Annotated in this window: 55 protein-coding genes and 1 tRNA gene (1 of these 56 cut by a window edge); 21 read left to right on the top strand and 35 right to left on the bottom strand. The window is 64.9% G+C overall.

What is annotated here, in order from left to right:
• The 4 genes from I6F16_RS20490 to I6F16_RS20475 form a co-directional block, all read right to left on the bottom strand.
• Positions 1-50 carry the start of a carboxymuconolactone decarboxylase family protein gene (locus I6F16_RS20490; protein WP_036029802.1) on the bottom strand. The gene continues 358 nt to the left of window position 1, outside the view, so the window shows 50 of its 408 coding nt (coding positions 1-50); the start codon lies at positions 48-50; its stop codon lies beyond the left edge, outside the window.
• Between the two features lie 66 nt (positions 51-116).
• Positions 117-965, bottom strand: a complete 849-nt coding sequence (locus I6F16_RS20485) for a transglutaminase family protein (RefSeq protein ID WP_036029799.1) — start codon at positions 963-965, stop codon at positions 117-119.
• 197 nt (positions 966-1,162) lie between these two features.
• Positions 1,163-2,107, bottom strand: coding sequence for an alpha-E domain-containing protein (locus tag I6F16_RS20480; RefSeq protein ID WP_036015356.1), 945 nt, complete (start codon positions 2,105-2,107; stop codon positions 1,163-1,165).
• A gap of 4 nt (positions 2,108-2,111) precedes the next feature.
• Positions 2,112-3,530, bottom strand: coding sequence for a circularly permuted type 2 ATP-grasp protein (locus tag I6F16_RS20475; RefSeq protein WP_036015353.1), 1,419 nt, complete (start codon positions 3,528-3,530; stop codon positions 2,112-2,114).
• A gap of 278 nt (positions 3,531-3,808) precedes the next feature.
• Between I6F16_RS20475 and I6F16_RS20470 the strand changes: the two genes are divergently transcribed.
• The 3 genes from I6F16_RS20470 to I6F16_RS20460 all read left to right on the top strand — a co-directional run bounded on the left by I6F16_RS20470 (position 3,809) and on the right by I6F16_RS20460 (position 5,836).
• Positions 3,809-4,546, top strand: coding sequence for a molybdopterin-binding protein (locus tag I6F16_RS20470; protein ID WP_225114403.1), 738 nt, complete (start codon positions 3,809-3,811; stop codon positions 4,544-4,546).
• A 35-nt stretch (positions 4,547-4,581) separates the two neighbouring features.
• On the top strand, positions 4,582-5,109 hold the full coding sequence (gene gpt / locus I6F16_RS20465) for a xanthine phosphoribosyltransferase (protein ID WP_036015348.1): 528 nt from the start codon (positions 4,582-4,584) through the stop codon (positions 5,107-5,109).
• 109 nt (positions 5,110-5,218) lie between these two features.
• On the top strand, positions 5,219-5,836 hold the full coding sequence (locus I6F16_RS20460) for a hypothetical protein (RefSeq protein ID WP_225114404.1): 618 nt from the start codon (positions 5,219-5,221) through the stop codon (positions 5,834-5,836).
• Positions 5,837-5,861: 25 nt separating this feature from the next.
• On the opposite strand, the gene I6F16_RS20455 is transcribed toward I6F16_RS20460, so the two are convergent.
• Positions 5,862-6,884, bottom strand: a complete 1,023-nt coding sequence (locus I6F16_RS20455; RefSeq protein ID WP_225114405.1) for a methionine synthase — start codon at positions 6,882-6,884, stop codon at positions 5,862-5,864.
• A 118-nt stretch (positions 6,885-7,002) separates the two neighbouring features.
• On the opposite strand from I6F16_RS20455, the gene I6F16_RS20450 reads away from it, so the two are divergent.
• From I6F16_RS20450 to I6F16_RS20440, 3 genes are all read left to right on the top strand, one after another.
• A complete protein-coding gene (locus I6F16_RS20450; protein ID WP_057029546.1) occupies positions 7,003-7,704 on the top strand; it encodes a glutathione S-transferase N-terminal domain-containing protein in 702 nt (233 codons plus the stop codon).
• 127 nt (positions 7,705-7,831) lie between these two features.
• Positions 7,832-8,440, top strand: coding sequence for a 2-hydroxychromene-2-carboxylate isomerase (locus I6F16_RS20445; protein ID WP_225114406.1), 609 nt, complete (start codon positions 7,832-7,834; stop codon positions 8,438-8,440).
• The gene (locus tag I6F16_RS20440) at positions 8,440-9,414 is read left to right on the top strand and encodes an NADPH:quinone oxidoreductase family protein (protein WP_225114407.1); all 975 of its coding nucleotides are present in this window, start codon (positions 8,440-8,442) and stop codon (positions 9,412-9,414) included. The genes I6F16_RS20445 and I6F16_RS20440 overlap by 1 nt, the downstream gene beginning before the upstream one ends.
• On the opposite strand, the gene I6F16_RS20435 is transcribed toward I6F16_RS20440, so the two are convergent.
• The 9 genes from I6F16_RS20435 to I6F16_RS20395 all read right to left on the bottom strand — a co-directional run bounded on the left by I6F16_RS20435 (position 9,403) and on the right by I6F16_RS20395 (position 20,387).
• Positions 9,403-9,849, bottom strand: a complete 447-nt coding sequence (locus tag I6F16_RS20435) for a hypothetical protein (protein ID WP_225114408.1) — start codon at positions 9,847-9,849, stop codon at positions 9,403-9,405. The two genes, I6F16_RS20440 and I6F16_RS20435, sit on opposite strands and share 12 nt — an antisense overlap.
• Positions 9,850-9,986: 137 nt before the next feature.
• On the bottom strand, positions 9,987-10,877 hold the full coding sequence (locus tag I6F16_RS20430; RefSeq protein WP_225151292.1) for a crotonase/enoyl-CoA hydratase family protein: 891 nt from the start codon (positions 10,875-10,877) through the stop codon (positions 9,987-9,989).
• A gap of 158 nt (positions 10,878-11,035) precedes the next feature.
• Positions 11,036-12,457 carry an amidase gene (locus I6F16_RS20425; RefSeq protein WP_225114727.1) on the bottom strand — a complete coding sequence of 474 codons (1,422 nt, stop codon included), beginning with the start codon at positions 12,455-12,457 and terminating at the stop codon, positions 11,036-11,038.
• The gene (locus tag I6F16_RS20420; protein WP_036015333.1) at positions 12,450-13,622 is read right to left on the bottom strand and encodes a M20 aminoacylase family protein; all 1,173 of its coding nucleotides are present in this window, start codon (positions 13,620-13,622) and stop codon (positions 12,450-12,452) included. The genes I6F16_RS20425 and I6F16_RS20420 overlap by 8 nt, the downstream gene beginning before the upstream one ends.
• A gap of 14 nt (positions 13,623-13,636) precedes the next feature.
• On the bottom strand, positions 13,637-15,142 hold the full coding sequence (locus tag I6F16_RS20415) for a M81 family metallopeptidase (RefSeq protein WP_225114726.1): 1,506 nt from the start codon (positions 15,140-15,142) through the stop codon (positions 13,637-13,639).
• Positions 15,143-15,408: 266 nt separating this feature from the next.
• Positions 15,409-17,058 (bottom strand): dipeptide ABC transporter ATP-binding protein, encoded by a 1,650-nt coding sequence (locus I6F16_RS20410; protein ID WP_036029778.1) that lies wholly within the window; start codon positions 17,056-17,058, stop codon positions 15,409-15,411.
• A 129-nt stretch (positions 17,059-17,187) separates the two neighbouring features.
• Positions 17,188-18,075, bottom strand: coding sequence for an ABC transporter permease (locus tag I6F16_RS20405; RefSeq protein ID WP_036029754.1), 888 nt, complete (start codon positions 18,073-18,075; stop codon positions 17,188-17,190).
• 18 nt (positions 18,076-18,093) lie between these two features.
• A complete protein-coding gene (locus I6F16_RS20400; RefSeq protein ID WP_225114725.1) occupies positions 18,094-19,035 on the bottom strand; it encodes an ABC transporter permease in 942 nt (313 codons plus the stop codon).
• Between the two features lie 221 nt (positions 19,036-19,256).
• Positions 19,257-20,387 carry a M20/M25/M40 family metallo-hydrolase gene (locus tag I6F16_RS20395; protein ID WP_036029750.1) on the bottom strand — a complete coding sequence of 377 codons (1,131 nt, stop codon included), beginning with the start codon at positions 20,385-20,387 and terminating at the stop codon, positions 19,257-19,259.
• A gap of 267 nt (positions 20,388-20,654) precedes the next feature.
• On the opposite strand from I6F16_RS20395, the gene I6F16_RS20390 reads away from it, so the two are divergent.
• Entirely contained in the window at positions 20,655-22,262 is a 1,608-nt protein-coding gene (locus I6F16_RS20390; protein WP_036015319.1) for an ABC transporter substrate-binding protein, read from the top strand.
• Between the two features lie 381 nt (positions 22,263-22,643).
• Here the strand turns inward: I6F16_RS20390 and I6F16_RS20385 are convergent, their stop codons facing one another.
• Positions 22,644-23,894 carry a multidrug effflux MFS transporter gene (locus tag I6F16_RS20385; RefSeq protein WP_036029744.1) on the bottom strand — a complete coding sequence of 417 codons (1,251 nt, stop codon included), beginning with the start codon at positions 23,892-23,894 and terminating at the stop codon, positions 22,644-22,646.
• Between the two features lie 325 nt (positions 23,895-24,219).
• Between I6F16_RS20385 and I6F16_RS20380 the strand changes: the two genes are divergently transcribed.
• Positions 24,220-25,518: a hypothetical protein gene (locus I6F16_RS20380; RefSeq protein WP_225114724.1), complete on the top strand. Its 1,299-nt coding sequence runs from the start codon at positions 24,220-24,222 to the stop codon at positions 25,516-25,518.
• A gap of 10 nt (positions 25,519-25,528) precedes the next feature.
• Here I6F16_RS20380 and I6F16_RS20375 read toward each other — a convergent pair.
• Positions 25,529-25,617 (bottom strand) — tRNA-Leu (locus I6F16_RS20375).
• A gap of 172 nt (positions 25,618-25,789) precedes the next feature.
• Here I6F16_RS20375 and I6F16_RS20370 point away from each other — a divergent pair.
• Positions 25,790-26,212 carry a hypothetical protein gene (locus I6F16_RS20370; protein ID WP_036029720.1) on the top strand — a complete coding sequence of 141 codons (423 nt, stop codon included), beginning with the start codon at positions 25,790-25,792 and terminating at the stop codon, positions 26,210-26,212.
• A gap of 25 nt (positions 26,213-26,237) precedes the next feature.
• On the opposite strand, the gene I6F16_RS20365 is transcribed toward I6F16_RS20370, so the two are convergent.
• Positions 26,238-27,440 (bottom strand): FAD-dependent monooxygenase, encoded by a 1,203-nt coding sequence (locus tag I6F16_RS20365; protein WP_225173965.1) that lies wholly within the window; start codon positions 27,438-27,440, stop codon positions 26,238-26,240.
• 20 nt (positions 27,441-27,460) lie between these two features.
• Positions 27,461-27,706 carry a zinc-finger domain-containing protein gene (locus I6F16_RS20360; protein ID WP_008562814.1) on the bottom strand — a complete coding sequence of 82 codons (246 nt, stop codon included), beginning with the start codon at positions 27,704-27,706 and terminating at the stop codon, positions 27,461-27,463.
• A gap of 308 nt (positions 27,707-28,014) precedes the next feature.
• Here I6F16_RS20360 and I6F16_RS20355 point away from each other — a divergent pair, with 308 nt between their 5' ends.
• Together I6F16_RS20355 and I6F16_RS20350 are read left to right on the top strand one after the other, a co-directional pair.
• Positions 28,015-29,151 carry a hypothetical protein gene (locus I6F16_RS20355; RefSeq protein ID WP_225173964.1) on the top strand — a complete coding sequence of 379 codons (1,137 nt, stop codon included), beginning with the start codon at positions 28,015-28,017 and terminating at the stop codon, positions 29,149-29,151.
• A 117-nt stretch (positions 29,152-29,268) separates the two neighbouring features.
• Positions 29,269-30,024, top strand: coding sequence for an alpha/beta hydrolase (locus I6F16_RS20350; RefSeq protein ID WP_036015305.1), 756 nt, complete (start codon positions 29,269-29,271; stop codon positions 30,022-30,024).
• Positions 30,025-30,040: 16 nt separating this feature from the next.
• Here the strand turns inward: I6F16_RS20350 and I6F16_RS20345 are convergent, their stop codons facing one another.
• Entirely contained in the window at positions 30,041-30,595 is a 555-nt protein-coding gene (locus tag I6F16_RS20345; RefSeq protein ID WP_225173963.1) for a protein-tyrosine phosphatase family protein, read from the bottom strand.
• Positions 30,596-30,662: 67 nt separating this feature from the next.
• Positions 30,663-31,598, bottom strand: coding sequence for a LysR family transcriptional regulator (locus I6F16_RS20340; protein WP_225150486.1), 936 nt, complete (start codon positions 31,596-31,598; stop codon positions 30,663-30,665).
• 107 nt (positions 31,599-31,705) lie between these two features.
• On the opposite strand from I6F16_RS20340, the gene I6F16_RS20335 reads away from it, so the two are divergent.
• Positions 31,706-32,119: a hypothetical protein gene (locus tag I6F16_RS20335; protein ID WP_057029559.1), complete on the top strand. Its 414-nt coding sequence runs from the start codon at positions 31,706-31,708 to the stop codon at positions 32,117-32,119.
• A gap of 56 nt (positions 32,120-32,175) precedes the next feature.
• Here I6F16_RS20335 and I6F16_RS20330 read toward each other — a convergent pair whose 3' ends face one another.
• The 3 genes from I6F16_RS20330 to I6F16_RS20320 all read right to left on the bottom strand — a co-directional run bounded on the left by I6F16_RS20330 (position 32,176) and on the right by I6F16_RS20320 (position 34,172).
• Positions 32,176-32,403 carry a hypothetical protein gene (locus I6F16_RS20330; RefSeq protein ID WP_146207712.1) on the bottom strand — a complete coding sequence of 76 codons (228 nt, stop codon included), beginning with the start codon at positions 32,401-32,403 and terminating at the stop codon, positions 32,176-32,178.
• Between the two features lie 148 nt (positions 32,404-32,551).
• On the bottom strand, positions 32,552-32,707 hold the full coding sequence (locus I6F16_RS20325) for a hypothetical protein (protein WP_156447197.1): 156 nt from the start codon (positions 32,705-32,707) through the stop codon (positions 32,552-32,554).
• Positions 32,708-32,813: 106 nt separating this feature from the next.
• On the bottom strand, positions 32,814-34,172 hold the full coding sequence (locus tag I6F16_RS20320; protein ID WP_225150485.1) for a hypothetical protein: 1,359 nt from the start codon (positions 34,170-34,172) through the stop codon (positions 32,814-32,816).
• A gap of 274 nt (positions 34,173-34,446) precedes the next feature.
• Between I6F16_RS20320 and cysE the strand changes: the two genes are divergently transcribed.
• Positions 34,447-35,271: a serine O-acetyltransferase gene (cysE, locus tag I6F16_RS20315; RefSeq protein ID WP_036015299.1), complete on the top strand. Its 825-nt coding sequence runs from the start codon at positions 34,447-34,449 to the stop codon at positions 35,269-35,271.
• Positions 35,272-35,402: 131 nt separating this feature from the next.
• Positions 35,403-35,621, top strand: coding sequence for a DUF3126 family protein (locus I6F16_RS20310; protein WP_007602550.1), 219 nt, complete (start codon positions 35,403-35,405; stop codon positions 35,619-35,621).
• A 325-nt stretch (positions 35,622-35,946) separates the two neighbouring features.
• Here I6F16_RS20310 and I6F16_RS20305 read toward each other — a convergent pair whose 3' ends face one another.
• Together I6F16_RS20305 and I6F16_RS20300 are read right to left on the bottom strand one after the other, a co-directional pair.
• Positions 35,947-37,773: a caspase family protein gene (locus tag I6F16_RS20305; protein ID WP_225150484.1), complete on the bottom strand. Its 1,827-nt coding sequence runs from the start codon at positions 37,771-37,773 to the stop codon at positions 35,947-35,949.
• A 225-nt stretch (positions 37,774-37,998) separates the two neighbouring features.
• On the bottom strand, positions 37,999-38,706 hold the full coding sequence (locus tag I6F16_RS20300; protein ID WP_225150483.1) for a hypothetical protein: 708 nt from the start codon (positions 38,704-38,706) through the stop codon (positions 37,999-38,001).
• A 222-nt stretch (positions 38,707-38,928) separates the two neighbouring features.
• On the opposite strand from I6F16_RS20300, the gene I6F16_RS20295 reads away from it, so the two are divergent.
• From I6F16_RS20295 to I6F16_RS20280, 4 genes are all read left to right on the top strand, one after another.
• Positions 38,929-39,258 (top strand): hypothetical protein, encoded by a 330-nt coding sequence (locus tag I6F16_RS20295; RefSeq protein ID WP_036015295.1) that lies wholly within the window; start codon positions 38,929-38,931, stop codon positions 39,256-39,258.
• Positions 39,259-39,343: 85 nt separating this feature from the next.
• Positions 39,344-39,874 (top strand): gamma carbonic anhydrase family protein, encoded by a 531-nt coding sequence (locus tag I6F16_RS20290; RefSeq protein ID WP_036044000.1) that lies wholly within the window; start codon positions 39,344-39,346, stop codon positions 39,872-39,874.
• A gap of 233 nt (positions 39,875-40,107) precedes the next feature.
• Positions 40,108-41,646 (top strand): PAS-domain containing protein, encoded by a 1,539-nt coding sequence (locus I6F16_RS20285; RefSeq protein WP_225173962.1) that lies wholly within the window; start codon positions 40,108-40,110, stop codon positions 41,644-41,646.
• Between the two features lie 140 nt (positions 41,647-41,786).
• Entirely contained in the window at positions 41,787-42,155 is a 369-nt protein-coding gene (locus I6F16_RS20280; protein WP_036029699.1) for a hypothetical protein, read from the top strand.
• 180 nt (positions 42,156-42,335) lie between these two features.
• Here the strand turns inward: I6F16_RS20280 and I6F16_RS20275 are convergent, their stop codons facing one another.
• From I6F16_RS20275 to I6F16_RS20250, 6 genes are all read right to left on the bottom strand, one after another.
• On the bottom strand, positions 42,336-42,827 hold the full coding sequence (locus I6F16_RS20275; RefSeq protein WP_225114715.1) for a hypothetical protein: 492 nt from the start codon (positions 42,825-42,827) through the stop codon (positions 42,336-42,338).
• A 180-nt stretch (positions 42,828-43,007) separates the two neighbouring features.
• A complete protein-coding gene (locus I6F16_RS20270) occupies positions 43,008-43,739 on the bottom strand; it encodes an aspartate/glutamate racemase family protein (RefSeq protein ID WP_225114714.1) in 732 nt (243 codons plus the stop codon).
• Between the two features lie 21 nt (positions 43,740-43,760).
• Positions 43,761-44,639 carry an ABC transporter permease gene (locus tag I6F16_RS20265; protein WP_225114713.1) on the bottom strand — a complete coding sequence of 293 codons (879 nt, stop codon included), beginning with the start codon at positions 44,637-44,639 and terminating at the stop codon, positions 43,761-43,763.
• A gap of 3 nt (positions 44,640-44,642) precedes the next feature.
• The gene (locus tag I6F16_RS20260; RefSeq protein WP_157280642.1) at positions 44,643-45,596 is read right to left on the bottom strand and encodes an ABC transporter permease; all 954 of its coding nucleotides are present in this window, start codon (positions 45,594-45,596) and stop codon (positions 44,643-44,645) included.
• 5 nt (positions 45,597-45,601) lie between these two features.
• Entirely contained in the window at positions 45,602-46,891 is a 1,290-nt protein-coding gene (locus I6F16_RS20255; protein ID WP_036029687.1) for a PotD/PotF family extracellular solute-binding protein, read from the bottom strand.
• A gap of 42 nt (positions 46,892-46,933) precedes the next feature.
• On the bottom strand, positions 46,934-47,920 hold the full coding sequence (locus tag I6F16_RS20250; RefSeq protein WP_036015276.1) for an ABC transporter ATP-binding protein: 987 nt from the start codon (positions 47,918-47,920) through the stop codon (positions 46,934-46,936).
• Positions 47,921-48,175: 255 nt separating this feature from the next.
• Here I6F16_RS20250 and I6F16_RS20245 point away from each other — a divergent pair, with 255 nt between their 5' ends.
• Entirely contained in the window at positions 48,176-48,883 is a 708-nt protein-coding gene (locus tag I6F16_RS20245; RefSeq protein WP_225114712.1) for a GntR family transcriptional regulator, read from the top strand.
• Positions 48,884-48,923: 40 nt separating this feature from the next.
• Here I6F16_RS20245 and I6F16_RS20240 read toward each other — a convergent pair whose 3' ends face one another.
• The 3 genes from I6F16_RS20240 to I6F16_RS20230 form a co-directional block, all read right to left on the bottom strand.
• Complete coding sequence (locus I6F16_RS20240; RefSeq protein WP_225114711.1) at positions 48,924-49,901, bottom strand: tripartite tricarboxylate transporter substrate binding protein; 978 nt, start codon at positions 49,899-49,901, stop codon at positions 48,924-48,926.
• 104 nt (positions 49,902-50,005) lie between these two features.
• Positions 50,006-50,821, bottom strand: a complete 816-nt coding sequence (locus I6F16_RS20235; protein ID WP_225114710.1) for a helix-turn-helix domain-containing protein — start codon at positions 50,819-50,821, stop codon at positions 50,006-50,008.
• 104 nt (positions 50,822-50,925) lie between these two features.
• Positions 50,926-51,132, bottom strand: a complete 207-nt coding sequence (locus I6F16_RS20230; RefSeq protein ID WP_225114709.1) for a hypothetical protein — start codon at positions 51,130-51,132, stop codon at positions 50,926-50,928.
• A gap of 147 nt (positions 51,133-51,279) precedes the next feature.
• Here I6F16_RS20230 and I6F16_RS20225 point away from each other — a divergent pair, with 147 nt between their 5' ends.
• Both I6F16_RS20225 and I6F16_RS20220 read left to right on the top strand, forming a co-directional pair.
• Complete coding sequence (locus I6F16_RS20225) at positions 51,280-52,827, top strand: FAD-dependent oxidoreductase (protein ID WP_225114708.1); 1,548 nt, start codon at positions 51,280-51,282, stop codon at positions 52,825-52,827.
• Positions 52,828-52,992: 165 nt separating this feature from the next.
• Complete coding sequence (locus I6F16_RS20220; protein WP_225114707.1) at positions 52,993-54,753, top strand: CYTH and CHAD domain-containing protein; 1,761 nt, start codon at positions 52,993-52,995, stop codon at positions 54,751-54,753.
• Positions 54,754-54,875: 122 nt separating this feature from the next.
• Here I6F16_RS20220 and I6F16_RS20215 read toward each other — a convergent pair whose 3' ends face one another.
• The gene (locus I6F16_RS20215; RefSeq protein WP_036029667.1) at positions 54,876-55,499 is read right to left on the bottom strand and encodes a transglutaminase-like cysteine peptidase; all 624 of its coding nucleotides are present in this window, start codon (positions 55,497-55,499) and stop codon (positions 54,876-54,878) included.
• Between the last annotated feature and the right edge of the window lie 168 nt (positions 55,500-55,667).

The following is a 55,667-nucleotide window of genomic DNA, read 5'->3' as shown; positions in this document are numbered from 1 at the left end:
CGCGCTTCGGCCGAGAGTTCATCATCCGAAAGCAGTTTCACAGTCGCCATGGCTACCTCGCGGGTTGATCTGACGCCCGCAAATGTAGCACGCCGAATGTGTTCGGCGGGCGGCTCCTAGCTCTGCCGCTGGGACTGCGATTGCGACTGCCCGCCGCGGCCGGCCTGTTCGACCTTCACCGCCACCGTCAGCGTTTCCGTGCCGCCGCCGTAGCGCGTGCCGCGCACCGGGGCCGCGCCGAGATAGTCGAGCCCGATCGCGAGGCGGACATGCGCGTCGGTGGCGCAGATGCTGTTGGCGGGATCGAAGCCGACCCAGCCGAGATCGGGCACGTAAGCCTCTGCCCAGGCATGGCCGGCGTCCTGGTGCACCGTGTCGTCCGCACGCAGGAAATGCCCGGAGACGAAGCGCGCCGGCACGCCGCCGGCGCGGGCGCAGGCGATGAAGATGTGCGCGTAGTCCTGGCAGACCCCGCGCTTGAGCGTGAACGCCTCCGCTGCGGACGTGCCGCTGTTGGTCGGGTCCTCGTCGAACGTCATGTGATCGGCCACCTGCGTCATCAGCGTGTGCAGGAAGCCCAGCGTGTCGCTCTCGGCCTCGCTGCGCAACTGCCGCGCGACCGCCGTCATCGCCGGATTGACCGAGGTGAGGTCGGTGACGCGCAGGAACATGCCGGGGGGAAAACGCTCGTCGCTGCCGCGCAGCACGCCGCCGGTGTCGTGGGTCTCGATCAGCCCTTCGGCAATGATCTGGATGTCGCCGACCGGCCCGCAGGACAGCACGTGGGTGACGTTGCCGAACGCGTCCTCATGCATGTCGAGCTTGGTGTCGGTGGAGACGTCGATCTGCCATTCCGCGACGTATTGCCCGTCATGGCTGCCCGGCGTCATGCGCAGGATCTGGATCACGCTGGTGGCCGGCGGCTCGTAGCGATAGGTCGTGGTGTGCTGGATTCGCAGGCGCATGGTGGACCGTGTCGTTTGTTGTAAGGCGTGACTGCCGTCGCAAAGAAGCTCGTCATGCCCGGGCTTGTCCCGGGGCATCCACGTTCTTCCTCGTCGCGCAAAAGCAAGAACGTGGATGGCCGGGACATCTAGCGCGAAGACGCGCTTCGCGCTCTTGCCCGGCCATGACAATATCCCCTGTCGTCAGTCGAGCGACATTAGATCAAATACTGCTTCGTGATGATTTCGCCCAGCCTGGAATTGTCCGCGATGAATTCCTGAATGAATTCATGCACGCCATGCTGGAAAATGTCGTTCATGTTGCTGTGTTCCAGCCGGTTGCGGATGCCGCGGGCGTGGCGCTGGGCCGGGCCCTGGCGGCCATAGGCGACGCCGATCTGGTCGAGGTTGCGCACGAGGTTGCCGTAGCAGCTGGCGAGCGAGCGCGGCAGCGTGTCGTTGAGGATCAGGAGGTCCGCGATCAGCCAGGGCTTCAGCGTCTCGCGATAGACCCAGTGATAGGCTGTCAGCGCCGAGACCGAGCGCAGGATCGAGCTCCACTGGTAGAAGTCGAGCGGCCCGCCGACATGCTCCTCCTCGGGCAGCAGCACGTGATACTTCACGTCGAGGATGCGCGCGGTGTTGTCGGCGCGCTCAAGGTGCACGCCCATGCGCGAGAACCAATAGGCGTCGTTGCGCAGCATGGTCCGATAGGCCGAGCCGTCGAAACGCAGCGAGGTCTCCTGCACGAAGCGCAGGAATTTTGCGAGGTCCTCGCGCGTCGAGGTGCCCTTGCTCCACACCGCCTGAAGCTCGATCCAGGCCGAGTTGATGGTGTCCCACATCTCGCTGGTGAGGGCCGTGCGCACCGAGCGCGAGTTCAGCCGCGCCGCTTCGATACAGTTTCGGATCGAGGACGGGTTGTTCTGGGAGAACGAGAGATACTCGACGACGTTGTGCTCGTTGGCTTCCTCATAGGCCTGATAGAAGCTCGCGGCGACGCCAGCGGTGAGCAGCGCCGAATCCCATTCATTGGTCTTGCCGATATAGGCGGCGGGAAGCGCGGTGACGCGCAAGGTCGCATCGATGGTGCGCGCGAGATATTCGGCCCGTTCGACGTAGCGGGCGAGCCAGTAGAGGTTTTCGGCGGTACGCGACAGCATCTCTCTACTCGTCCAGAATCCAGGTGTCCTTGGTGCCGCCGCCCTGGCTCGAATTCACCACCAGGGAGCCTTCCTTGAGCGCGACGCGGGTGAGCCCGCCCGGCACGATGGTCGTGCTCTTGCTGCCCGTGAGCACGAAGGGGCGAAGATCGACGTGACGTGGAGCGAGGCCGGACGCCGTGCAGGTCGGGCAGGTCGAAAGCGCCAGCGTCGGCTGGGCGATGAAACCTTCCGGCTCGCGCTTGAGCTTGTCGCGGAACGCTTCGATCGTCGCCTTGGTCGCGGCGGGGCCGATCAGCATGCCGTAGCCGCCGGAGCCGTGCACTTCCTTGACGACGAGCTCGCTTAGATTGTCCAGCACATAAGCGAGGTCCTTTGGCTCGCGGCAGCGCCAGGTCGGCACGTTCTTCAGGATCGGCTCCTCGCCGAGATAGAATTTCACGATGTCGGGCATGTAGGAGTAGATCGCCTTGTCGTCGGCGATGCCGGTGCCGACGGCGTTGGCGAGCGTGATGTTACCGGCCGCGTAGGCCGACATCAGTCCGGGCACGCCGAGCACCGAATCGGGACGGAAGGTGAGGGGATCGAGGAAGTCGTCGTCGACGCGCCGATAGATCACGTCGACCCGCTTCAGCCCTTCCGTCGTCCGCATGAACACTTCGTTGTTCTTGACGACGAGGTCGCGGCCTTCGACCAGCTCGATGCCGAGCTTGTCGGCGAGGAAGGAGTGCTCGTAATAGGCCGAATTGTAGACGCCCGGGGTGAGCAGCGCCACCGTCGGCTCGCCGGAGGCGCTTTGCGGCGCGACCGAGCGGAGCGCTGCGAGCAGCTCGTCCGGATAGCGCTCGACCGGCGCCACCCGGTGGCGGGCGAACAGATCCGGAAACAGCCGCATCATGATCTCGCGGTTTTCCAGCATGTAGGACACGCCCGACGGCGTGCGGGCGTTGTCCTCCAGCACGATGAAGTCCTCGGCGTCGACCCGGACGATGTCGATGCCGGCGATGTGCACGTAGACGTCGTGCGGCACCTGCTGGCCGTTCATCTCGGGCCGGAACACCGGGTTCTGGAAGATCAGATCGTCGGGCACGATGTCGGCGCGGAGGATGTCGCGGCCGTGATAGATGTCGCGTAGGAACATGTTGAGCGCGCGCACGCGTTGCTTCAGGCCCTTCTCCAGCCGCGCCCATTCCTTGCCGGACATGATCCGCGGAATCACATCGAAGGGGATCAGGCGCTCGGTGGACTCGGAATCGCCGTAGACCGCGAAGGTGATGCCGATCCGGCGAAACAGCAGCTCGGCTTCCTGGCGGCGATATTCGAGCGCCTCGGGAGGCGTCTCCTTGAGCCAGCGCGCCAGCTCCTGATAGGCGGGGCGGAGGTCCCCGCCGGGAATGTTCATTTCGTCAAACGCGACTGCCATAGATCCCGACTTGTCTCCCCAGGCGTTGCGCCATGCGCCAGTTCGCGTCGGCCTTGATGAGACCGCAACGTCCTGTGGCCATGCGTCAACAGTGCATGACTTTCATGTGGTAGCAAGGGCCGGGCCAGCGCGATAAGCATGGAGAGGGGGCATTTGCCGGCGGCGGCCGGCGGCGTGCCTGAAAAAATGGCTGAAGACTGCTTATTTCAGAAGCAAAACCGCGTGACTTCAACGCGTTACCTCGGCAAAGTCGGCGTCACAGGTGAGGGACTTAAGGCATGAGCGAGATCGTCACGGCGGGCATTCTGGTCATCGGAGACGAAATCCTGTCCGGCCGGACCAAGGACAAGAATATCGGCTTCATCGCCGAATACCTGACCAATATCGGCATCGACCTGAAGGAGGTCCGCATCGTCTCCGACGACGAGCCGGATATCATCGCTGCACTGGATGCATTGCGGCATCGCTACACCTACGTCTTCACCACGGGCGGCATCGGGCCGACTCATGACGACATCACCGCTGATGCCGTGGCCAAGGCGTTCGGCGTCGGTATCGACCATCACCCGGAGGTCGTCGCCCGCTTCCGCGAGCGCTGGAGCGAGCAGGACCTCAACGAGGCCCGGCTGCGCATGGCCCGCATCCCCGACGGCGCCGAGCTGATCCAGAGCGCGACCATCCTCGCCCCCGGCTTCAAGATCGGCAACGTCATCGTCATGGCCGGCGTGCCCTCGATCATGCAGGCGATGATGGACATCGTCTCGCCCAAACTGAAGTCGGGCGTGCGCATGCTGTCGGACTCGGTCCGGGCCAATGCGCGCGAGGGCGATATCGGCGGACCGCTGCGGGCGATCGCTGCCGCCCATCCCGACACCGTCATCGGCAGCTATCCCTTCATGGACGAGGAGCAGAAGCCCAACACCAATCTGGTGGTGCGCTCGCGCGATCCCGAGAAGCTCGCGGCGGCAATGGCCGCGGTGAAGGAAATGCTGGCGGGATTGAACGTCAACCGCTAGCAGGAATTGCCGGACGAGATTGCAGGAGATAGGCGATGGCTGGTGAAGCACCGGAACTGAGTGCGCAGGAGCGGGCAGGCAAGGCCTTCCCCGTCTCGTGGGACCAGTTCCACCGGGATTGCCGGGCGCTGACCTGGCGGCTCAACGAGGTCGGTCCGTTCCATGCGGTGATTGCGATCACCCGCGGCGGCCTGGTGCCCGCCGCGATCGTGGCGCGCGAGTTAGGGGTGCGCGTCATCGATACGGTCTGCGTCGCCAGCTACGACCACAACAAGCAGGGCGAGCTCCAGGTGCTCAAGGGCATTTCCGAGGCGACAATGACGCTCGGCGGCGGCACCGGCAAGGGCCTGTTGATCGTCGATGACCTCGTCGATACCGGCAAGACCGGCAGGATGGTGCGCGAGATGCTGCCCGATGCGCATTTCGCCACCGTCTACGCCAAGCCGATGGGACGCCCGCTGGTCGACACTTTCATCACCGAAGTCTCGCAGGACACCTGGATCTTCTTCCCCTGGGACACAGCACTGTCCTACCACCCGCCGCTGCGCGACGGCGCGGCGTGACGGACACCGTCATTGCGAGTGAAGCGAAGCAATCCAGAAATGCATCCGCGGAGGAAGTCTGGATTGCTTCGTCGCGAAGGGCTCCTCGCAATGACGGGTTGAGACACCGATGCCCCTGCAAAACCGCGTCACACCCACCGGCGAGATCATCGCCACCCCACACCGCGGCCTGTTCACCGGCAATCGCGGCATCATCCACGATCCCGCGACGAAGACGCTGTTGAAGAAGCGCTGGTCGACGCCGGCCTGGATCACATGCCTGTGCGAATTCCGCGGCTGGCGGCGGCCGGTGATGGCGCGGCAGAGCTGGACCGAGCTGTTCTTTCTCGACGAAGCCACCGCCTTTGCTGCCGGACATCGCCCATGCTTCTTCTGCCGGCGTGACGATGCCCACCGGTTTCGCGCGGCGTGGGAGAGGGGAAACGGCGCAAGCAAGGTGAGCGCAAAGTCGATGGACGCAAAGCTGCACCTGGAGCGTCTGGATCGCGGCCGTAAGCGCCTGCACCCACTGCGAGGGCCGCTCGCAGACTTACCCGATGGCGTGATGGTGCAGCAGGGCGAGCAGAGCTATCTTGTGACGAAAGGCCGGCCGCTGCTTTGGTCGCCAGCCGGCTATGCCCGTACCGAGCACGAACTATCGAGTGCGATGCTGCTGACGCCTCCATCCACATTACGGGCGTTCAGCGCCGGATATCGACCGGCGTTGCATCCGACCGCTCCGGACTAGCCGAGCGACCTGCGGATCACCGCCATCATCCCAGCTTCTCGCGCGCCAGCGCCGCGCCGGCGCCGAGCGCCATCAGCTTGGCTTCGGCGATCTCGCGCCGCATCGGCGCCATGCCGCAATTGGTGGTGGCGATGATGTTGCTCTTGGGCACGAATTGCGACACCGCCTCGATCACCTTCACGACGTCCTCGGCCGTCTCCACCGTATCGCTGGCGACGTCGATGACACCGGCCTGCACAATCTTGTTCTTGAGCAGCGCGAGCAGGTCGAGCGGCACCTTGGAATTGCGGCACTCGATTGCGACCTGCTGGATCGGGCTTGCGTCGATGGCCGGAAAGATCTGCTCGTATTGCCGCCATTGGCTGCCGAGCGTCTCCTTCCAGTCCGTATTGGCCTTGATGCCGTAGCCGTAGCAGATGTGCACGGCGGTGGCGCAGGCGAGGCCCTGTGCGGCGCGCTCCAGCGCCTTGATGCCCCAATCGTTGACCTCGTCCATGTAGACGTTGAAGGCGGGCTCGTCGAACTGCACGAGATCGACGCCGTCGGCCTGCAAGGCCCTGGCTTCCTCGTTCAAGAGCTCGGCGAAGGCAAAGGCCATCTTGACCCGGTCGCCATAGTAGCGGTCGGCAATGGTGTCGATGATGGTCATCGGGCCGGGCAGGGTGAATTTCAGCTGCTTCCTGGTGTGCGCGCGCGCGACGCGCGCCTCGAAGGCATGGACGCGGTCCTTCAGCCGCAGCGGCGCGACCACCTGCGGCACCATCGCCTTGTAGCGGTCTTTCCGGATGCCCATCTCGACCTTGTGGGCGAAATCGATGCCCTCGATCTTCTCCAGGAAACCGTGCACGAAGTGCTGCCGGGCCTGCTCGCCTTCGGTGACGATGTCGATGCCGGCGTCCTCCTGGAGCTTCAGCCAGATCAGCGTCGCATCGCGCTTGGCGCGGAGCAACTCGTCGCCTTCGGACTTCCAGGGCGCCCAGAGCATGTTCGGCTCGGCGAGCCATTCCGGCTTCGGCAAGGAGCCGGCGATCGTGGTTGGAAACAGCATGGCGGCCCTCCCGGCAGATTGTTGCGCCCCTTCCTGCCATGTCCTAACGTCGAGGTACAGAACAACAAAAGTCGTCATTGGCTGGCGGCAGCGATAGGGACGGCGCAAGGGAAGGCCCATGATCGACCTCTATTACGCGCCGACGCCGAACGGCTGGAAAATCTCGATCATGCTGGAGGAGCTCGGGCTTCCCTATCGGGTGATCCCCGTGAATATCCGCGCCGGCGAGCAGTTCAATCCTGAGTTCCTGGCGATCTCTCCGAACAACCGCATTCCCGCGATCGTCGACCACGCGCCCGCTGATGGCGGCGCGCCGTTCTCGGCGTTCGAGACCGGCGCGATCCTGATCTATCTCGCGGAGAAGACCGGCCGCTTCCTGCCCGCCGATTGGCGCGGCCGCTCCACCACGATCCAGTGGGTGATGTGGCAGATGGCGGGCCTCGGGCCGATGCTCGGTCAGCACGGCCATTTCGCGCTCTATGCGGCCGAGAAGATCCCTTACGCAATCGAGCGCTATCGCGACGAGGCGGCGCGGCTCTACGGCGTGCTCGATCGCCAATTGGCCAGGACCGGCGCCTATGTCGCCGGCGACTATTCCATCGCCGACATCGCCTGCTTCCCCTGGACCATGACCCACAAGGCGCAGGGTTTTACGCTCGACGACTATCCCAATGTGAAACGCTGGTATGCCGAGGTCCGGGCAAGGCCGCAGGTGCAGGCGGGGCTAGCGATCGGAAAATTCGTGAAAGAGCCGTTCGACGAGGAATCACGCAAGATCATGTTCGGGCAACGGGCTAAGGAAGTGCTGGGAAGGAAGTGACTCGTCATTCCGGGGCGCGCGAAGCGCGAACCCGGAATCCATCAGGCAGCGTACCGAGAGGCGAAATGGATTCCGGGTTCGCGCCCAAAGGGGCGCGCCCCGGAATGACAACAATAAGGAAACCCCCATGATCGAATTCTTCTTCGACTGCTCCAGCCCCTGGACCTATCTCGCCTTCCACAACATCCAACCGCTCGCCAAGGAGTTCGGGGCCGACATCACCTGGCGGCCGATCCTGGTCGGCGGCATCTTCAACACCGTCAATCCGAGCGTCTATGCCCAGCGCGAGAAGCCGGTGCCGCTGAAGGCGCGCTACATGAAGAAGGACCTCGCGGACTGGGCGCGTTCGGCGGGCCTTGCAATCAAGATGCCGCCGACGGTGTTTCCGGTGAACAGCGTCAAGGCGATGCGCGGCTGCCTCTGGCTCGGTCAGGACATGGTGCCGTTCGCGACATCAGTGTTCGAGGCCTATTGGGGCGAGGACAAGGACATCTCGCAGGACGCGGTGCTCGCGGAGATCTGCAGGAAGGTCGGCATCGACGAACAGAAGTTCTTCGCCGGCATTGCCGAGCAGGGCATCAAGGACCAGCTCAAGGCCAATACCGAGGAGGTCGTCGCACGCGGCGGCTTCGGCTCGCCGACGATCTTCGTGAACAAGACCGACATGTATTTCGGCAATGACCGCCTGCCGCTGATCCGCGAAGCGCTTCAGCGCAGCAAGGCGAGCGCGGCCTGATGGTGCGCGCCGTCGTCTGCCGCGAGCTCGGCGCGCCCGAGCGTTTGCTGCTGGAAGAGTTTCCGCCGCGCGCGCTGAAGCCGGGCGAGGTGCGCGTCGCCATCCGCGCCGCCGGGCTGAACTTTCCCGACGTGCTGATGGCCGCCGGCGAATACCAGCTCAAGCCGGAGCTGCCGTTCACGCCGGGCATGGAAGCGGCCGGCGACCTCATCGAGGTGGCATCGGAGGCAAGCGGCGTTGCCGTCGGCGACAAGGTCATCGTGAAGATGCGCTTTGGTGCCTTCACGGATGAAGCGGTGGTCACGCCGTCGCAGCTCACTCCCATGCCGTCCACCTTCGACTATGCGGAGGCTGCCACCTATCTCGCCGGCCACGGCACGGCCTATCATGCGCTGATCGATCGCGGCCGGGTCGCGCCGGGCGAGGTGCTGCTGGTCCACGGTGCCGGCGGCGGCGTCGGCCTTGCCGCCGTCGAGATCGGCAAGATGCTGGGCGCGACCGTGATCGCGACCGCCTCCAGCGACGAGAAGCTCGGAATCGCGAAATCGCGCGGCGCCGATCATCTCATCCGCTACGACCGCGAGCCGTTCCGCGATGCCGTCAAGCGCATCACCGACGGCCGCGGCGCCGACGTCGTGTTCGACCCCGTCGGTGGCGAGGTCTTTGAAGACTCGATGCGCTGCATCGCCTGGGGCGCGCGGCTCCTGGTGATCGGCTTCACCGGCGGCATCGGCTCGGCCAAGACCAATCTGTTGCTGATCAAGGGCGCCAGCGTGCTCGGCGTACGCGCCGGCGAAGCGGTGCGGAAGAATCCTGCGCTCGGCGAGGTCCGCCTGAAGGCGCTTTTGCAATGGGCGGAGGAGGGCAAGCTGCGCCCCAACGTCTCGCACCGCCTGCCGCTTAAGGACTATGCGAAGGCGATGCGGCTGCTGATCGACCGCAAGGCGATCGGACGCGTCGCGCTACTGATGTGACGTCCGCGCGACGGTGTCGCGGCCGCCCGGCGCGTAGCCGAGGCAGGTCCGCACGATCTGGCCGCAGACGGCGTCACGCGCATTTCCGATGTCGGTATTCCCGGCATATTGCACCTCGGTGACCTTGCCGCGAGCAAAGCGCAACTGCACGCGACAATAGCCCGACGGCGCCTGGCCTCCGATATTCAGGCCGGGCGGAAGCGTGAGCGTGGGCGGCGCGATGCCGCCGGGAGGGCTCGCCGCGTGCTCGTACATCCAGATCTCGCCCGAACCGTCCTTGGCGGTTCCGGCCGGCAGGCCGGCGCACATGCGGATCGCCGACTGGTCGAGACCGATCAAGCTGGCTCGTCCGCGCTGCGCCCACTCGGCGTCCTGCTCGGCACAGCCGGCAAGGACGAGTGGCGCGAGAGCCGCCATTCGCAGGCAAAGTTGCATCGGCATCGCTTCCCTGTGCGATGCGAACGATAGCGCAAGGTGGTTTTGCGATGCAGCAGGCCTGTCGACCGACTGTCCATGCGCACGTGGCATGGATCAAACAGCCGAGTTGCGCGTTATGGCGCGCTACGCGCTCGTCACTTGTACTCGCGCTCCGTCCACCACGGGAAGTAATCCGGCATGTCGGTCGACACCTTGTTCTTGAACTGCGCGGGACGCTTCTCCAGGAACGACACCACGCCTTCCTTGACGTCGTCCGAGCGGCCGCGGGCGTAGATGCCGCGGCTGTCGACCTTGTGGGCTTCCATGGGATCGTCGGCGCCCATCATGCGCCACATCATCTGGCGGATCAGCGCGACCGACACCGGCGCGGTCTTTGCCGCAAACTCCTTGGCGAGCGCTTGGGCGGTCGGCAGCAGATCATCGGGGGCCACGACCTTGCTGACGAGGCGGCCCGCAAGCGCTTCCTGCGCCGGGAAGACACGGCCCGAATAGCACCATTCCAGCGCCTGCGAGATGCCGACGATGCGCGGCAGGAACCAGCTCGAGGCCGCCTCGGGCACGATGCCGCGCTGGGAGAACACGAAGCCGAAGCGCGCAGCCTCTGAGGCGATGCGGATGTCCATCGCGAGCTGCATGGTGACGCCGATGCCGACGGCCGGGCCGTTCACCGCCGCGATCACGGGCTTGAGGCACTTGAAGATGCGCAACGTGACCTGGCCCCCGCCGTCGCGCACCTGCGGATCGCTATAGTCGACCTTGCCGTCGGCAAAACGCTTGACCGGCCCGCGCCGCGCGTCGCGGTCGAACGTGTCGGCACCGGAGGAGAGATCGGCGCCTGCGCAAAAACCGCGCCCGGCGCCGGTGACGATGATGGCGCGGACATTGTCATCCTTGTCGGCAGCGTCGAACGCGTCGATCAGTTCGGCTTGCATCTGCGCGTTGAAGGCGTTGAGCTTGTCGGGCCGGTTCAGCGTGATGGTGAGGATCTGATCGGCGACCTCGTACTTGATGGTCTCATACGCCATGGCTGGTTTCCTCTTCCTTGGTTCTTTGTCCGTCTGTCTAGCATGTCATTCCGGGGCGCGCGAAGCGCGAACCCGGAATCCATTTCTCCACACTCCTTGCGGATGAATGGATTCCGGGCTTGCGCCAAGAGGGCGCAACCCGGAATGACGACGGTGCGTTATTGGGTCGGCGGCTTCGGCCAGGGCCGCTGCGGGCCGCGCAGACCTTCGAAGGCCTTGGCCATGCCGAGCACGCCGATATCGTCGAAGCGGCGGCCGACGATCTGCACGCCGATGGGGAAACCCTTGGCGTCGAAGCCGCCGTTGAGGGAGATCGCCGGGTTCTCCGACATATTCCACGGCACGGTATAGGCGATGTGCTCGAACGGCTTCATGGGATCGTTGGTCGGCGAGGCCCATTCCGCCGGATAGTTCACGTTCGGCGCGGTCGGCGAGATCACATAGTCCAGCTCGCAAAAGAGCTTCGCCGCAGCCGCGCGGATTGCCATGGTCTGGTTGAAGCCGCGGATGACGTCGACGCCCGAGAGCTTGGCCCCGGACTCGCCCCACTTGAAGATATAGGGCAGCACCTTGGCCTGCTCGGCCGGCGTCAGCTTGGACAGATCGTCCCACATCCGCGCGCGCCAGAAATTGTCGAGGCCGTCGAGCATCTCGCGCGTGAGGATGCCCTCGACCTCGGTGACGACGCTGCCTGCGGACTCGAACGCCTTCGCGGCCTTCACTGCGACCTCGCGCACCGGCTTCTCCAGCGCCAGGCCGCAGCCGGGATCGAGCATCAACCCGATGCGTAGTTTTCGCGGAGATTTCTCCAGCCCCTTCCAGTTCAGCAGCTCGGCCGGCAGGCTCATGCCGTCGCGGCGGTCGGGCTTTGCGATCGCGCTCATCATCAGCGCGCAATCGTCGACCGTGCGGGTCATCGGGCCGGCGACACGGCCGACATAGGTCGGGTCGATCGGCACGCGGCCAAAACTCGGCTTCAGGCCGACGAGGCCGCACCAGCCGGCGGGCAGGCGAACCGAGCCGCCGATATCGGTGCCGAGATGCAAGGGCCCGTAGCCGGCCGCGGCGGCGGCGCCTGCGCCGGCGCTGGAGCCGCCCGGGTTCTTGCTGAGATCCCACGGGTTGCGCGCGAGCGCATGGAACGAGGAGAGCCCGGAGGACAGCATGCCGTAATCGGGCATGGTGGTCTTGGCGAAGATGATGCTGCCGGCCTCACGCAGCCGCGCAGCGGGCGGCGCGTCCTTCTCGGCCGGCACGAGCTTGACGCTGGCTGCCCCCAGCGGCACCGGCACGCCCTTGGTCGCGATGTTGTCCTTCACCGTCACGGGCACGCCGTCGAGCGGCCCGGAGGGCTCGCCGCCGGTCCAGCGCGCGGTCGAGGCCTTTGCGGCCTCGCGCGCGCCATCGGGGTCGAACGCATAGAGCGCCTTCAGATGCGGTTCCCACGCCGCGACATGCGCGAGCACGTCCTCCAGCACCTCGCTCGGCGAGAACTGCTTGGCACGATAACCCGCGATCAGGTCGACCGCGGACAGATCGTGCAGCGAGGTGACCGCTTCCTCGACGCTCTTTTTATGCATTGCCACCCACCGGCATGCGCGTCTCGACGATGCGGGCGAACATGCTGGCACCGATCGGCAGGATCTTGTCGTCGAGCACGAAGCCGGGATTGTGCACGGGCACCGAGCCGTCATGGCCGACCCAGAAGTAAGCGCCGGGGATCGTCTCCAGCATGTCGGCGAAATCCTCGCTGCCCATCTTCGGCTGGATGCGGGTGATCACGTTGGCGGGATCGACGATGGTGCGCGCGACCTCCTCGACCACCTTGGACTGCTCGACCTGGTTGACCAGAACGCCGAACGTGTCGCGGATGTCGGCTTCGATCGTGCACTGATAGGCGGCGGCGATGCCGGCGCAGATGGTGCGGATGCGCTCGGCGATCAGGGCGCGGACTTCGTTCGAGAAGGTGCGGATGGTGCCGCACAGATGCGCATCGCCCGGAATGACGTTGTAAGCCGAGCCGGCATGGATCTGGGTGATCGAGATCACCGCGGCTTGCAGCGGGTCGACGTTGCGGCTGACGATGGTCTGGATCGCCTGCGCCAGTGTGGTCGCAATGACAACCGCGTCCTTGGAGCGCTCGGGCATCGCGCCATGCGCGCCGTAGCCGGTGATGCGCAGGTCGAAGAAGTCGGCACTGGCCATGGCCGGGCCCGGCAGGATCGCGATCTCGCCATGGTTGAGGTCGGGCGCGTTGTGCAGGCCGTAGAGCTCGTCGCAGGGAAATTTCTCGAACAGCCCGTCCTTGATCATGGCGCGGGCGCCGCCGAGGCCTTCCTCGGCCGGCTGGAAGATCAGATGCACGGTGCCGTCGAAATTCCGGGTCTCGGCGAGATAGCGCGCGGTGCCGAGCAGCATGGTGGTGTGGCCGTCATGGCCGCAGCCGTGGAAGCGGCCGGGGATCTTCGAGCTCCACTTCAGATTGGTGTTCTCTTCCATCGGCAGCGCGTCCATGTCGGCGCGCAGCCCGATGCGCTTGCTGCCGGTGCCCTTGCCCTTGATGACGCCGATCACGCCGGTGCCGCCGAGGCCGCGATGCACTTCGATGCCCCAGCTCTTCAGCTTGTCGGCGACGATGCCGGAGGTGCGCACTTCCTCGAAGCCGATCTCGGGATGGGCGTGGAGGTCGCGCCTGATTGCGGTGAGCTCGTCGGCGTAGCCGTCGATGCGATCGATCGTGGGCATGTGGTCCTGTCCGGTTAGCGTGAGGGAGGCGTGAATACGGGGCCGTTCGGCTTGATGCGGATGCCCGGGCGCAGGCGCGTCCAGGGTAGCGAAGCGGTGTCGGCCGGCATCGCACCGGGCGCGGCACAGATCATCAGCTTCTCGGCGATCGGCTCGAAATCGGCGCGGAAATGCACCGAGCTCTTGTTGACCAGGATTTTCTGTTCGGTCGGCTCGATGCCGACATAGCGGTACATCGCCTGGTCGGCGAGCTGGGCCTTGTGCGAAGAAACGACGATGCGGACATCGCCGATGCGCAAGGCTGCGGACGGGCCCATCTCCATCTCGCGGCCGCCGTAATAGGGACCGGGCGCGATGAAGCGGCCGTCCGAGAGCTGCTCGACCACGAAGGTCTCGCGATAGGGCTCGTCGCCGGGGATGCCGGACTTGCCGCCGAGCGACAGCGTCACGGTGGCGCCGACGCCGGCTGCGTGCGCGGCCTTGGCCGATTCCGGATCGTAGATCGCGCCGGTTGCGGCACTCGCCTTGTTGCGCACCAGCGCGCGCAGCATGCCCGTGGTGTCGGAATCGCCGCCGGCGCCCGGATTGTCCTGGGTGTCGGCGATGATGATCGGCTTGCGCGCGCCCTTGGCAAGTTCCATGGCGTGGCGCACGCCGTCGTCAGGCGTCCAGATCTTGCCGTCGAAATCGTTCTCGTGGCTTTCGATCAGCTTCAGAAGCGCGTCGGCCGCACGATCGGCGTCGTCTTGCGTCCTGCCATAGGCGAACACGCTGGGGCCGCAGTCGCGGAAATCGGCGGCGGGAAAGCCGGGCGCGAAAGAGAGGGTGGGAACGGCATCGCTCTCCAGCGCGGCGAGTCTTTCGTAGATGCCTTTGGTGGGCTGGTCGTTGGTGCATTGCCAGCTGATCGGGATCAGGAATGGCAATTGCCGGAAGGCCTTTGCGAAGCGCTGCTTCGTCTGCAGCAGCAGCGCGAGATGGCGCGCGCAGGCGCGGCCGGTCTCGGCCATGTCGACATGCGGATAGGTGCGGTAGGCGATCAGCGCGTCGGCATGCTCCATCATCTCGGGCGTGACGTTGGCGTGGAGATCGAGGCTGGTGACCAGCGGAACATCCTTACCGATGACGCGGCGCACGCGCGCCAAGATCTCGCCTTCGCCGTCGTCGAGATGCTCGGTCACCATCGCGCCGTGCAGGTCGAGATAGACGGCGTCGATCGGGCCGGCGGCGGCGATGCCGTCGACCATGACCTTCACGATGCGCTCGAATGCGTCTTCGGTGACATGCGCCGACGGGCTCGCGCCGCAGGCGATGGTCGGAATGAGTTCCCAGCGGTTCGCCTCGGCGCTGTCGACGAAACCGGCGAGCCCGACATTGATGCGGCGCATCACCTTCAACACGTCGGCACCTTCAGTCATCGCCGGCCAGCCGCCGCCATGCTGGAAGTCGGCGAATGTCGCCTTCGTCGGAGCGAAGGTGTTGGTCTCGTGCAGGAAGCCGCCGACGGCAATACGTGTCATTCAGTTCAGTCCCAATTGAAAGTGCGCGACGTTAGCCTTGCCCTTGCGAGGAGGGCAAGGTGAGGAAGCACTCGCGACGTGCATAGGGTCAAGACGATTTGGGAATGCTGCGCCCCATACTCCGCCGTCATTCCGGGGCGCGCCCTCTTGGGCGCGAGCCCGGAATCCATCGTGCGACAGAGTCCGCGGCTAAATGGATTCTCAGGTGCGCAATTGCGCACCATAGCTCATCGCTTCGCGATGCCCCGGAATGACAGAGGAGAGAGCTACAGTGTCGCCCCCACGCCCTCGGCCACCGGCCTGAAGTTCGCAAAATCCCAACCCCGCCCGGGCGCCGCATCCAGCAGCGCCTTGGTGTAGGCCTCCTTAGGATGCGTCAGCACTTCGGCGGCCGGTCCCTGTTCGACGACGCGGCCGTGCTGCATCACCACGACCTCGTCGCAGATCTGGGCTGCGACGCGGAGGTCGTGGGTGATGAACAGGATGGCGATGCCGAGCCGCTTCTGGATCTCGTCCAGGAGCTCCAGCACCTGCGCCTGCACCGAGACGTCGAGCGCGGAGACCGCTTCATCCGCGACCAGCACGTCCGGATCGAGCGCGAGCGCCCGGGCGATCGCGATGCGCTGGCGCTGGCCGCCGGAGAATTGGTGCGGATAGCGCGACACCGCATCCGGCGGCAGGCCGACCAGCTCGAGCAACTCGCGCGCCCGCTTCATCGCGTCGGCGTGCGCCACGCCGTAATTGACCGGGCCTTCGGCGATGCTCTCGCCGACAGTGACGCGCGGATTGAGCGAACGATAGGGATCCTGGAATACGATCTGGATCTTCTGCCGATGCGGCTGCAGCAGGCGGCGCGAGATGTCGGCGATCTCGCGGCCGGCGAGGCGCACGCCGCCGGAGGTCGGATCGATCAGGCGCACGATGCAGCGCGCAACCGTCGACTTGCCCGAGCCGCTTTCGCCGACGATGCCGAGCGTGCGGCCCTTGCGCAGGGTCAACGTGACCTTGTCGGCAGCGACGACCTCGCGGCCTTTGCCGAAGAAGGCGCGCTCCTTGTAGACCTTGCTGAGCTCGTTGGCCTCCAGCACCACGGGCTCGCGGGTTTCCTCGCGCGGCGGGCGCGGCACCAGGCTCGGCACCGAGGAGAGCAGGTTGCGGGTGTATTCCATGGTCGGATTGCGCAGCACGGTCTCGAGCGGACCGGTCTCGACCAGCCGGCCCTGCCGCATCACCGCGACGCGGTCGGCGATCTCGGCGACCACGCCCATGTCGTGCGTGATGAACAGCACGGCGGTGCCGTGATCGCGCTGGAGCTCGCGGATCAGGGACAGGATCTGCTTCTGCGTGGTGACGTCGAGCGCGGTGGTCGGCTCGTCGGCAATGAGGAGCTTCGGCTCCAGCACCAGCGCCATCGCGATCATGATGCGCTGGCGCTGGCCGCCGGAGAGACGGTGCGGGTAGGAGGCGAAGATGCGCTCGACCTGGGGCAGGTGGACCTGCTCCATCATGTCGAGAATGCGCTTCCTGCGCGCTTTGGCATCGAGTTTGGTGTGGGCGCGGAGCACCTCGTCGATCTGGCGGCCGACCGGAACCACCGGATTGAGCGCGGTCATCGGCTCCTGGAAGATCATCGCCATCTTGGTCGCGCGGAGCTGGCGCAGGCGGCGGTCGGTGGCGGTGAGCAGCTCCTCGCCGACCAGCTTCACGCTGCCGCCGGTTGGCACCAGCGTGCCCTTCGGCAACAGGCCCATCGTGGTGAGCGAGGTCACCGACTTGCCCGAGCCGCTCTCGCCGACGAGGCACAGCGTCTCGCGCTCGCGCACCTGGATCGAGATGCCGTCGATAATGTTGGCGCCTTTCGGCTGCTTGCCGATGGAGACGACGAGGTTGTTGATGTCGAGGATGGTGTCGGTCACGTCAATTCTCTCCGTCATTCCGGGGCGCGACAAAGTCGCGAGCCCGGAATCCATCGGGCCGCAGCACGCGTGGTGAAATGGATTCCGGGCTCGCGCTACGCGCGCCCCGGAATGACAACGCTACTTGTTTCACTTCCCCTCCCGCTGCTTCATGCGCGGATCGAGGGCGTCGCGGGCGGCGTCGCCGATCAGGTTGATGCTGAGGATGGCGATGGAGAGCAGCAGGCCAGGCCAGAAGATCAGCGACGGCTTGATCTGGAAGTACTGGCGGCCCTCGGCCATGATGTTGCCCCAGGTCGGCGTCTCCGGCGAGATGCCGGCGCCGAGGAAGGAGAGGATCGCCTCGGTCAGGATGGCGCTGGCGCAGATATAGGTGCCCTGGACGATCAGCGGCGCGATCGTGTTCGGCATCAGGTGGCGCCACATGATCTTCGGCAGGCTCGAGCCGACCGAGATCGCGGCCTCGACGTAAGGCTCCTCGCGCGCCGACAGCACGACCGAGCGGACCAGGCGTGCAACGCGCGGAATCTCGGGGATCGTGATCGCGATCAGCACGGTCCAGAGGCTGGCGCCGGACAGCGACACCACGGCGATCGCGAGCAGGATGCTCGGCATTGCCATCAGGCCGTCCATGACGCGCATCATCACGGAATCGACCAGCTTGAAGAAGCCGGAGACGAGGCCGATCGCCAGCCCGATGGCGATCGACAGGATCGCCGCACCGATGCCGATCAGAAGCGAGATGCGGCCGCCATAGATCACGCGCGACAACACGTCGCGGCCGTAGGCGTCGGTGCCGAGCAGGAACTGTGCGGAAGATGGCTTGAGCCGCTGCGACGGGGCGAGCTGGATCGGATCATGCGGCGCGATCAGCGGCGCGAGGATTGAGACCACCACGATCAGCGCGAGCAGGCACGTCGCGGTGGCGATGATCGGGGTCGAGGTGAGGAATCCGAATCGCGGCCGCAGCGGCGACGTGATCGGAATGGAGGACTGGGGAAGGGTATCGACCGACATTTTGTTCTTGTCCTTGCCTCAGTACCGGATCCGGGGATCGAGCAGGGTGTAGGCGACGTCGATGAGAAGATTGACGACGACGTAGATCAGCGAGGTCAGCAGGATCATCGCCTGGATCACCGGATAGTCCCGCGCCAGCACCGCATCGACGGTGAGACGCCCGATGCCGGGGATGTTGAACACGCTCTCGGTGACGACGACGCCGGAGATCAAGAGCGCAAAGCCGGTGCCGATCACGGTGATCACGGGCACGGCGGCGTTGCGCAGAGCATGGCGCATCATCACCGCAACCTCGTTGATGCCCTTCGCGCGCGCCGTTCGCACGTAGTCTTCGCCGAGCACGTCGAGCATCGCCGCACGCGTCATGCGCGCGATCAGTGCGACGTAGATGAAGGACAGCGCGCAGGTCGGCAGGATCATGCGCTCGAAGAACGGACCGAAGCCGTTGAAGATGCTACGGAAGCCCTGCACCGGCACCCAGCGCAGCTCGATCGCGAAGACCTGGATGAGGACATAGCCGACCACGAAAACCGGCACCGAGAAGCCGAGCACGGACAGACCCATCACGAAACGGTCGATCCAGGTGCCGTGCTTCCACGCCGCGATCACCCCCAAGGGAACTGCGACGACGACGGCGAGGATGATGGTGCACAGCGCGATCGAGATCGACGGCTCGACGCGCTGGCCGATCATCTTCATCACCGGCAAATTGGAGATCAGCGACGTCCCGAGGTCGCCGTGCAGCAGCTTGTTCACCCAGGTGACGAACTGCACGATCAGCGGCTCGTTGAGGCCGAGCGATTCGCGGATGCGCTCCAGCCGTTCCGGGGTCGCGTTGTCGCCGGCGAGGATCGCGGCGGGATCGCCGGGGGTGAGGCGGAGCAGGAGGAAAACGAACAGCGCGACCACGCCCATCACGGGCACGGCGGCGAGAATTCGGCGAAGGAGATATCCGAGCAAGTTGGATCCGTCAGTTTAGAGTCAAATTGGGCAGGGCTCTTCGGCCAGCCTGCCATCAGCCTAACATTTCAGCAATTCCCGTGCCACGAGGGCCACAGTTTTTGCGGTGCAGCCAATCTTCGTAGGGTGGGCAAAGCGGAGCGTGCCCACCTGCTTTCGGTCGGGAAAACGGTGGGCACGGCGCTTTGCGCCTTTTGCCCACCTACGGGATCGCTTCGCGATCACTCCAGCGTCGCCAGCAGCCCCGCCATCAGCCGTCCTCGCTCAGCGAGACTCTCGACTTCGATATACTCTTCGAGCGTGTGGACATTGCCGCCGCGCACACCGAGGCCGTCGAGCGTGGGGATTCCCATCGCGCCGGTGAAGTTGCCGTCCGAGCCGCCGCCGGAGCTTGCATGCGGTAATTCCATGCCGAGAGATTTGGCAATGCCGCGGGCCTTCTCGTACAGCGCCATGGTGCCGGCATTGGGCTCCCAGACCGGCCGCGTCACGCCGCGCGTGACCTTGAAGCTGACGTCGTTGCTGGTGCCGGACAACGCCAGCATCCGCTCGACGCCGCGGTCGAGATCGGCCTGGCGCTTGGCCATGGAGAGCGCCTCGCCCGTCGCCGTGGTAGCAACGCAATTGACCCATTGGCCGCCATGCACGACGCCGACCGAGAAGGTGCAGTCCTCCGTCGTCATGGCGTCGATCGCGAGGATCTGTCGCGCCATCTCGCGGATCGCCGAGCGTCCCGAGGACAGTGTCGCGCCGGCGTGGCTCGGCCGGCCCGTCGCTTCGAGGTTGAAGCGTGCGATGGCGTAACGTCCGGTGGTGACGCCGTTGTCGGCGCGGCCGGGCTCCGGCACCAGCACGTATTTGTTGCGCGCGGCTTCCGCCTCGATGATGTCGCGCGTGGAGGGCGTGCCGACTTCCTCATCCGGCGTGAACAGCACGGTGATCGGCAATGGGGTCGTGAACGAGGCGCGTGCCAGCTGGCGGATGGCTTCCAGCGAGAGGTAGTTGCCGCCCTTCATGTCGTAGATGCCGGGGCCATAGCACTTGTTGCCCTCGCGCCGCCATTTCAGCTTCTCGATGGTGCCGACCGGGTGGACGGTATCCATGTGCCCGGCGATCAGGATGCCGGGCTCGCCCTGCTTCGGATGGGGGAAACGCGCGCGGATGACCCCGCCGAAGCCCTGGCGGCCGGCGATGCGCTCGATCGTCGCACCCATGATCGCCATATCTCGCGCTGCGATATCGAGCATGCGGTCCACGGCACCGGCATCCCAGGTGGGGCTTTCGCATTCGACCCAGCCGCGCAGGCCTTCGAGCATTGCCTCGGAATCAAAGGGAAGATTGGCAGGATTCATCTCAATGTCTCTCAAGCTTGGAAAGATGGAACGCGCATTGCATTGGCGCGGACGGGACAAGCGGAGGGTGTTGTAGAGCCAAACCGATCTTTGTGGAGCCCGTGCGCGCGCCGCAAGGGCTTGCACCGAAACCGGATTGACGCGCTTCACCCTGTCTGCAAGTCTCGAAAGACGAAGGCATTGCATGAGGTTAGTTCGCCCAACGAACGAACCTCATGCTCAACCAATAACCTGCCTTTGAACAGTTTCACGTCAGGAGAACTTTCTATGTTCCACTTCATGCGCCGGGGGCCTCGCGCGTTCGCCTCCACACTTGCGCTGTCGGTCGTCGCGCTTTCGACCGCGCTGGCCTCGCCGGTGCTCGCGGCCGGCAAGACTCTCACGGCGGTGCTGCATTCGGATTTGCGCATCATCGATCCGATCTTCACCACGGCCTACATCACGCGTGACCACGGCTACATGGTTTACGACACGCTGGTGGCCACCGACTCGAATTTCAAGGTCCAGCCGCAGATGGCGGACTGGAAGGTCTCCGACGACAAGCTCACCTACACGTTCACGCTGCGCGACGGCCTGAAGTGGCATGACGGTGCGCCGGTGACGGCGGAGGACTGCGTCGCTTCGCTGAAGCGCTGGGCTGCGGTCGACGGCATGGGACAGAAGCTCATGGACTTCACCGCCAGCATCGAGGCGACCGACCCCAAGACCATCACGCTGAAGCTGAAGGAGCCCTACGGCCTGGTGCTCGACTCCATCGGCAAGCCGTCCTCGCGCGTCGCCTTCATGATGCCGAAGCGCCTTGCGGAGACGCCGCCGGACAAGCAGATCCCCGAGCAGATCGGCTCTGGTCCGTTCAAGTTCGTGCAGGGCGAATTCCAGCCCGGCGTGAAGGCGGTCTACGTCAAGAACACTGACTACGTGCCGCGCAAGGAGCCGGCGAGCTGGACCTCCGGCGGCAAGGTGGTGAAGGTGGACCGCGTCGAGTGGATCACCATGCCGGACTCGCAGACCGCGGTGAACGCGCTGCAGTCGGGCGACATCGATTTCATGGAGAACCTGCCGTTCGACATGCTGCCGGTGCTGGAAGGCAACAAGGAGCTCACCATCGAGGTTCTGAACAAGTTCGGCTTCCAGACGCTCGGCCGGATGAACTTCCTGCATCCGCCGTTCGACAACGTGAAGGTGCGGCGTGCTGCCTTGCTGGCCCTGAACCAGAAGGACGTGCTCGACGCGCTGGTCGGCAACGCCAAATATCAGAAGATCTGCGGCGCGTTCTTCATTTGCGACACGCCGCTCGCAACCGATGCGGGCTCCGAGACCCTGGTCAAGGGGAACGGCATGGCGCAAGCCAAGAAGGCGCTCGCCGAGTCCGGCTATGACGGCACGCCGATCGTGATCATGGCCCCTGGCGACGTCACGACGCTGAAGGCGCAGCCGATCGTTTCGGCCCAGCTGCTGCGCGAGGCCGGCTTCAAGGTCGACCTTCAGGCGACCGACTGGCAGACGGTGGTGAGCCGCCGCGCCAGCCAGAAGCCGCCGAAGGAAGGTGGCTGGAACATGTTCTTCACCAACTGGGTCGCGGCCGACGTGTCCAACCCGATCGCCAATCTCTCGATCGGCGGCCAGGGCAAGAAGGGCTGGTTCGGCTGGGCGGAGGACGCCAAGATCGAGCAGCTCAAGGACGCTTTCGTCCGCGCGGCCTCGGTCGACGATCAGAAGAAGATCGCCGCCGATATCCAGAAGCAGGCCTATGAGCAGGTGATCTACATTCCGCTGGGGCAGTATCTCATCCCGAGCGGCTGGCGCAAATCGCTGACGGGCGTGCTCGACGGCCCCGCGACGCCGGTGTTCTGGAACATCGACAAGAAGGAATAAAGCATGATCCGGAAAAGTGCGAAGCGGTTTTCCGGAAAGATCACGCGCAAACAACAACCTAAAGCGCGATGACGATCGTCCGAATCTCATCGCGCTTTACGCGCCGCGCGCCTTGCATGTGAATACGAACGGCGCCGCAGTTTCCTGCGGCGCCGTTTTCTATGAGGCGGTCTGTGATCGCGCTCGTCTAGCAGTGGCTGTCGCGCAGCTGCTCGAGCCCTTCACTCACGAATGCCAAGCTCGAGTCCATTCGTTCATCGGAACGAGGCTGCGAAATCGGCCGTTCGATCTCGGACGCGGGCTGATCCGATCTGTTCTCTTGTTCCATCTCGCCAATCCTCTGAATTGCTGCAGTACAACATCGCGAGGGGCGGGAAGTTCCTAGCTGATCGGGCGATGATGCGGCCTGAACAGCCGCCCTTTCTCCACCACCAGCACGATCGCGAGCGCGGCGAGGGTGGATAGGAAAAAGCCGATCGAGAACGGCAGCAGCGTGCCGTCGAAGCTCTGCCCGATTGCCATGCCGACCACGATCCCGATCAGCGTGGTGATCGAGCCGTACAGCGAGGAGGCGGTGCCGGCGATGTGGCCCTGCGGTTCCATCGCCAGCGCGGTGAAGTTGGCGACCATCATGCCGAACGAGAACATCATCAGGGCCGAGAGCACCATGAACAAGGCGAGCGACAGCACGCCGAGGCTTTCCGTCAGCAGCATCACGCCGGCCACGGCCGTGTAGAGCGTCAGCGCGCCGTGCGAGATCACGCGCATGCCGAGCCGGCCGACCAGCCTCGCATTGAGGAAGCCGGCGATGGCTGTGCCGGCGGCAATCGCGGCGAAAGCCAGCGGGAAATATTGGCCGAGATGATAGATGCCGGTGAAGACCTGCTGGGCGCAGAAGACATAGGCGAACAGCGCGCCGATGACGCTGCCGGCGGCGGTGGCATAGCCGACGGTCTGGCGATGGGTCAGGGTCTGCCGGAATGCCGAGAGCACGTCGGAGGGCGCCAGCGACCTGCGCTTCGACTCGGGAAGCGTCTCGGGCAGCCGCAGCACGCACCATGCGAGCGCGAGCAGGCCGTAGAGCATCAGCACCACGAAGATGCCGCGCCACGCCGTCACCAGCAGCACCGCCTGTCCGAACGAGGGCGCGACCACGGGCACCGCGATGAAGATCATCATGGCGAGCGACATCACGCTCGCCATGCGGCGGCCGACATAGCAATCGCGCACGATCGAGGTCGCGATCACGCGCGTCGCCGCGGTGCCGAGCCCCTGGAGCGCACGCGCCAGCAGCAGCGTCTCGAACGAGGGGGCAATGACCGCCAGCACGCTCGCCACCGCATAGACCGCCATGCCGCCGAGCAGCACCGGTCGGCGCCCAAAACGGTCCGACAGGGGACCCATGACGAACTGACCGGCGCCGAAGCCGATCAGGAAGGTCGACAGCACCAGTTGCAGATGGTTCTCGACGGGAATCTTGAAGGCGGCGCCGATATTGGGCAGCGCCGGCAGCATCATGTCCATCGCGAGCGGGTTCAGCGCCATGATGGACGCGATCACGATGACGAACTCCGGAAAACCCATTGGGCGGTGTCCCGAGGACACCCAACCGTCGGCATTGACGTCGGACAAGAAGCTTACCCCTGCAATCAAGCGAGTTATCTAGCCCCGATGCTGCGTTGCACAACCCATGTTTCGGGATGGCTGGCAGGCGGAGCAGGAGCGGTCAAAAACGGGTGAGGGCCCGTCGCCGACCTGATGGGCCATCCGGACCTCGTCGCCGCGCACATCGAAGCGTTTTCCAAGCCGCGTCGTCGGAGGGCTGGGCCTGCAACCAGGGATTCACCATAAGATCGGGCGCGGCACGCCGGGGAGATGAATCGGCAACCCGTCCTGTCCATTGTGGCCGGACCGGCTGCCGCAACGGCGCCGCGAGAAGCCAAACAGGGTATCGCCCGTGTCCGACATATCAGGTGCAGCACGATGGTTGGCGCCTGCGGCGCGCAACGTCTGGCTTGCCGGCGTGGTCACGCTGACCGCGCTGCTGGTGCTCGGCAATCTCGCCAACGATGCCTCGCTCGACCTGCCGTATGGCTGGGACGTCCGGGTCAATTGCGCGGCGGTCGATGCGCATGCCGAAGGGCTCGATCCCTACTTCGTCAAGAACCTGAAGGGCACCACTTATTCTTATCCCTATCTGCCGGTGACGCTGGACGTCTTCCGTCCCCTCTGCGCGGGCGGCGTTCTGCTCGATCATTACCGAAGCATCTTTCTCGTCCTCGCCGTGCTCTGCGCGCTGCTTCTGCCCGGCCTTGGCCGGACGCGTGCCAGCGCGCGCGATGCTGGCTTGAAGGTGCTCTGCGCGTTCGGCGCGTTCGTCGGTTTCGAATTCGTGGTGGCGTCGGGGAATTTTGCGCTGCTGAGCGGAGTGCTGACCGCGATCGCGCTGAAGCTCCTGCTTCGTCCGCTCGCGTCCGAACAGAATTCGAACTTTTCCTCGCGCCTCGCCGGTGCCGCGCTGCTCGGCCTCGTGACCTCGTTCAAGCTGGTGTTCGTCCCGGTGCTGGCGGCGCTCTATTTCCTGCCGCTGCCGCGTAGCCGCAAGCTGGCCTTGATCGCGGTGGCCGCGTTCGCCTTCGCGTTGCCGCTCGCGCTGTCGCGCTTGCTGTATCCCGATCTGTTCGCGAGCTGGCTGCTCGCGATCGCAGGACAAATTCCCGGCCAGCATGCCGTCGGTCTCGTGGAGACCAATCCGTCGCTATTGCTGCTGGCGCGTGACCTCATGGCCCAGGCCGGCTTCGGTGACGACAAGCCGACGATGCTGGCGGCCTATGCGTTCGCGGCACTCGCGCTCGTGCTCGTGCCGTTCGCGCTGTCCGTCCTGCGCGCGGCCGCGAGCGGATCGGTGCGGGCAGGGGCATCGCTGCTGACGCAGCTCGATCGCTGGCTGATGGATCACCCGCGCACGGGCATGCGCATCACGGTGCTCGCCATGTTCGCGCTCTATCTCAGCTCGCCGCGTCTGAAGGAATATGCCTTCTTCGAGCTTGCGCTCTATGCCGCGATCCTCATCGTCGATCTTCCGCCCCTGGCGCTCGCCGCCATCCTCGGCATCGGCCTCGCCTTCCCGGCACTGGTCTCGCTTCTGGGCGCGCCGATCGAGGGCACCTTCATCCTCCTCGTCATCGCGCTGATCTGCTTCTGGATCGTGCTGCTCGATTTCCGCGCAGAGCCCGAGCGCCTCGAGCAAGGGTGATACAAGCTAGTGGTGCGGGCAGCCGGGGTCGAACCGGCACAGCGCTTGCGCACCGAGGGATTTTAAGTCCCTTGCGTCTACCAATTCCGCCATGCCCGCTTGATCCAACGAGATCAAACACTTAAGTCCGTTCCGGCGGTCTGGAATTGGCGCGTTCGCCGCCGGAGGGACGGTTCTTCCTTAAGCGAGCCGGGGGCACAAGGCAAAGCCTCAATCCGGACATCTGTTGCTGCTTTAGGCATTCTCAATCCACGGGGGCTATTCATTCGGCATGGCTGCTTCGTTTTCCTTTTCGCTGCGCGGCTTTGGCGCGCTGTTCGCGCTGCTTGCGGCTGGCCTCGCGCTGTCCGGCTGCGCCGGCGTGAGCGAGACGATCGCACCGGCTTTTGCCGATCCCGCCAAATACGAATTGTACGATTGCAAGCAGCTCGAGACCGAGCGCAAGGACCTCGCCAAGCGCACCGCCGATCTGCAGAGGCTGATGGAGAAGGCCGAGACCGGGGCCGGCGGGGCCGTCGTGTCCGAACTCGCTTATCGCAACGATTATATCGCCGTGCGCGGGCAGGTCCAATTGGCCGAGGATGCCTGGCGCCGCAACAGATGCCGGGAGACGCCGCCCGAGGCGCCGCCGCCTCCGGCATCGCCCGCGGCCAGCGCCAAATCCGCGTCGAAATCCGGCAAAGCGGCCCGCTGAGGCGCCGCGCCGGCGGCGCGCCGCATCAAGGCCGCCAGCCGTAGATCCAGTCCTGTCGCGCCAGCATGCGCTGCGGGCCGAGCGCGCGGATCGCAAGATCGCGTGCGAGCGCGAGCGGCCCATTGAGATGATAGATGCGGCCCTGCTGCCGCGCGGTCCGCTGCACCCGCCGCACCCGTGCCTGCCGTGCCCGGCCGTATTGCGTCAGCGCGGCGGCAACCGCTTTGCTGCTCTCGGCGGCCTCCAGGCTCAAATGCCGGGCGAGCACGGCGGCATCCTCGATCGCCATGCCGGCCCCTTGGGCTGCGAACGGCAGCATCGCGTGCACGGCATCGCCGAGCAGCGCCACCGAACCCTTGCTCCAGGGGCAGCCGTCCGGCACGCCGAACAGCGCCCATTTGCGCCAGCTGTCGACCGCGGCGAGCAGCATCCGCGCCGCCGGCGGCCAGCGCGGGACGGCAAAGGCGTCCATCACCTCGCTGATATCGCCGGGCGTGCTCCAGCCCGGCCGGTTCCAGGTGCCCGGCAGCACCGCGACCACGTTGATCTGGCGCCCGCCCGCAATGGGATAGGCGACCAGATGGGCGTTCGGTCCCATCCAGAGCTGCACCCGGCGCGCGGTATAGTCCTTCGGCAATTGCGTGGCATCGAGCGTGCCGCGCCAGGCGATCAGGCCGGAAAAGCGCGGCTGCACCTCGGGAAACAGATGCTGGCGCACCGTCGACCAGATGCCGTCGGCGCCGATCAGCGCGCTGGCGAGATCGCTGCGGCGGATCGTGCCGCTGCGATGGACCACGGTCAGGCCCTTGGCGTGAGGCGCGACGTCCTCGAAGGTCGCGCCCAGCTTCAGGTCGATGTCGGGATGGTCGGCGACGGCGCCGGCGAGGGCCGCTTGCAGGTCGGCACGGTGCACCACCCAATAGGGCGCTCCGGCGCGCAGCGAGGCGGCTTCGCCGAGCGGCATGCGCAGCAGCTCGCCGCCGACGCGCGCGCTCATGATCGAGAGCGCTTCCGGGGTGACGGCGCGCAGCTTGAGGCGTTCGGTGAGGCCGAGCTCGACCAGCACGCGGCTGGCATTGGGCGAGAGCTGCAGGCCGGCGCCGACCTCCTCGAGGCGTTCGGCCTTCTCCAGCACGACGATGCGGAAGCCGCGGGCGGCGAGCGCGAGCGCGGCCGTCAGGCCACCGATGCCGGCACCGGCGACGACGATCGTTCGGGAGAGCGCCACCCCTTAACCGATGGACGCGGTCAGGCCACCTTGTCCTTCAGCACACATTCCGGCGGGCGGGCTTCGCCGGGCTTCAGGTCGGCCGCGAAGCGGTACAGCGTCGAGCAATAGGGGCAGATGATCTCGTTGTCGTTGCCGAGGTCGAGGAAGACGTGCGGATGGTCGAACGGAGGATTGGCGCCCACGCACATGAACTCTTGCGAGCCGATCTCGATGACGGGGACACCGGCATCGTTATGGAAGTGCGGGACGACATGGTCGGACATCGAAGTTCATCCTGGAGTGGCAATGGCGGCAGATACAATCACGAACTTACGCGGCATCTTTGAGGCGCTGCGGACCATACTGGCGGGTACAGGTGATTGCTAGTCCAGCGGAACCGAAAAGCTTCGCAAGCGCCCCATGCTCATTTGCTCATGCAAATTCGACACAATCTTGCGCCCCTAGAGAAGCCCTTCTTTCGTCGGGGACGTTGTGTCGCAATTTTGGCATACTATCTCTGTGGTTGCGTGAAACCGGGACGAAAGACGTAGTGTTCCGCGCAAGCGATCTCAGGGCATCCGGGCTTTTCCACATGAAGTGGCTGCGAATCAGTACGGCGTTGGCGGGAATGGCCGTGTGCGGCTTCGTGCTCGCGCAGGTGGCGCCGCATGCCCGCGAGGCCGGCGCGATCCTGGCCGCCCAGGACGATCCGGCCGCGCTCTCCGAGCTGAAGCTCGATGCGCTGCTCCGGCACAACGACCGCCTGGTTCAGGACAATATCGAGGCCGCGCTCGCGGCCGGCGATGCCGATCTCGCCGACAGTTTCGTCACGCTGGCGCGCGAGCGCAACATTGCGCTCCCCGACGACCTCTTGAGCCGCGTCACTGATGCCGTGAAAGCGGAGAATTCCACCGCGCATTTCGCCAAGCGCTTCGCCACGGGTCTCGTCACCGGCAACGCGGACGATGTCGCCAGCTTGTCCGGGACCGTGGCCGGCGATCTCTTCGTGTTCGGCGACATCAGAGACGTGGTGCGCGAAGGCAAGCACCTCGCCATGGGCGAGGACACCGACCGCCTCGTGCTCTCCCTTGCGGCGGCCGGCCTTGCGGTGACGGCGGCAACCTACATCTCCGTCGGCGGTGCCGCGCCGGTGCGCGCAGGACTGACGCTGGTGAAGGATGCGCGCAAGCTCGGACGGCTCGGCGAGGGGCTCGCCGCATGGGCCGGCCGGTCCGCGCGCGAGGTCGTCGACGCGCCGATGCTGCGGAACGCGGTGGCATCGGGCTCGGTGCTGCGCCCAGGCCAGACCGTGAGCGCGATCAAGGCCGCGTTCCGGGCCGAGAAGGCCGGTGCGCTGGTCCGGCTCGGCAAGGACGTCACGCGCGTCGCCGGAAAGACCGGCACGCGCGGGGCCATGGATACGCTCCGCATCGCCGAGGGCCCCAAGGACGTCGCGCGCGCCGTGCGGCTTGCGGAAGCGCAAGGCGGCAAGACGCGCGCGATCATCAAGCTGCTCGGCCGCGGCGCGCTGCTGCTCGTCGGCGGCGCGTTCGATCTGGCGATGTGGCTGTTTGGCGCGGTCGTGACGCTGTTCGGCCTGCTCTCCTCCATCAAAGCGACGACCGAGCGCCTGACCCAGGCCTGGTGCGATCGCAGGCGGGCGCGGCGGCTGCGCCGCGCGCAGATGGTGGCCGACGCTGCTTTGGCTAACGCGGCCGCGACGGCCTGAGGCGCGATCCGCTTCGGGCTATTGTTTGAGCATGATGTTGCCGGAAAACCGCTGCACACTTTGCCGGATCGTGCTCTAAGATCGAGCTGTCCCCCACAAGATCCCACGGAACTGCTGATGCCGAGCTTTCACAACGGCGCCGTTGAAATTGCCTATCTCGACGAAGGCGAGGGCGATCCGATCATCCTGGTGCACGGCTTTGCCTCCAGCAAGAACGTGAACTGGGTCTATCCGACCTGGGTGTCGGAGCTGCGCAAGAACGGACGCCGCGTCATCGCGCTCGACAATCGCGGCCATGGCGAGAGCGCAAAGCTCTACGAGCCCGCGCAATATTCTATACCCGTAATGGCCGGCGACGTGCTCGCACTGATGGATCACCTCGCCATCCCGCAGGCCGACATCATGGGCTATTCGATGGGCGGGCGGATGACGGCCTGGCTCTCCCTCAACGAGCCGCAGCGCCTGCGCTCGGCGATCCTCGGCGGCATCGGCATCGGCGGCCTGATCGAGGGCAGCGGCCCCGGCGAGAACGTCGCCAAGGCGCTGGAGGCGCCCGCGCTCGACGACGTCACCGATCCCGTCGGCCGCACCTTCCGCGCCTTTGCCGATCAGACCCGCTCCGACCGCCGCGCGCTCGCCGCGTGCCTGCGCGGCACGCGCGATCTCATGACGAGGCAAGAGGCCGCGCGCATCGAGGTGCCCGTGCTGATCGCAGTTGGCAGCGCCGACGATGTCGCAGGAAGTGCCAGCGCGCTCGGCGCGATCATACCGGGTTCCGAAGTGCTCGATATTCCCAATCGCGACCACATGCGTGCAGTCGGCGACAAGGTTTACAAGACCGGCGTGCTCGATTTCCTGTCACGCCGCGGCTGAGGCGACATTGCATGGCCTATCGGGTACGTGGCGCATCGCCGCGCTCCGCCTGGCCAAAGGTCATCACCCAATCGCGCTGCTCATCCGTGTCCGGCACGATCAAGCCCCGCGAAGCTCCAATCAGCTCAAGAGCTTCCTTCGCTTGGATTCCGGAACAGATCAGTGCGCAAGCTGCAATTACCGAAGATCGGCCGATCCCCGCGCGACAATGGATCGCCATAGAACGACCATCTCGCAAGCCGCTGGCTAACAAGCGAGCGATCTGCGATGCCTCCGGTCGCGATTCTGGCAATCCCCGATCCGGAATCGGAAAAGAGATGAAGTCGATTCCGTTAGAACGACAAACCTCGTCTTCACGCTGTAACCCAAGCTCTGAAACCTCCTCGCGCTCGAGAAGGCTCACTACCAGATCGACTCGGGCGTCCTTCCACTCAATGACTTCCATCTCCAACCACTCGTCGGCGCGAGGACGCGCCATAATCGCTATTCGTCCAGCCGCTTGAATCTCGATCCAAGGTAATCGGGACATCTCAAACCCTTGGTTGATGCAAGACGGGATCGCATAATCCACACCTCACCGGCAGCCGCCGCCTGGAGCTCATTTTCCTGGCGACCGAATGTCGGTGACGACCGCTGCTTCACACCGCCTTGTCGCTGAACGCGGCGGGAAGCGTGTTGAGGAACGATATGACGCGCTGTGTGCGCAGGGGCGGGCGGCGGCCGGAGGTGCGGAGCATCCAAAGGGGTTCCCCAGGCGCGCGCCAGGGCGCAAGCACCTCGACCAGCCGGCCGGCGCGAAGGTCTTCGCCAACCAGCCACGCTGGCCCCCAGCCGATCCCAAACCCATTCGCGATCAGAGCCAGCGAAGCGTGCGCGTCGTCGCAAATGTGCTTGGGCTTGGGCGTGACGCGAATGGGTCCTTTGCCGCGCGGATCGGCGAAGCGCCATGTCAGGATCTGACCGCTCGCGGGATTGCGGAAGCCGACGTGCTCGTGCGCGGAAAGCTCGAAGGGAGTGGCCGGCGCGCCGCGCGCTTTCAGATAGGCAGGCGAGGCGCAAGCGATCCAGGAGAAGGTGCAAAGCCGCCGTGCCTGATGACCGGGCGCGCGATCGAGCGACCCTGTGCGGATCGCGATGTCGACGCCTTCCGCCGCGAGATCGAGAATCTCGTTGCGGAATTTGACCTCGATCTCGATTTCCGGCCGTTCCCTGAGGAACGCGGGCAGTCGCGGCAGGATGCAGGCGCGCGCGAACGAGGCGGGGGCGGTCACGCGCACCCGTCCGCCATCGTCGCGCGCGACTTCGCCGAGCGCGGATTGGACACGGGCGAGGCTTTCGGCCAACGCGCGTCCCGCCGACATCAGCCGGTCGCCCTCTGCGGTCAGCGCCAACGAATGGGTGGAGCGATGCAAAAGTCGCAATCCGTGAGCCTGTTCGAAGCGGGCGACCGCCTTGGACATCGCCGATGTGGTCGTCCCCGCCCGCCGCGCGGCTTCGGCGAAGGAGCCTGCCTCGACGACGCGGACGAAGGCGAGGAGGCGCGAAAGGTCGGGAGGCAAAGTCGTTGTGGACATGAAGTCCACATAGCCATGGCCAGACGGTCACTACAAGACCCATTCGAGAACGGCTAATCGGGGAGTATCAGCACGCATTCTGCGGCGCTGGAAACGCGGGACGTCCGATGAACCCTATCGAAATTACGCTGCAAGCCCTCGACGCCGCCGAGCGGGCGATTCCATCCGGCCAGCCGGTTTATATGCTCAATCTGCTGCGCTACCGCGCGCAGGCGCGTTACGAGGACGGCTTTGACGCCGCGCCCTGCTCGGGCCGTGAAGCCTTTCATGAGCGCTACAGGCCGGCATTCCGGCGCCTTGCGGCCGGCAAGCCGATCGCGCCGATGTTTTCCGGGCCGATCCTCGCGAGCCTCGTCGGCTCGCCAAGCGAACGCTGGGACGAAGCGGCGCTCAATGAGTACGGTGACTTTGCCACCTTCCGCTCGATCGTCGACACCGAGACTTACAGGCGCGAAGTGGCGCCCCACCGGCACGCGGCGCTTGAGGATTTCCGGCTGTTCGCGCTCGCCAAGGCGATGTGAAACTATGGCGACAAGTGCCAGGCGCCGTCGCTCAACGGCGTCACCGATCTCGGGCCCTATTGTTTCGGTGCTCTGATTTCCCGGACGGTGATTTCGGCCAGAGCGACAGCGTCAGTCACGCCGCGCATGTGAATGTCGATCATCCTCTTGGCGAGAAGATCACAGATCGGATCGCTTCGATCCACCAGGTCGAGCTTGCGCAAGGCATGGTTGAAGGCGAGTTCAAGAACATGTTCCTGTTCGCGGGTGAGATCGACATTCGCAATCAGCCGTAGAATCGGCATGACGCTGCTCCCTGTTGGAGTAGGGCGGGAGCACAACCGGTCTCTCTGTCACCGATTGAAGCCACGGACCGGGCGGTGATGGAACACACTGTTCCTCAACGGCTTGGCAGTCAATGCCGTCAGAGTGCCAAGCAAGCGATATTGCAACTTAATCAGCAGGGCTGCGCTTTTGAGCTTCGAGGTAGTCGGCGCGCAAACGGTATTCTTCGGCGATCTCTAGCAGCGCAGCCTTGGTGCGCCCGTCAGCCGACAGTGCTGCTTGCTCGCGGGCGGCATGTTCGAGGCGGCGGAATTCTCGGTCCATGCGAACAGCCTACGTGACCGAGACGGCTGCCGCATTAAACTGTGCAAATGTGTACACATCGTCCACTCCCTCAGGAGATTGGGAGCGATGAGGCTTCACCCCGATCTCATCCTGCTTTGCCGTCCTCGCCCAGCCGCCGCCCCACGGCCAGCAGCACCACGAACGTCGCGACCCACACCATGCGCGCGCCGTAGCGGTCGTGGGGCCCTGAGATCACGCCGCAGATGAAGGCGTTGCCGAGCAGCGCCAGCGTCACCGTCCCAGCCAGCAGCGTCAGATCGTCCAGCCGGCGCCTTGCCAGCGCATGGCCGAGCAGCGCGAGCAGCGCCAGCATCGAGGCCAGCGCGACCGGGACATGCAGCCAGTTCACGACATCGAAATTGACACCCCAGTTCTGCTGCCGCGCCGCGCGCATGGCTGCGGCCTGCGCGGGGATGTAGCGCTCGATGATGCCGCGGGTGTGCGGGATCCAGCCGTTGGTGCCTTCGCCGGTCGCCACGTGCAGCAATTGCTGTCCCATCGCGCGAAGCGCCGCGCCGGCCTGCCAGCTCGGATAATCCTTCAGCGACTGCACGACGATGGTGCCCATCTCCTCATTCATGCCTGCGAAACGGCCGAGCGTGTTGAACACGCTCTTGCCCCACAGGAATTCGTCGGCGCTCGCCGGCAGCTCGTTGCGGTAGGGACAAAGCTTGTAACGTTCGCGCGGGCAACGGTCGTTGAGATATTGCGCGACGATGCCGTCCTGCATCATGCGGCCGAAGGCGACGCCGTAGCCGCCGGGCGTCCAGGCCAGCTTGCCGGACAGCGCATAATTCGCCGACACCAGCATCAAGCCGCCCGCGACGATGGTGAGGCTCGCCTGCAGTAGTCCGGCCAGCGGCAGGCGCGCGCCCAGAAACGGCCGCGCCATCCAGCCCGCGGCGCACAGTCCGAGCAGCACGCCGAGCGTGGCGCTGTGGGTCGCCGCGGCAAAGGCGGTGAAGACAAACAGCGAGATCTTCTCGATCGCCGAGGTGCGGTTTGCGCCGACCACCAGGAGGAACAGCGACAGCACCGCGAGCCCGGCAAAGATGTCGGTGAGCAGCATGCTCGCAAGCCAGGGCAGCGCGGTCGACAGCATCAGGGAGAGGCTGATTGCGACGAAGCGGAAGGTCTGCATCAAACTCAACACGCGAAGAGTGAGCTGCAGCAGCCATAGCGTCGCCAGCGACTGGGCGGCGAGGTTGATCCAGAAGCCGAAACCCTCGCCATAGTGCAAATAGAGGCCGAACACCGTGGAGCGGCTGGGGACGAGATAGCCCTCGTACCAGCGCGCGAGATAGCCGCCGGTATCCCATTGCAACAGCGGATAGCCGTTCCAGACCGCCGGCGCGATCATCAGGAGGGGCAGGGCCATTGCGGCCAGCCGCAGCCAAAAAGAGCCCGCGGCGCGCGCGCGCAGTTGATCGGTGGTGATGGTCAAATCGGCTCTGCCCCCGCTCGGATCATGCCCGCAATAACGGTTGGAGGCGAATTCACCAATAGTTTGACGCCGCCCGGCTTGAATTTGGCGAAACTCTGACCACCTTGAGCCGACCTTGCCGCTCGGGGCGTCAGAAGAAAGTCTTGTTTATCAATGGTTTGGCTTGATCTCCGAGGCAGGGCACTGTTCACTCTCAGGCAAGCCCGTCAGGACTTTGTCGCCTAGACTGTGCTATAGAGCCAACAAAATCAGCCAATTCGAAAGAGCAGATCCCATGGCAGTGCATCAGGTCAATCCGGGAGGAAAGCTCGCATCGCTCGATCCGATCTGGGACCGGATCCGCAGCGAAGCGGAGGACATCGTCCGCCGCGAGCCGGAGCTTGCGACCTTCATCTATTCGGCGGTGCTGCATCACGGCCGGCTGGAGGATTCGGTGGTCCACCGCGTCGCCGACCGGCTCGATCATTCCGCGCTGTCGGGCGACCTCGTGCGCCAGGCCTATATCGAGGCGCTGCGCGACGACCCCGATCTCGGCAACGCCTTCCGCGCCGACCTCGTTGCCGTTTACGACCGCGATCCCGCGACCTCGCGCTTCATCGATCCCTTGCTCTACTTCAAGGGCTTTCATGCCATCCAGACCCATCGCCTCGCGCACTGGCTCTATCTGAGGGGCCGCAAGGATTTCGCCTATTACCTTCAGAGCCGATCCTCGGCGGTGTTCCAGACCGACATCAATCCCGCCGCGCGCATCGGCCGCGGCATCTTCCTCGACCACGCCACCGGCTTCGTCTGCGGCGAGACGGCTGTGATCGAGGACGACGTCTCGATCCTGCACGGCGTCACGCTCGGCGGTACCGGCAAGGAGAACGAGGATCGTCACCCCAAGATCCGCCACGGTGTGCTGATCGGCGCCGGCGCGAAAATTCTCGGCAACATCGAGATCGGCCATTGCGCGCGCATCGCCGCCGGTTCGGTCGTCGTCAAGCCGGTGCCGCACAACGTCACGGTTGCAGGCGTTCCGGCCAAGATCGTCGGCGAAGCCGGCTGCGCCGAGCCGTCGCGCACCATGGATCAGATGATCAACGCCATGGGGCTCTGATAGGGCTCTTGATGCAGCGAAGGGCCGGATTTTCCGGCCCTTTTCGTCCTCAAATTCTTTGACAATTCGTGCTGGCGGTTCGCCGCATCTCGTCCTAAAACCCGCCGACCATTTTCGATCGGAGACTTGCCGTGGACGTCAAAGAAGTCAGAAAGTTGGATGCGTATCTGAAGCGCGTATTCGGCAATCCCAAGATCCGCGTCGTGCCGCGGCCGAAGAAGGACGATTCCGCCGAAGTCTATATCGGCGAGGAATTCATCGGTGTGCTCTTCGTCGACGACGAGGACGATGATCGCTCGTTCCAGTTCCAGATGGCGATACTCGAGGACGATTTGGTGGATCAGGAATAATTGTTGTCATGCCGTCGTCGCGAGCGAAGCCGAGTCTTCGCTCCCGCGCGGCGCTCTCGTGTCCCGGACGCACTGCAACGCTCCATAAGCGCGTTTACGCGCGTCTTTCGACTCGCTATGGCGTTGCAGTGCAGAGCCGGGACCCAGAAGCCACACACCCCATCTCTCCAGCATGGCCCCCAACTCAGCAGCGCACGGTCGAAGCAGCTGCGCTGCGTCCAGGGCACGCATTGAGATCGAGGCGCGCTCTCTCAACACCCGTCATTGCGAGCGAAGCGAAGCAATCCAGGAAATTTTCCGCGGAAGGATTCTGGGCTTTACGTGCTCAATTGCAGATTTCGGCGTTACCAGCACCGATGTTGTTGGTCCTTCCAATTCCTGTCCCCGCCTCAAGTCGGCAGCCCGGCCGGACTGGACGACAGCCCGCGCTGCTGCAATAGATTTGTCCCGTGGCCTGAGGCTTCGAGGGCGTGGCCTCAACCTTCTTGCGCTCGTCGTCCCGCGATTTACCGACTTCGCGCGTTGCCACAGGCTTTTTGTCGGGCATCTTCTCGCATTCATTGTCGTCATTGATGCGATAGCCCGTGCGGCAGGTGATCTTCACGCAGGTATCGCCGTCCGCCTTGAAGCCGTAATTGCACACCAGCGGGCAGACCCGGCCCGGCTTGGCTTTGATCGCATCGAGCGCCTCGAAGCTCGCGAATTTGGCGTCGAACTTCGTGCCGGCATATTTGTTGAAGAGGCTGAGCGAACGCTGGGAGGTCGCATTCCAGTCGCCGTCCGCATTGCTCGCGAGGCATCCGACGCGGCGCAGTTCTGAGTGCACGAGTTTGGCCGTCTCCTGCGGCGACAGACTCGGCGCCGATTGAGCAGGGGCCAAGGCCGCGACCTTCTGCTCAGCGTCACGCTGAGCCTTCTCTTTGGCGGCTAGCTCAGCCGCTGCCTTTTCGCTGGCGATCTTTTCGGCCAGCGCCTTCTCGGCAGCCTGCTTGTCGGCCAGCGCCTTGGCGGCTGCTTCTGCATCTTTCCTGCGCTGCTCGGCGGCGGCCGCCTTGGCCTCTTCGATCTGCTTGGCCTTCTCCGCGGCGATCCGAGCGTCTTCGGCAGCCTTGGCCGCTGCAGCGGCTTTCTCCTGCTCGGCCTTCTTGGCCCGTTCGGCGGCAAGCTTTGCCTTCTCCTCCTCCGCCGCCCGCGCCTTCTCGGCCGCTGCAGCGCGGGCGTCTTCGGCGGAGATCCGGTTGAGTTGAGCCTTGGCGAGGTCGGTATAGAAGCCGCTCGGATAACGATTGAGGAATGCGGTCCAGACGTCGCGCGTGCCGAGCTGGAGCGCCAATTCATAGTCGCGCCGGATGTCGCTATCAGGGTTGGCTTGAGGCCCGGTCGCGGCCGGCTTGGCCGGAACCAGGGCCACGTCGTCACCGCCGAGCGAGCCGTACACAAATGGCTCCTGCTTATAGCCGGTATTCTTGAGCACGTCGTCGCGCACGAAGCCGAACGCCTTGCGCAGATCGAGCCCGGGCGTTGGCAGGCGTTCGACGAGAGCCGCCGCGAACGGGCTGTTCTTGGAGTCGCCATCGGACGCCGTCGAGCCTGCTTTCGCGGCGAAGGCAATCATAGTGTTTGGGCTGGTCGGCTCGACCTTGGCAAGGCCGCGGCCGATCGCGCGGGACGCGACCGTCCGCTTCATCGTCTTGGCGAAAGGATTGTCCCGGCAGGCATCCAGAATGACGAGCCGCAGTTGCTTGGCCGGCTCGACGGCAAAGAGTGCGCGGTCGAGTGCGACGGTCTCGTCCAGCACGTCGCCGTCCGTTTCGAGTGCGGCATCAGTGGGGATCAAATAGTTGGTTCCGTCCAGCTCGATGCCGTGTCCCGCATAGTAGATGACGGCGACGTCGGCATCGCGCGTCCGGCCCGCAAATTCGCGCAACGACCTGCGCATGTCGGCGGCGCTGAGGTCGAGCTTGATGTCGATGGTGTCGAACCCGGCCTTCCTGAACATGCCGCCGACCAGGGCGGCATCGTTCGCGGGGTTCGTCAGCCGCGCCACGTTCTTGTAGGCCGAGTTGCCCATGACGAGCGCGACGCGCTTCTCGGCCAGCGCCGGTCCGACCCACATCGCAAAAATCAACAAAACAAACAGCCGAAGCCGCATTCCAGCCCCCGAATGCAATAGCGTCAGATTATTCGCAGGATGGCCAAACGCAATCTATGATCAGTGACATTAGTCACACATCAACGCGGCCATCATGCCCTGTTTTGCCCCGACAGGTCAATCGCTATTCGAAAAAAACGAAACGAGTCGATGCTGCCCACGCTTGGCTACTGTGCATGGGGTTGTTTTCGACTTTTCTATTTTGGAGACTCCAGCTGCCCCCGCTCAGCTCCGCGGCCCGCGCAGCTGCGCGGTCAGCCTCTCCATCGCCTCCGCCACCTCGCGCCATTGCGACAGCCAGCTTCGTGGAAAGCGGAAGGTGAGGTCGGCGCCGCCGATGCGGCGCTCGGCGAGGCACATGCCGGGGGTGGCGGCATCGCGCGTGCAGCGCGCGGTGAGCGCGGGGCTCGCAGCCGAATAGAGGTCCTCGCTGCCGTAGGGCGTGTCGGTGCGGAACATCCGCATCGTCAGGCCGTCCGCAGGGCTTGCCGCGGCCTGGTCGAGATAGCGCGGATAGATCGTGGCCGTGCGCTGCTCGGGCGAGAGCGCATCGTGATGGGCTGCGATCGACAGGAAGATGCGGTCGATCGACTGCAGCGCCGCTTCCGCCGTGTCGGAGGTGACGTGCTTGGGCGCGCCGGGCGGCTCCAGCGAGGGATAGAGGAAGTCGAGATCGATGCGCTCCTGCGGCCCCGAGTGCCGCTGGATCTTCATCCGGATCGCGGTCACCGGCAGGTTGAACAACGTGCCGCCGACGCTCACCGGCAGCTTGTCCGGCGCGTTCGCGCCCCGGCTGCCCCAGGTCGGCCACAGCAGATAGGCGACGAGCGCGACAGCTGCGACCGCCGCCGCGCCGCCGAGCACGATCGGCACGACATGCGCCCGGGTGCGCGTGCGGGGGGACCTGAGGGGAGCTGCCGAGAACAATGCCATGAATTGTGCGAGGTCGACCGGAGGTCGGCCGATGGCCGACGAATCAGCCGCGAATATGCCATGCGACGGCGCTTTCGCGCAGCGTTCCCGGCCGCTTGGATCGGGACGGCCCCTGCATGGGACGGCCGGCCGCGTTAACCTTTCCTTAAGGATAATGTAGCGTTAACGGGCTCTGTTTGTCACAGGAAGGCACGCGCGTTGTGTAAGGGCGGAGCACTTCCGATGACACCTGAAGCTCTCAACACCTTCTTCTCGATCGGCATCGGTTTCGCGCTCGCGGGCGCGCTCGTGAACGGATACCAGGCGCTGGCGCAGCGGCCAGCCGGCTTCGGCCTGCTGCAGGACGGCGTGGCCCCGAAAACCTTCGCGGCAGTTCCCTTCCTGGTGTTCGCCGCGCCCTTCATCATCATGCGCAACACGCTGCGCGGCGTGCGGGTGGAAAGCCGCCGCATGGAATTCGTGATGATGGCGACCGTCATCGCTGCCTTTTGGAGCATGATGAGCGGCACCTTCTTCCTGATGACGCTGCGCGCCGCCGGCCTTCTGGTCTGATCCGAAGTGCCTCGAGCGCGGCCGGCCCTTTGCGTCGCGGCTGCCGTTTGGCTATGCCAATCGTCAACGCGACAGGAGACAGCCAATGGCCATCTACGAGCTCGACGGGCAGGCGCCCGACCTTCCCGCCGACGGCAATTATTTCATCGCCGAGACCGCGACCGTGATCGGCCGGGTGCGCTTGAAGCCGGGCGCGAGCGTCTGGTTCGGCGCGGTGCTGCGCGGCGACAATGAGTGGATCGAGGTCGGCGAGGGCGCCAACGTGCAGGACGGCTCGACCTGCCACACCGATCTCGGCTTTCCGCTTGTCATCGGCAGGAATTGCACGGTCGGCCACAACGTCATCCTGCACGGCTGCACCATCGAGGAGGGCGCGCTGATCGGCATGGGCTCGATCGTGATGAACGGGGCAAAGATCGGCCGCAACAGCATCGTCGGTGCCGGCTCCGTCATCACCGAGGGCAAGGAGTTCCCCGAGCGCTCGCTGATCATCGGCTCGCCCGCGCGCGTGATCCGCACCCTCGACGACGCCCAGGTGCAGAAGATGGGGAGCGCGGCCCGGTTCTACGTGGCCAACGGTCCGCGCTTCAAGCAGGGCTTGAAGCGGATCGGCTGACCGGCCCGCCCGGCCGCGCTTCGCCTCAGCCGTGCCACGGCTCCATACCGTAAAAATACAGCCTGACGCCTTAATCCTCTGCTAGCGCGATCACGCTTATCATCCAGCGTTTTCAACCAGGAGGAGCGGCGCCATGGGAGCTGCGGCGCTGCGGCGCCGACACGCTGACGGTCGCGGAGAAGGTCTACAGCATCGCCGCCTTCCTGGCGATCGTCACCACTTTCCTGCTGGTCATGTCGGTCCAGTCAGTGCGCCTGCAGACGACGTATCGCCACCTGCATGCCACCTCCGCCGACGCGGCGGTCGGCGTCGGGCGCATCAACGCCCTGATCTACGCCGTCGTGATGGAATCGCGCGGCATCTACATGTCCGCCGATCGTGCCGCGATGAAGCAGTTCGCGGACGGGCTGGTGCGGCGCAACCGCGAGCTCGCCGAGGCCGTGAAGAGCATGGAGCGCACGGTGGGCGACGACGACGCCGAGCTGTTCTCTTCCTTCCGCCAGCGCATCCAGCAATTCATCGACTTCCGCCAGGAGCTGGTGCGCCGCGGCGTCGAGATCAGCCCGGCCGCGGCCCGCGAGTGGGGCGACAACGACGCCAATCGCACCCTGCGCAGCAAGCTCAACAGCGATCTCGAAGCGCTCGAGCGCATCTACGAACAGCGCGCCCGCGAGGCGGACGAACTCGCCGACAGCCACCGCTACGCAGCCGCCTATCTGTTCGCGCTGGGGCTCGTGGCGCTGATGCTCGCGGCGTTGAACGTCGTCGTCATGCGGAACTCGGTGATCGGCGCGCTCGCCGATATCACGCAGGCGACCGACCGGATCGCGCAGGGCGACGTCAAGAGCGAGGTGCCGCATCTGCGCCGTCACGACGAGATCGGGCGCCTTGCGCGCGCGGTGCAGAATTTCCGTGACGCGGTGGCGCGCATCTTCGAGCTCGAGGAGCTCGAGCTCGGCACTGCGCAGGCGCGCGACGCGGCGATGACCGAGCGCGACAAGTTCAACGACAAGTACCAGGCCAAGAAGTGGCAGCTTTCGGCAGCGATCAACAACATGCCGCAGGGGCTGATCATGCTCGACGGCAAGGCCAATGTGGTCGCGATGAACGCCAATTACCGCAGGATCTACAATCTGCCTGAGACGATCCAGACCGGGTCGAGTCTCGAGGAGATCCTCCAGCACAGGGTCGAGAGCGGATTGTTCAGCGGCGACGTCACGAAATACGTCGCGGCGGTGCTCGACCGCATCGCCAAACGCCAGCCGACGTCGTACGAGATCGCGCTGAACGACGGCCGCATCATCAAGATCTACGAGCGCCCGATGGACGGCGGCGGCTGGGTGTCGGTGCAGGAGGACGTCACGGAACAGCGCCACCGCGAACGCATTCTCGAACGGATGGAGCGCTTTCTCGCCACTATCATCGAGAACGTGGCCGAGGGCATCATCGCCAAGGACGCGCGCAATCTGCGCTACGTCTTTGTCAACAAGGCCGCCGAGAAGATGATCGGCATGTCGCGCGGCGAGATCATCGGCAAGACGGCGCGGGAATTGTTCTCCGTGGAGGCTGCCGAATTGATCGAGCGGCGCGACCAGCAGTTGCTCGCACAGCGGCAGCAGCTCGAGCCGATCATCGATACCATCGACAATCCCGTCCGCGGGCGCCGCGTCATCTGCGCCCGCCGCATCCAGGTGGGGGGCGCCGGTGAGGAGTCCCACATGTTCGTAACCATGGTCGAGGATCGGACCGAACGGCCGGCAGCGGCGGCATAGCGGCCGGCGACAGCTCGCATCTGCCGCGAGCTGCCGATGCTCGCGCGGAAGTGAGACAGTGTGGCTGTCACGAATGACCGACTGACGGTAGCTTGGTCCTGCTTTGAAGCGTGGAGCAACTCCACGCGGAGGATCGAGTGATGTTACGCAGGATGATGATGACGGCGCTGGCCGTGGCGGCGGTCGGGCTGTCGGCGCCACAAAAGGCCGAGGCGGGCGGCGGTTTCGGACGTGGTGGAGGCTTTCACGGCGGTGGCTTCCATGGTGGCGGCTTCCATGGCTGGGGGCACCGTCATTGGCATGGCGGCGGCTTCTGGCCGGGGATCGGGATCGGGGTGGGTCTCGCCGGCGCCGGCCTGTACGGCGGCTATTACGGCTATCCCTATTACGCCGTCCCCGACGACTATGGCCCTGCCTACAACGATGGCTATGGCGGCTGCTACGTCGTGCGCAAGCGCGTCATGACCCCGTCGGGATGGCGTTACCGCCAAGTCGACGTCTGCGAGTGAGGCGAAATAGCTGTTAAAAAACAAGGTCGTTGACGCAGTATACCGTCAACGACCTTGCCAGCCCCGGATATTGAAATCGGCTCACGCCATCCGGTAACGGCGAGCATCGCGCGGAATCATACCGGCGAATGTGATCCAGTTCACAAGTGGCGAAAATAAAGTTCCCGCACCGTGCCCGGCTCAGCCGCCCGAGCGCTTGCGTGCGCTGGCGTGGCGGTGCCGCGCCGGTTTCCTGCGGGTAACCGATGGAGTCTCGACCTCAGTCGCCCGTGCGCTGGCAAAGGACTGCCGCAAGCCGTCGATGGATTCGTTCAAGGCCGTAACCTGCTCCGACAGGCGCTTGGTGTCGGCCTGTTGCGCCGCCAGCAGCCGCTTCATCGTCTGAAGCTGGTCCTGCACCACCTGGAGCTGGTCGATCGATTCCTGCTGGGTCGCCTCCAGCCCCTTGGTCTTCTCGACCAGCTGCTCGGAGGCCTGGGCGGTGCGGGCCTGAAGCTGCCGCGAGGCCACCACCCGGTCGCTCTCGGGGGCGGCGCCGGTATAGGCCCGCCAGATTGCGATCGACGTCACGCCCGCGATCAGCAGCAGGAGGGCTGCAGCAGTCAGCGCGATCGGCTGGGCGCCAAGGCGAAGGAGGGTGTTGGACGGCCTGTCCTGGACGAGATCGATCATCGCTGACAAAACCCAAATTGAAACTTGGTGAGTGGCGAAGACCGGCAACCCAGAGGGGTCACCGGGGCGTCCCGAAAGCCTTACGTTTCGGCAAGGAATGGGACCAAAAAGAGGCTGAGCGGCAAAAAACCAGTGATCAGCGGCTCTTGCAGCCCGGGAGCGCCGCGCAGGGGGCAGGGATCAAGGCTGAAATTGCGAGAACGGCCCGGAATAGCTCTTTGCGCGCGGTGCCGCATAGGGCCCGAGCCGGGAGGTCTTCAGTCCAAGTCGCACCAGTGATTCCGCCAGCGTCACCGCGGCCGCGACGCCGTCGATCACGGGCAGGCCGTGCGCGGCGGCGAGCTCGCCTGCGAGATCGGCCATGCCGGCGCAGCCGAGCACGATCGCTTCTGCCCGGTCGTCACGGACGGCGGCGGTGATCTCCGCCGAGATCTTGCCGAGCGCATCAATGTTGCGCTCTTCCAGCGCCAGCACCGGGACCTCGGCGGCACGGACGCGGGCGCAGCGTTCGGCCAGGCCGTACTTCCGCAGATTGTGCTCGAGCGGCACGATGGAGACGCCGAGCGTGGTCACCACGGCAAAGCGCGCCGCGATCAGGCTCGCGAGGTGGAAGCCGGCCTCGCCGATGCCGATCACCGGCGCCTTGGCGGCGGCACGCGCGGCATCCAGGCCGGTGTCGTCGAAGCAGGCGATGATGTGTGCGTCCGCGCCGTCGCGATCGGCCTCGCGGATGCAGCCGAGCATGCCGGGCACCGCGAAAGCTTCGTCGTAAAACCCCTCGATCGAGACCGGGCCCATCGCCGGCTGACGCGCATCGATCACGGTGCCCGCGAGGGCAACGCTGCGCGCGGCAGCGGCGATCTTCGCCGTCATCGACGCGGTTGTGTTGGGATTGACGACGTGAAGCCGCATCAGAACAGACGAGTCCTTATCTCAGACGAGTCCCTTGCCGGCGTCCGAGCCCTTGGCCGCCTGCCGCTTGTTGAGCACGTGAATGGTGCCGAGCGCAAGCGTGATGACCGTGAACGAGACCGCCGAGATCACGGTGCCGAGCGCGTAGATGTCGGGGTTGGTCACGGTGGTGGTGAGGCCTTGAAGATCCAGCGGCAACGTGTTCACGGCGCCGATCGCCTGGCTCGAGCGTGCGAGCTCGTCCCAGGACAGCGTGAAGCCGAACAGGCCGATGCCGATCACCGAGGGCAGGATGATCGGCAGCACGACATGGCGGAACGTCTGCCACGGTGTCGCGCCGAGATCGCGCGCGGCTTCTTCCAGCCGCGGGTCGAAGCGGTTGAAGATCGCGAACATGATGAGCAGCCCGAATGGCAGTGTCCAGGTCAGGTGCGCGCCCAGCCCGGACGTGAGCAGGCCCATCGAGGTCTCGAAATTCTCGTTCCAATGCGCCTTGATCAGGTCGTCGATGATGCGGAACTCGAGCGAGATGCCGAGCGAGGTGATGATCGAAGGCACGATGAGGCTGGCGATCGCCGAGTAGAACAGGATGCTCTGCGCCTGGAACTTGCGTCGGAACGCCATGCCGGCGGCGACCGACAGCACGACGGTGACGATCATCACGACGATGCCGAGCAGCAGCGAGCGGCGGAAGGCGGCACCGAGATCGACGATGCCGGTGCCCTGGAACAATTTTGCGATCCAGAAGGTCGATACGCCGTTCATCGGGAAGGTGAGGCCGCCCTGCGGCCCCTGGAACGACAGCACGTAGATCGCGATCATCGGCCCATAGAGAAACAGCACATAGGCCGCGAAGAAGATCGCGAGCACGTAGAACGAGCGCGGGCGTCCTTCCTTCATGCTCTAGAGCTCCTTCTTGATGTCGACGATGCGCGACATCATGGTGATGATCAGGAAGGTGATTGCGAGGAGGATCACGGCATTGGCCGCGGCGGCGGGGAATTGCAGCGCGTTGACCCGCGTCTCGATGATCTTGCCGGCGGCGGCGATCTGCTGGCCGCCCATCACGCCGATGGTGATGAAGTCGCCCATCACGATGGTGATGACGAAGATCGAGCCGATCACGATGCCGGGCTTGGCCAGCGGAATGATGACGTTGACGAGGGTCTGGAAACCGCTGGCGCCGGCGTCATAAGCGGCCTCGATCAGCGACTTGTCGATGCGCACCATCGAGTTGAAGATCGGCACCACCATGAAGAAGGTGAAGAGGTGCACCAGTGCCAGCACCACGGAGAACTCGGAGAACAGCAGCCATTCGATCGGATGGTTGATCAGCCCCGTCTTCATCAGGCCGGTGTTCACCAGGCCGTTGCGCCCGAGCAGCGGGATCCAGGCGATCATGCGGATCACGTTGGAGGTCCAGAACGGGATCGTGCAGAGCAGCGACAAGCCCATCTGCCAGGTCTTGGACTTGACGTGGAAGGCGAGGAAGTAGGCGACCCAGAAGCCGATGAAGAGGGTGATGGCCCAGACCAGGAAGCAGAGTTTCAGCGTCTTCAGATAGGTCTTGGCGATGGTGCAGAGCTCAGGGAGCTGCGCAATGCAGCCTTCGAACGTGTCGGTGTAGCCGCGGCCGGAGAAAGCCGGCAGCAGCTGGTATTCGTTGTAGTCCCAGAACGAGACGATGACGACGAAGACGAGCGGAATGAGGAAGAACGCGAGAAACACCAGCATCATCGGCCCGGCCTGGAGCCAGGAGATGAAGGACGGCGACAGGCGCGTCGGCTTTGCGGCGCGCGCTGTGCCCGACCCCGGGATCAAGCCCGGGGCTGCCTGTTGCAGGACCTCTTCCGACATGTCCGTTACGCCGCGATGAACTCGTTCCACTTGCGGACCATGTAGTCGTTCTCGTCCATCACGGCGTTCCAGCACGCGACCCCGCCCATGCGATCCTCGTAGGAGCCGCCGTCACGCACCGCGCCGGCCTTTTCAAGCAGCGAGCCGTCGGGCGCCTTGATGTCCTTCTCGGCCGGTTTGCCTTCCATCCAGTAGGCCCATTCGTAGGGCTCCATGTGCGCCTTCGCAGTGGAGAGCACGGCGGAGTAATAGCCCTGGCGGTTGAGATAGGCGCCGGCAAAGCCCGACAGGAACCAGTTCACGAATTCATAGGCCCATTCGAGCTTGGCACCCGAGACGCCCTTCGACACGCAGAAGCCGGAAGCCCAGGACCGGTAGCCTTCCTTCAGCGGCTGGAAGGTGCAGGGGATGCCCATCGAGCGCACCTTGGTGACCGCCGGCGACCACATCGACTGAATCACGGTCTCGCCCGAGGCCATCAGGTTGACGCTCTCGTTGAAGTCTTTCCAGAAGGCGCGGAACTGGCCGGCCTTCTTGGCCTCGGTCATCACCTTCATGGTGAGATCGATCTCTTCCTTGGTCATGTTGCCCTTGTCGGCATATTTGTACTTGCCGGAGGCTTCCACGACCATCGCGGCATCCATGATGCCGATCGAGGGGATGTTGAGGATCGAGGCCTTGCCCTTGAACTCGGGGTTGAGCAGCTCGGCCCAGGTGGTGATCGGACGCTTGATCAGGTCGGGGCGGATGCCGAGCGTGTCGGCGTTGTAGACGGTCGGGATCAGCGTGACGAATTCGGTCGCCGACGTCGCGAACTTCTTGGAGTCCTTGCCTTCGAGATAGAGCACCTTCCAGGGCGCGGTGCCCTGGCCGCCGATCTTCTTGCCGCCGGGCGTCTCGCCCTTGGTGAAGACGGGCGTGATGTTGCCGAACTCCTTGATCTTCTTGGCGTCGAGCGCAAGGATGTTGCCCGACGGCACCAGCTTCTTCAGCGAGAAATATTCGGTATCAAGCACGTCGAAGGAATTCGGCTGGGTCATCACGCGCTTGGTGACGTCGTCCGTGGTTGCGGTGATGTATTCGATCTTGATACCAGTGTCCTTCAGGCATTGCTTGGCGATGTCGTCGCCCTCGTTCACGGCCGTGCCGAGATAGCGCAGCACCTTCGCATCGGCCGACTTCACGTAAGGAAAGCCGGTGATCGCGCCGGAGCCGGCGGCGAGGCCGGCGAGACCCGCGGTGCCCTTCAATAGCGTGCGGCGGCTGACGCCGGTCTTCCTGGTCGTCTCGGTCATTTCGCTCACTCCTCTGTGTTGCGCATTCCGTGGTGAAGGGTGCTATTGCAGGCGTTGCGCCTTGGCGGGATCCCAGGTCGCCAGCACGCGATCGCCCGGGCGGAACGGATGCACGTCGAAGGCGGCCTCGGGAACGTGGGAGAAAAGGGCGGTGCCGTCGTCGAGCGTGAGCGAGACGGCGATGTAGGAGCCCTGGTACTCGGTCTGGGTCAGCAGCGCCGGCGCGCCGAAGGCGCCGTCGACGAACGGCACGATGCCGAGCTGATCGGCGCGAACGGCGATGAGATTGCCGGCGTCGCTGAGCACGTTGTGTCCGCCGATGAATCGGGCCACGAATTCGGTGCGGGGACGATGGAAGATGTCGCGCGCCGTGCCCTGCTGCTCGATCCTGCCGTGGTTCATCACCACGATGTGGTCGGCGAGGGCCATCGCCTCTTCCTGGCCGTGGGTAACCTGGATGAAGCTGATGCCGAGCTCGCGCTGCAGCCGCTTCAGCTCGCCGCGCATCTTGACGCGCAGGAACGGATCGAGCGCCGAGAGCGGCTCGTCGAGCAGGAGGATCTGCGGCTCGGTGATCAGCGCGCGCGCGAGCGCGACGCGCTGCTGCTGGCCGCCGGAGAGCTGCGCCGGAAGACGGCCTGCATATTGGCTCATCGCGACCAGCTCGAGCAATTCGCCGGCGCGCTTGTGCCGCGTCGGCTTGTCGATGCCGCGCATCTTCAGGGCGAAGGCGACGTTGTCGAGCACGGAGAGGTGCGGAAACAGAGCGTAGGACTGGAACATCATCGCGGTGCCGCGCTTGGCGGGCTCGAGGTCGGTGACGTTCTGCGCGCCGAGGATGATGTCGCCTTCGCTGACCGCCTCGTGACCTGCGATCATGCGCAGCGTCGAGGTCTTGCCGCAGCCGGAGGGGCCGAGCAGGCAGCAATAGGTGCCGGCCGGGATCTTCAGGTTGACGTTGTCAACGGCCAGCGTGGCGTCGTAGCGCTTGGTGACGGCGACCAGTTCGAGAGCGGCGGGAATGGCCATGGCGTGTCCGAGGAGGGGCGTTGCGTCCCGCCTCTCTCCGCAAGGTCCGTGCCAACAGCCCGCGACGATGCGAATTTCAGAAACTGTGCAGCGGAGTCAGATCGTTAGATCGATTCCGGCCCAATGTCGGGCCGTCACCCGTGCAGCCAGCTGCACACAAAACGGGCGAAGATTGTATAAAGTTTCGCCTGTGATTGGATACAGCTCGTCGACTAACATTGCAGGCCGAACGTTCGTCGATCGAGCCTCACAATCATGGCCGCCAAGTCCCGCCAGAAACCCGATGCGCCAGACGCGAGCGATCGCGTCAGCCGTATCCGGGAGGGTGTGACTGCCGCGATCCTCGAGCATCGCCTGCTGCCCGGCACCAAGCTCGGGGAGGACGAGATCGGCGACATCTACGGCGCAAGCCGGACGCTGGTGCGCTCAGCGCTGCAGCAGCTTGCGCATGAGGGCATCGTCAATATCGAGAAGAATCGCGGCGCTTTCGTTGCGCGCCCGACGCCGGCTGATGCCCGCGAGGTGTTCGAGGCGCGGCGCCTGATCGAGCCCAGCATCGTGGACCGCGCCATTGACGCGGTTTCGCCGGCCTGGCTCGATCGCCTGCAGCACCATCTCACGGAAGAACGCGAGGCCGAGTTGCGCGGCGATGCCCGCGCCTCGGTGCGGCTCTCCGGCGAGTTTCATCGTCTCGTCGCCGAGATGAGTGGCCACAGCATCTATCTCGGCTTCCTGAAGGAGCTGATCGCGCGCTCCTCGCTCATCATCCTGCTCTACCGCCGTCACGACACGCCCGCGTGCGGCACCGATCATCATGCCGGGATCGCCGCCGCGATCCGCAAGCGCGACAAGGCGCGCGCCGGCGCCTTGATGCTGTCGCACCTGAACGAGATCGAGGCGGAGCTGTTCCTGAAGGATCCCGCCGCCGATGAATTGCGGCTGGCGGACGTGCTGGGGGCGTGAGAAGGGCGTCGCCAGCGCACGGGATCGGCGGGTCCGGACGCTATTGTGGCTCCAATCCGAGATTCTTGATCGACTCCAGCCAGACCGGCCCTTCTTTTTCGTAGAGGGCGACCGAGGATGCGCGGTCCATTGCCGGCGCATCGACCCCGAAGGCCTCCAGCAGCTTCTGGACACGCTCGGTCTTGCCGCCTTCGACCATCAGCTTGGCGAGCAGCTCGATCCGGTCGGTCGGCGTCGCAGCGGGCGCCACCAGGGTCGTGAAGCTGGTCAACTGGAAGACCTTGCCGGTGACCCCCTGCTCGGTGAACGTCTTGGTGTCCGGCAGCTTCTTCATGCGAACCAGTGACGGAACAGCGATCGCGCGGCCGACGCCGGTATCAAGGACCGGAAGCGCGGCTTGGTAGCTGCCGGTCGCGGCCTGGATGACGCCGGCCGCCAAGTCCTGCCACATCGGCGCTTCGCCGCGGTAATGCACGATGGAGATGTCGAGGCCGTATTGGCGATTGAGCTCGGCGATCGCGATGTGCGCGAACGAACCGATCCCATACGAGCCGGCCGTGACCTTGTTGCGGCGCGCATAGGCGACGAAATTTTCGATGGACTTTGCACCGGTGGCGGAATGGACGACCAGCGGCAGATGACCCGATGGCGTCATCGCGACGATCGTGAAATCCTTGTCCGGATCGTAGGCGAGCGACTTCAGCAGCAGCCGGTTTCCGAGCAGCGTGGACGAGATCGTGTACATCAGCGTATGGCCGTCCGCCGGCGAATCCTTGACCGATTGGGCTGCCAGCGCGCCGCTCGCTCCCGTCTTGTTTTCGACGACGACCGGCTGTCCGAGCTTCTGAGAGATGTAATCGCCATAGGCGCGGGCGAACGCATCGGTGATGCCGCCGGCGGGCGTCGACACGACGATTTTGATTGCTTTGGTCGGCCAGGCTTCGGCCGCAGCCCCATCAGCCGTGGCCAGCACCAGGCCTGCAATCGCAGCGCCCAGCATTGCGACGAATGTCCTCACTTGCCCCTCCCGTTTTGTTGCGTCTTTGGGCGCCCTTTGGCCGCCGGGCAGAGATGTCACACGAGCAGAGTCAAATAGAAACAACATTTCATTGTGTGAAATGGCTAGCTCTTGGCGGCCGCGGACGGGCCGGCCGCAGCAAGCCTGGCGCTGAGCGTCTCGGCCAGTGCGGAGGCGACTTTCTTCATCTGAGGCACGAAGCGCCTGAGACCTTCCTCGGTGCTGACGGCCTCGCGCAGCATCATCACGTTCATGCTTGCGAACAGGCGGTTCGGAACAGCGACGGGAACGCCGATCGCCCAGACGGCGCCGCCGAAGATGCGGCGGCTGTAGCTCTCGTCCATCACTGCGAATCCGGCTTTCCGGATCGCGCGCAGCACCTTGGTGAGTTTGGCGGGATTGCGGGCGAGGTCGTTCCAGGGCTCCGGGCTGAGGGCAAGGCGCGCCGCGATGCGCTCCTGCTCGGCCGGTTCGCAAAACGCCAAATAGGCGCGCCCCATCGAGGTGCCCAGCACGGGAAAGCGAAAACCCGGCGGACGGTAGAAGAGCAGCGAACCGCCGATCCGGGTCGTATGCGCGATCACCATGGATTCCTCGTCGAGCACGGCCACGTCCGAGGGCCACTGAATCTGTTGGCGAAACTTGTTGAGCATCGGTTCGGCGATACCGCCGATCCAATTGGGTTCGTCGTAGCCGGCGCTGAGCAGGAGCGCCCGTCCGGTCGGGGCATAGCTGGGCGGCTCGGCGCGTCGCACCACATATCCTTCATGCTCCAGCGTTTCGAGCATGCGGACGATTGTTGCCTTGTTGAGGCCCGTCGCCTTATGCAGCGAGCCTACGGTCGATTGCCGTTCCTGGTTGATGATGCGCAGGACCTCGAGGCCTCTCGACAACGCGATAACGGGACGGAACCAGGGCATGGCAGCTCTTTGTGAGGACCGTGCCGCTAGTCAATGATGTAATCGCCGGATCAGTCAACAGGCCCGACTCCCGGCCGGGAATTGGACGGTGCCGCATCGGCTCCTCAGCGACCGATTTCGCTTTCGGCGGCAAGCTGCCCCTCTGCCGTGATCTCGTATTCGCCGTCGTGCTTGGTCATCCATCCTGACCTGACCATCTCTCGTGCAAGCTGTATCGAGCAGATCGGATGATTGCCGCCCGGGTGATACAGCCTGTCGTTGCGGACGAGCAGGTGCCCGTACAATCGCGCCTGGCGCAGCGCCCTGCGCATCCCCGGTGATGGACTTTTCATGCCGGTTCAAGCGCGAGCACGATGAAGGTTCCTAATGAATGCGGCCATCTCATCGGCGTTTCGTCCGATAGCGCACATAGGAACCGTCATTCTGCTGCATCGTTTGTTCTTCCGAGGAGTAGCGCCATGAATGTACGGGATGAGCACACGCGGTCCCTCTGGATGGACGTATCTGTCGCCGAAGCTCCGGTGCTGTCGCGCACGGTCGGCGTGGACGTTGCCGTGGTCGGCTCCGGAATAGCCGGGCTTTCGGTCGCATATGAACTTGCTTGCCATGGACGTTCGGTTGCAGTCATCGATCGCGGCCGCATCGGCAGCGGGATGACGGCGCGCACCACGGCGCATCTGGCGACCGCACTTGATGATGGTTACGATGCGCTCGCGCGAGTCCGCGGCCCTGACTGTGCGCGGCGTTACTATCAGAGCGTCGCTGCCGCGATCGATCGCGTCGAGGCCATCCAAGGCGCCGAGCACATCGATTGCGGTTTTAAGCGCGTCGATGGCTACTGGGTACTGGCATCCGGAACGTCCGCATCCGAGCTGGATAGTGAATTGGATTGCTGTCGCAAGCTGCAGATTCCTGTCGAAAATTGCATTAATCCGACACCATTCCATGACAGGGGTCAGACGCGTTCGCTGCGCTTTCCGCGCCAGGCGCGCCTGCATCCGACTAAATATCTCGCCGGTCTGGCGAGCGCACTGCAGCGCCGGGGCGCCCAGCTCTATGCTGACACCTGCGTCGAGAGCATCCAGCAACGCCAGGGTAGCATGGTCGTCACCACCGCCTCAGGCTACGAGGTTCACGCCGCCGACGTGGTGGTTGCGACCAACTCGCCCGTCAATGTTCAGGTGGCGATCCACACCAAGCAGGCGCCTTACCGCACTTATGCACTCGCCGCGAAGATTGCGGCCGGCGCCGTGGAGGATGCGCTCTATTGGGACACGCTCGATCCTTATCATTATGTCCGCCTCCACCCGTTATCTGCCGACGAGGACATCGTGATCATCGGCGGCGAAGATCACAAGTCGGGTGAGGCGAATGATGGCGCACAGCGCCTTGACGCGCTTGAGCGCTGGGCGCGCGAGCGATTGCCGGATTTGCGCGAGGTCACCCATCGGTGGTCGGGTCAGGTGCTGGAGCCGGTCGATTTCGCCGGCTTCATCGGCCGCAGCCCCGACGAGGAGCATGTATTCGTTGTCAGCGGCGACTCCGGGCAGGGGATCACCAACGGGCTCGTGGCGGGCATGCTGATCGCGGATCTCATCACCAGCGGCGCCAGTCACTGGGAGGACGTCTACGCTCCGTCACGGAAGATTCAAAGGAACATCGGCGAGTTCATCAGCGAGAACATCACCCCTATCAAGAATTTCGCGGAGTATCTCACCGCAAGTGAAATCGCGAGCGCTGAACAACTGCGGCCCGGCGAGGGGCGCCTCTTCCGAAGCGGCCTGAAGAAGATCGCGGCGTGCCGGGACCGAAGCGGACATTTGCATTTGCATTCGGCGAGCTGCACCCATTTGGGCTGCGTCGTGCACTGGAACTCACTCGAACAGTGCTGGGACTGCCCATGTCACGGATCGCAGTTTGCACCCGATGGCACCGCGCTCAACGGCCCGGCGGTTTCCCCGCTCGGCGAGGCTGAAAAGCCGGCCAATCTTGAAGCGGCAGAATGAGCGGCATCTCTCGGCGTGTCGTAGGGGGCTTGGGCCGGCGGCTGCAGCTTTTACCTGGCGAGCTACATGTGAATCATGATGCGCGCCGATCTGATGTGACTATTCCTCGCAGGCTGTACAGGCTATATCCCTGTCGCCTGTCATTGAACTGTCATGTTACCGCAAATGCTAAAGTCAGATGCTGCGCCGGCTCGCAAGACTCCGGGCGCACCGGAAGCCAATCCTGCTGTTGGGAACACCAAGAGAACGCAGATCCTTACCGGCTTCCCGGGGCAACGCGAGGACGTCAGCGTGGAACCCGCGACGGTCGAGGAGCGCGCTGCCATTGAGCAGACGCCATGGCAGGACGTGACGCCCGCGCCGAGCCCGACCCAGCCCGCATCTCCCGCCGCCGAAATCGAGCTCAAGCTGCTCGTTGGTGCCGATCGCATGGCGCATTTCGGCGCAGCGCCCGTGATCGCGGCGAACGCACGCAACAAGGGCACGCGCAAACGTCTCAAGTCCGTCTACTACGACACGCCCGAGCGGGCGCTTCGTCGCGCCGGCCTGAGCTTGCGCGTCCGCCAGAGCGGCACGCGTTTCGTGCAGACCGTGAAGACCGAGGTTGCGGACGATCCGTTGCGTCGCGGCGAATGGGAAGCAAGCGTGCCTTCGCTTGCGCCCGATCTCGCTTTGGCGATGCCGTTCATTCCGGAGAAGCTTCGCGAGCGACTCAAAGCGCAGCCGCTCGAAGCGGTGTTCACGGCCGATGTGCATCGGCACACGCGCATCATCGACCTGCCGTCCGGCACGGTCGAGGTCGCCTGCGACCGCGGCGAGCTGACGGCCGGCGACCGGTCGCTTCCTGTCAGCGAGATCGAGCTGGAGCTGAAGAGCGGCAGCACGAGCGCGATCTACGAGATCGCTCTGCGCCTTGCGGAGCACGGAACGGTGAAGCCGTCCATCCGCAGCAAGTCGGCGCGCGGCTTCGATCTTGCCGCGGACCTGCCGCCGTCGGCACGCCGGCCGCGCAAGCTTCGCCTCGATCCCTCCGTGACGCTCGACGAAGCCTTCGCGACCATCCTGCGCACCTGCTTCCTTCACCTGCTGCAATCGCTGCCGGCGGCCGAGGACGGCCGCAATCCGGAAGGCGTGCATCAGCTGCGCGTCTCGCTGCGCCGGCTGCGATCCGCGCTCGACCTGATGCGTTCGGTCGGCGCGCTCAGCAATCTCGAGGCGCTGCGTTCGGAGGCCAAATGGCTGGCGCAAGGCCTGTCCGCCGCGCGCGACTGGGACGTGTTCCAGCTCGCCACCTTGCCGGCGATCGCAAAAGCCTGTCCGTCGGTCGCGGGTTTCGATGCGCTTGGGCGGGCCGCGGCTCAGCGTCAGGCGGAAGCCTATCGCAGCGCCCGCCACGCGCTCGATGATCGCCGTTGCGCGCTCTTCCTGATCGGTCTTGGCGGTTGGATCGAGACGCGCGGCTGGCGCAACGGCGTCGCGCCCGAAGATCTCGGCCGGCTCGCCGAGCCCGCCCTCAATTTCGCGCAGCGCGTCCTATCGGAACAGCACGCGAAGGTGCTCAAGCGCGGCCGCCGCTTCAAATCGCTGACGGTCGACGAACTGCACCGCGTGCGGCTCGCCACCAAGCGGCTGCGCTATCTCAGCGAGTTCCTGCTGCCGCTCTACGAGGATCGCAAGTCCGCACGAAAATTCGCACGCCGGCTCGCCGGCTTGCAGGAGGAGCTCGGCGTCTTCAATGACATGGCGGTGACGGCCTCGTTGCTCGATGGGCTCGGCGCTGACGATCGCGACAGCGCCATTGCGGCGGCCGCGATCGCCGGCTGGCAGGCGCGGGCATCGATCGGCATGCAGCAGGGCTTGCAGGATAGCTGGCGGGATTTTGCCGCCGCACGCGTGCCTTGGTCGCGCCAAGGCGAGCAGAGCTGATCGCGCTTTCCCAAAAAGTTGCGCCCAGCCATTGGGGGATGGCTGGGCGCGCGCGAACCGGTCTGGGACGGGGAGGGGTGGGGATGTGACCGGGTCGCGTAACCTGTTGTCTCTCGTTCCTACTAATCTTTGGCGCTGGCGGTGGAGACCGCAGGCTTGGTATCGCCCAGCGAGACCCAGACGTTGGGATCGCTCTGCGACTGGCGCTTGACGAAGCGGTAGCCGGTCTCCGTCCAGGCGAGGACGTTCTCGTTCTGATTGTCGAGAATGAACTCGCCCTTGTCGGTCTTCACCGTCAGCACCGCGTGGCCTTCGCCTTTCTTGTCGCGCACCACGGTGATGAGCAGGGCCTGGCGCGGCCAGCCGGCATCCATCAGCATCTTGCGCTTCAACAGCACGTAGTCTTCACAGTCGCCGTAACCGTCTGACGGCAGCGACCACTTCTCGATCACGCCCCAGTGCTCCTGGTCGGTCAGAGGCTTGACGGTCTCGTTGACCCAGCGATTGACCTTGACGAGGTCGCGCCATGCGGCCTGCGACATCACGATGTCGCGCGGCTGCAGCGGTGCGCCCTGGCACTGGGCAGCATTGTCCGCGCAGAACTCGACCCAGCCGATCGGCGCACGCGTGGTGTCGCCGAGGCTCGCGTAGAGCAGACGGCCTTCGCCGGCCTGCGCTGCCGCGCTGATCCCGAAGAGCATGGCGGCCAGCGCCAGTCCCTTCCCCCGTCCCCTGAAGTCAAACATTGCGGCCCCCGTTTCTTGTTGGGACCACAATTCGCACGGAGCTTTTGAGTTGCCGCTAAGTCGACCAAGTCAAGTCGAGACGAATGCAAGTAAAAGGCGCGGCGAATTCGATCTATACTTGAATAGAATTCGCGTAAAATTGGATATGACTGCAATTGATTCAAATTT

The sequence above is a fragment of the Bradyrhizobium sp. IC4060 genome, from assembly GCF_020193715.1.
In the GTDB taxonomy this organism is placed as follows: domain Bacteria; phylum Pseudomonadota; class Alphaproteobacteria; order Rhizobiales; family Xanthobacteraceae; genus Bradyrhizobium; species Bradyrhizobium yuanmingense.
The sequence above is the reverse complement of the archived record's forward strand: the minus strand, read 5'-3'. Positions and strand labels throughout refer to the sequence as shown.

Bases quoted from the DNA above. Each gene is read 5' to 3' on its own strand.
- I6F16_RS20405 (WP_036029754.1), bottom strand. From the start codon at position 18,075: ATGTCGGTCGATACCCTTCCCCAGTCCTCCATTCCGATCACGTCGCCG.
- I6F16_RS20460 (WP_225114404.1), top strand. From the start codon at position 5,219: ATGCCCCTGCAAAACCGCGTCACACCCACCGGCGAGATCATCGCCACC.
- I6F16_RS20260 (WP_157280642.1), bottom strand. From the start codon at position 45,596: ATGTCGGAAGAGGTCCTGCAACAGGCAGCCCCGGGCTTGATCCCGGGG.
- I6F16_RS20245 (WP_225114712.1), top strand. From the start codon at position 48,176: ATGGCCGCCAAGTCCCGCCAGAAACCCGATGCGCCAGACGCGAGCGAT.
- I6F16_RS20255 (WP_036029687.1), bottom strand. From the start codon at position 46,891: ATGACCGAGACGACCAGGAAGACCGGCGTCAGCCGCCGCACGCTATTG.
- I6F16_RS20280 (WP_036029699.1), top strand. From the start codon at position 41,787: ATGTTACGCAGGATGATGATGACGGCGCTGGCCGTGGCGGCGGTCGGG.
- I6F16_RS20390 (WP_036015319.1), top strand. From the start codon at position 20,655: ATGTTCCACTTCATGCGCCGGGGGCCTCGCGCGTTCGCCTCCACACTT.
- I6F16_RS20445 (WP_225114406.1), top strand. From the start codon at position 7,832: ATGATCGAATTCTTCTTCGACTGCTCCAGCCCCTGGACCTATCTCGCC.
- I6F16_RS20235 (WP_225114710.1), bottom strand. From the start codon at position 50,821: ATGCCCTGGTTCCGTCCCGTTATCGCGTTGTCGAGAGGCCTCGAGGTC.
- I6F16_RS20295 (WP_036015295.1), top strand. From the start codon at position 38,929: ATGACACCTGAAGCTCTCAACACCTTCTTCTCGATCGGCATCGGTTTC.
- gpt (WP_036015348.1), top strand. From the start codon at position 4,582: ATGGCTGGTGAAGCACCGGAACTGAGTGCGCAGGAGCGGGCAGGCAAG.
- I6F16_RS20355 (WP_225173964.1), top strand. From the start codon at position 28,015: ATGAAGTGGCTGCGAATCAGTACGGCGTTGGCGGGAATGGCCGTGTGC.
- I6F16_RS20300 (WP_225150483.1), bottom strand. From the start codon at position 38,706: ATGGCATTGTTCTCGGCAGCTCCCCTCAGGTCCCCCCGCACGCGCACC.
- I6F16_RS20430 (WP_225151292.1), bottom strand. From the start codon at position 10,877: ATGGCGTATGAGACCATCAAGTACGAGGTCGCCGATCAGATCCTCACC.
- I6F16_RS20335 (WP_057029559.1), top strand. From the start codon at position 31,706: ATGAACCCTATCGAAATTACGCTGCAAGCCCTCGACGCCGCCGAGCGG.
- I6F16_RS20305 (WP_225150484.1), bottom strand. From the start codon at position 37,773: ATGCGGCTTCGGCTGTTTGTTTTGTTGATTTTTGCGATGTGGGTCGGA.
- I6F16_RS20350 (WP_036015305.1), top strand. From the start codon at position 29,269: ATGCCGAGCTTTCACAACGGCGCCGTTGAAATTGCCTATCTCGACGAA.
- I6F16_RS20420 (WP_036015333.1), bottom strand. From the start codon at position 13,622: ATGCCCACGATCGATCGCATCGACGGCTACGCCGACGAGCTCACCGCA.
- I6F16_RS20220 (WP_225114707.1), top strand. From the start codon at position 52,993: ATGCTAAAGTCAGATGCTGCGCCGGCTCGCAAGACTCCGGGCGCACCG.
- I6F16_RS20360 (WP_008562814.1), bottom strand. From the start codon at position 27,706: ATGTCCGACCATGTCGTCCCGCACTTCCATAACGATGCCGGTGTCCCC.
- I6F16_RS20230 (WP_225114709.1), bottom strand. From the start codon at position 51,132: ATGCGCAGGGCGCTGCGCCAGGCGCGATTGTACGGGCACCTGCTCGTC.
- I6F16_RS20470 (WP_225114403.1), top strand. From the start codon at position 3,809: ATGAGCGAGATCGTCACGGCGGGCATTCTGGTCATCGGAGACGAAATC.
- I6F16_RS20415 (WP_225114726.1), bottom strand. From the start codon at position 15,142: ATGACACGTATTGCCGTCGGCGGCTTCCTGCACGAGACCAACACCTTC.
- I6F16_RS20425 (WP_225114727.1), bottom strand. From the start codon at position 12,457: ATGCATAAAAAGAGCGTCGAGGAAGCGGTCACCTCGCTGCACGATCTG.
- I6F16_RS20395 (WP_036029750.1), bottom strand. From the start codon at position 20,387: ATGAATCCTGCCAATCTTCCCTTTGATTCCGAGGCAATGCTCGAAGGC.
- I6F16_RS20440 (WP_225114407.1), top strand. From the start codon at position 8,440: ATGGTGCGCGCCGTCGTCTGCCGCGAGCTCGGCGCGCCCGAGCGTTTG.
- cysE (WP_036015299.1), top strand. From the start codon at position 34,447: ATGGCAGTGCATCAGGTCAATCCGGGAGGAAAGCTCGCATCGCTCGAT.
- I6F16_RS20455 (WP_225114405.1), bottom strand. From the start codon at position 6,884: ATGCTGTTTCCAACCACGATCGCCGGCTCCTTGCCGAAGCCGGAATGG.
- I6F16_RS20265 (WP_225114713.1), bottom strand. From the start codon at position 44,639: ATGAAGGAAGGACGCCCGCGCTCGTTCTACGTGCTCGCGATCTTCTTC.
- I6F16_RS20475 (WP_036015353.1), bottom strand. From the start codon at position 3,530: ATGGCAGTCGCGTTTGACGAAATGAACATTCCCGGCGGGGACCTCCGC.
- I6F16_RS20370 (WP_036029720.1), top strand. From the start codon at position 25,790: ATGGCTGCTTCGTTTTCCTTTTCGCTGCGCGGCTTTGGCGCGCTGTTC.
- I6F16_RS20340 (WP_225150486.1), bottom strand. From the start codon at position 31,598: ATGTCCACAACGACTTTGCCTCCCGACCTTTCGCGCCTCCTCGCCTTC.
- I6F16_RS20450 (WP_057029546.1), top strand. From the start codon at position 7,003: ATGATCGACCTCTATTACGCGCCGACGCCGAACGGCTGGAAAATCTCG.
- I6F16_RS20480 (WP_036015356.1), bottom strand. From the start codon at position 2,107: ATGCTGTCGCGTACCGCCGAAAACCTCTACTGGCTCGCCCGCTACGTC.
- I6F16_RS20225 (WP_225114708.1), top strand. From the start codon at position 51,280: ATGAATGTACGGGATGAGCACACGCGGTCCCTCTGGATGGACGTATCT.
- I6F16_RS20285 (WP_225173962.1), top strand. From the start codon at position 40,108: ATGTCGGTCCAGTCAGTGCGCCTGCAGACGACGTATCGCCACCTGCAT.
- I6F16_RS20325 (WP_156447197.1), bottom strand. From the start codon at position 32,707: ATGGACCGAGAATTCCGCCGCCTCGAACATGCCGCCCGCGAGCAAGCA.
- I6F16_RS20275 (WP_225114715.1), bottom strand. From the start codon at position 42,827: ATGATCGATCTCGTCCAGGACAGGCCGTCCAACACCCTCCTTCGCCTT.
- I6F16_RS20270 (WP_225114714.1), bottom strand. From the start codon at position 43,739: ATGCGGCTTCACGTCGTCAATCCCAACACAACCGCGTCGATGACGGCG.
- I6F16_RS20215 (WP_036029667.1), bottom strand. From the start codon at position 55,499: ATGTTTGACTTCAGGGGACGGGGGAAGGGACTGGCGCTGGCCGCCATG.
- I6F16_RS20250 (WP_036015276.1), bottom strand. From the start codon at position 47,920: ATGGCCATTCCCGCCGCTCTCGAACTGGTCGCCGTCACCAAGCGCTAC.
- I6F16_RS20485 (WP_036029799.1), bottom strand. From the start codon at position 965: ATGCGCCTGCGAATCCAGCACACCACGACCTATCGCTACGAGCCGCCG.
- I6F16_RS20435 (WP_225114408.1), bottom strand. From the start codon at position 9,849: ATGCAACTTTGCCTGCGAATGGCGGCTCTCGCGCCACTCGTCCTTGCC.
- I6F16_RS20290 (WP_036044000.1), top strand. From the start codon at position 39,344: ATGGCCATCTACGAGCTCGACGGGCAGGCGCCCGACCTTCCCGCCGAC.
- I6F16_RS20330 (WP_146207712.1), bottom strand. From the start codon at position 32,403: ATGCCGATTCTACGGCTGATTGCGAATGTCGATCTCACCCGCGAACAG.